General features: G+C 62.2%; 51 protein-coding genes (2 of these 51 running past the window's edge). 29 read left to right on the top strand and 22 right to left on the bottom strand.

Annotated elements, in window-relative coordinates; all coding sequences use genetic code 11:
• The 4 genes from AACH39_RS05155 to AACH39_RS05140 all read right to left on the bottom strand — a co-directional run.
• Positions 1-226, bottom strand: the start of a protein-coding gene (locus AACH39_RS05155) for an ABC transporter ATP-binding protein (protein WP_215782114.1). It extends 788 nt beyond the left edge of the window; the window shows 226 of its 1,014 coding nt (coding positions 1-226); its start codon is at positions 224-226; the stop codon falls past the left edge of the window.
• 56 nt (positions 227-282) lie between these two features.
• Positions 283-1,437: an ABC transporter substrate-binding protein gene (locus AACH39_RS05150; RefSeq protein ID WP_252346199.1), complete on the bottom strand. Its 1,155-nt coding sequence runs from the start codon at positions 1,435-1,437 to the stop codon at positions 283-285.
• Positions 1,438-1,739: 302 nt separating this feature from the next.
• Entirely contained in the window at positions 1,740-2,645 is a 906-nt protein-coding gene (locus tag AACH39_RS05145) for a LysR family transcriptional regulator (RefSeq protein WP_215782115.1), read from the bottom strand.
• Positions 2,646-2,726: 81 nt separating this feature from the next.
• Positions 2,727-4,640: a KUP/HAK/KT family potassium transporter gene (locus AACH39_RS05140; protein WP_338621043.1), complete on the bottom strand. Its 1,914-nt coding sequence runs from the start codon at positions 4,638-4,640 to the stop codon at positions 2,727-2,729.
• 289 nt (positions 4,641-4,929) lie between these two features.
• Between AACH39_RS05140 and flgB the strand changes: the two genes are divergently transcribed.
• From flgB to flgL, 11 genes are all read left to right on the top strand, one after another.
• Positions 4,930-5,340 (top strand): flagellar basal body rod protein FlgB, encoded by a 411-nt coding sequence (flgB, locus tag AACH39_RS05135; RefSeq protein WP_215782117.1) that lies wholly within the window; start codon positions 4,930-4,932, stop codon positions 5,338-5,340.
• 5 nt (positions 5,341-5,345) lie between these two features.
• The gene (gene flgC / locus AACH39_RS05130; RefSeq protein ID WP_215782118.1) at positions 5,346-5,756 is read left to right on the top strand and encodes a flagellar basal body rod protein FlgC; all 411 of its coding nucleotides are present in this window, start codon (positions 5,346-5,348) and stop codon (positions 5,754-5,756) included.
• 18 nt (positions 5,757-5,774) lie between these two features.
• A complete protein-coding gene (locus AACH39_RS05125) occupies positions 5,775-6,506 on the top strand; it encodes a flagellar hook capping FlgD N-terminal domain-containing protein (RefSeq protein WP_215782119.1) in 732 nt (243 codons plus the stop codon).
• Between the two features lie 32 nt (positions 6,507-6,538).
• Positions 6,539-7,798 carry a flagellar hook protein FlgE gene (gene flgE / locus AACH39_RS05120; RefSeq protein ID WP_338621042.1) on the top strand — a complete coding sequence of 420 codons (1,260 nt, stop codon included), beginning with the start codon at positions 6,539-6,541 and terminating at the stop codon, positions 7,796-7,798.
• A 25-nt stretch (positions 7,799-7,823) separates the two neighbouring features.
• Positions 7,824-8,564, top strand: a complete 741-nt coding sequence (locus tag AACH39_RS05115; protein ID WP_215782121.1) for a flagellar basal body rod protein FlgF — start codon at positions 7,824-7,826, stop codon at positions 8,562-8,564.
• Between the two features lie 30 nt (positions 8,565-8,594).
• Entirely contained in the window at positions 8,595-9,377 is a 783-nt protein-coding gene (gene flgG / locus AACH39_RS05110; RefSeq protein WP_215782122.1) for a flagellar basal-body rod protein FlgG, read from the top strand.
• A gap of 30 nt (positions 9,378-9,407) precedes the next feature.
• Positions 9,408-10,082, top strand: a complete 675-nt coding sequence (locus AACH39_RS05105; RefSeq protein WP_252346200.1) for a flagellar basal body L-ring protein FlgH — start codon at positions 9,408-9,410, stop codon at positions 10,080-10,082.
• Between the two features lie 13 nt (positions 10,083-10,095).
• Positions 10,096-11,190, top strand: coding sequence for a flagellar basal body P-ring protein FlgI (locus tag AACH39_RS05100; RefSeq protein ID WP_215782124.1), 1,095 nt, complete (start codon positions 10,096-10,098; stop codon positions 11,188-11,190).
• Positions 11,191-11,276: 86 nt separating this feature from the next.
• Positions 11,277-12,227: a flagellar assembly peptidoglycan hydrolase FlgJ gene (gene flgJ, locus AACH39_RS05095; protein WP_338621041.1), complete on the top strand. Its 951-nt coding sequence runs from the start codon at positions 11,277-11,279 to the stop codon at positions 12,225-12,227.
• A 53-nt stretch (positions 12,228-12,280) separates the two neighbouring features.
• The gene (gene flgK / locus AACH39_RS05090; protein WP_215782126.1) at positions 12,281-14,077 is read left to right on the top strand and encodes a flagellar hook-associated protein FlgK; all 1,797 of its coding nucleotides are present in this window, start codon (positions 12,281-12,283) and stop codon (positions 14,075-14,077) included.
• A gap of 20 nt (positions 14,078-14,097) precedes the next feature.
• The gene (gene flgL, locus AACH39_RS05085) at positions 14,098-15,009 is read left to right on the top strand and encodes a flagellar hook-associated protein FlgL (protein WP_215782127.1); all 912 of its coding nucleotides are present in this window, start codon (positions 14,098-14,100) and stop codon (positions 15,007-15,009) included.
• A gap of 74 nt (positions 15,010-15,083) precedes the next feature.
• On the opposite strand, the gene AACH39_RS05080 is transcribed toward flgL, so the two are convergent.
• Complete coding sequence (locus AACH39_RS05080; RefSeq protein ID WP_215782128.1) at positions 15,084-15,872, bottom strand: enoyl-CoA hydratase-related protein; 789 nt, start codon at positions 15,870-15,872, stop codon at positions 15,084-15,086.
• A gap of 32 nt (positions 15,873-15,904) precedes the next feature.
• The gene (locus AACH39_RS05075; RefSeq protein ID WP_215782129.1) at positions 15,905-16,693 is read right to left on the bottom strand and encodes an alpha/beta fold hydrolase; all 789 of its coding nucleotides are present in this window, start codon (positions 16,691-16,693) and stop codon (positions 15,905-15,907) included.
• 187 nt (positions 16,694-16,880) lie between these two features.
• Here AACH39_RS05075 and AACH39_RS05070 point away from each other — a divergent pair, with 187 nt between their 5' ends.
• On the top strand, positions 16,881-18,824 hold the full coding sequence (locus tag AACH39_RS05070) for a patatin-like phospholipase family protein (RefSeq protein ID WP_338621040.1): 1,944 nt from the start codon (positions 16,881-16,883) through the stop codon (positions 18,822-18,824).
• A gap of 52 nt (positions 18,825-18,876) precedes the next feature.
• The gene (locus AACH39_RS05065) at positions 18,877-20,712 is read left to right on the top strand and encodes a GGDEF domain-containing protein (RefSeq protein ID WP_252346201.1); all 1,836 of its coding nucleotides are present in this window, start codon (positions 18,877-18,879) and stop codon (positions 20,710-20,712) included.
• On the opposite strand, the gene AACH39_RS05060 is transcribed toward AACH39_RS05065, so the two are convergent.
• Positions 20,709-21,641 (bottom strand): hypothetical protein, encoded by a 933-nt coding sequence (locus AACH39_RS05060; protein ID WP_338621039.1) that lies wholly within the window; start codon positions 21,639-21,641, stop codon positions 20,709-20,711. The two genes, AACH39_RS05065 and AACH39_RS05060, sit on opposite strands and share 4 nt — an antisense overlap.
• A 190-nt stretch (positions 21,642-21,831) precedes the next feature.
• Positions 21,832-23,214, bottom strand: coding sequence for an MFS transporter (locus tag AACH39_RS05055; RefSeq protein ID WP_338621037.1), 1,383 nt, complete (start codon positions 23,212-23,214; stop codon positions 21,832-21,834).
• A 157-nt stretch (positions 23,215-23,371) separates the two neighbouring features.
• Between AACH39_RS05055 and AACH39_RS05050 the strand changes: the two genes are divergently transcribed.
• The 9 genes from AACH39_RS05050 to AACH39_RS05010 all read left to right on the top strand — a co-directional run bounded on the left by AACH39_RS05050 (position 23,372) and on the right by AACH39_RS05010 (position 31,761).
• Positions 23,372-24,661: an FAD-binding oxidoreductase gene (locus tag AACH39_RS05050; protein WP_215782133.1), complete on the top strand. Its 1,290-nt coding sequence runs from the start codon at positions 23,372-23,374 to the stop codon at positions 24,659-24,661.
• Positions 24,662-24,758: 97 nt separating this feature from the next.
• Positions 24,759-25,289 (top strand): FixH family protein, encoded by a 531-nt coding sequence (locus AACH39_RS05045; RefSeq protein ID WP_215782134.1) that lies wholly within the window; start codon positions 24,759-24,761, stop codon positions 25,287-25,289.
• Positions 25,290-25,326: 37 nt separating this feature from the next.
• Positions 25,327-25,968, top strand: a complete 642-nt coding sequence (locus AACH39_RS05040) for a paraquat-inducible protein A (protein ID WP_215782135.1) — start codon at positions 25,327-25,329, stop codon at positions 25,966-25,968.
• Positions 25,965-26,570: a paraquat-inducible protein A gene (locus tag AACH39_RS05035; protein WP_215782136.1), complete on the top strand. Its 606-nt coding sequence runs from the start codon at positions 25,965-25,967 to the stop codon at positions 26,568-26,570. Before AACH39_RS05040 ends, AACH39_RS05035 begins: the two co-directional genes overlap by 4 nt.
• Positions 26,563-28,182, top strand: a complete 1,620-nt coding sequence (locus AACH39_RS05030) for an MlaD family protein (protein ID WP_215782137.1) — start codon at positions 26,563-26,565, stop codon at positions 28,180-28,182. The genes AACH39_RS05035 and AACH39_RS05030 overlap by 8 nt, the downstream gene beginning before the upstream one ends.
• Positions 28,179-28,745, top strand: coding sequence for an ABC-type transport auxiliary lipoprotein family protein (locus AACH39_RS05025; RefSeq protein WP_215782138.1), 567 nt, complete (start codon positions 28,179-28,181; stop codon positions 28,743-28,745). The genes AACH39_RS05030 and AACH39_RS05025 overlap by 4 nt, the downstream gene beginning before the upstream one ends.
• A gap of 102 nt (positions 28,746-28,847) precedes the next feature.
• Positions 28,848-29,576 (top strand): pseudouridine synthase, encoded by a 729-nt coding sequence (locus tag AACH39_RS05020; RefSeq protein ID WP_215782139.1) that lies wholly within the window; start codon positions 28,848-28,850, stop codon positions 29,574-29,576.
• A gap of 49 nt (positions 29,577-29,625) precedes the next feature.
• Complete coding sequence (locus tag AACH39_RS05015) at positions 29,626-30,627, top strand: hypothetical protein (RefSeq protein WP_215782140.1); 1,002 nt, start codon at positions 29,626-29,628, stop codon at positions 30,625-30,627.
• Positions 30,628-30,744: 117 nt separating this feature from the next.
• Positions 30,745-31,761, top strand: a complete 1,017-nt coding sequence (locus AACH39_RS05010) for an aminotransferase class I/II-fold pyridoxal phosphate-dependent enzyme (RefSeq protein ID WP_338621036.1) — start codon at positions 30,745-30,747, stop codon at positions 31,759-31,761.
• Between the two features lie 57 nt (positions 31,762-31,818).
• On the opposite strand, the gene AACH39_RS05005 is transcribed toward AACH39_RS05010, so the two are convergent.
• From AACH39_RS05005 to gcvA, 4 genes are all read right to left on the bottom strand, one after another.
• A complete protein-coding gene (locus AACH39_RS05005) occupies positions 31,819-33,105 on the bottom strand; it encodes a DEAD/DEAH box helicase (RefSeq protein WP_215782142.1) in 1,287 nt (428 codons plus the stop codon).
• A gap of 366 nt (positions 33,106-33,471) precedes the next feature.
• Positions 33,472-34,272, bottom strand: coding sequence for a response regulator (locus tag AACH39_RS05000; protein WP_215782143.1), 801 nt, complete (start codon positions 34,270-34,272; stop codon positions 33,472-33,474).
• Between the two features lie 150 nt (positions 34,273-34,422).
• Entirely contained in the window at positions 34,423-35,424 is a 1,002-nt protein-coding gene (locus tag AACH39_RS04995) for a class 1 fructose-bisphosphatase (RefSeq protein ID WP_215782144.1), read from the bottom strand.
• Between the two features lie 76 nt (positions 35,425-35,500).
• Positions 35,501-36,379: a transcriptional regulator GcvA gene (gene gcvA / locus AACH39_RS04990; RefSeq protein ID WP_215782145.1), complete on the bottom strand. Its 879-nt coding sequence runs from the start codon at positions 36,377-36,379 to the stop codon at positions 35,501-35,503.
• A 186-nt stretch (positions 36,380-36,565) separates the two neighbouring features.
• On the opposite strand from gcvA, the gene acnB reads away from it, so the two are divergent.
• Positions 36,566-39,157: a bifunctional aconitate hydratase 2/2-methylisocitrate dehydratase gene (gene acnB, locus AACH39_RS04985; protein WP_338621035.1), complete on the top strand. Its 2,592-nt coding sequence runs from the start codon at positions 36,566-36,568 to the stop codon at positions 39,155-39,157.
• Between the two features lie 86 nt (positions 39,158-39,243).
• Here acnB and AACH39_RS04980 read toward each other — a convergent pair whose 3' ends face one another.
• The 4 genes from AACH39_RS04980 to AACH39_RS04965 all read right to left on the bottom strand — a co-directional run bounded on the left by AACH39_RS04980 (position 39,244) and on the right by AACH39_RS04965 (position 43,678).
• Positions 39,244-39,972 (bottom strand): calcium-binding protein, encoded by a 729-nt coding sequence (locus tag AACH39_RS04980; protein WP_338621034.1) that lies wholly within the window; start codon positions 39,970-39,972, stop codon positions 39,244-39,246.
• Between the two features lie 205 nt (positions 39,973-40,177).
• The gene (locus AACH39_RS04975) at positions 40,178-41,890 is read right to left on the bottom strand and encodes a calcium-binding protein (protein ID WP_338621033.1); all 1,713 of its coding nucleotides are present in this window, start codon (positions 41,888-41,890) and stop codon (positions 40,178-40,180) included.
• Positions 41,891-41,965: 75 nt separating this feature from the next.
• Positions 41,966-42,688: a calcium-binding protein gene (locus tag AACH39_RS04970; protein WP_215782149.1), complete on the bottom strand. Its 723-nt coding sequence runs from the start codon at positions 42,686-42,688 to the stop codon at positions 41,966-41,968.
• Positions 42,689-42,928: 240 nt separating this feature from the next.
• Positions 42,929-43,678: a calcium-binding protein gene (locus AACH39_RS04965; RefSeq protein ID WP_338621032.1), complete on the bottom strand. Its 750-nt coding sequence runs from the start codon at positions 43,676-43,678 to the stop codon at positions 42,929-42,931.
• 334 nt (positions 43,679-44,012) lie between these two features.
• On the opposite strand from AACH39_RS04965, the gene AACH39_RS04960 reads away from it, so the two are divergent.
• Both AACH39_RS04960 and AACH39_RS04955 read left to right on the top strand, forming a co-directional pair.
• Positions 44,013-46,796 (top strand): DNA translocase FtsK, encoded by a 2,784-nt coding sequence (locus AACH39_RS04960; protein WP_338621031.1) that lies wholly within the window; start codon positions 44,013-44,015, stop codon positions 46,794-46,796.
• A gap of 3 nt (positions 46,797-46,799) precedes the next feature.
• Complete coding sequence (locus AACH39_RS04955) at positions 46,800-47,120, top strand: tetratricopeptide repeat protein (protein ID WP_215782152.1); 321 nt, start codon at positions 46,800-46,802, stop codon at positions 47,118-47,120.
• 6 nt (positions 47,121-47,126) lie between these two features.
• Here the strand turns inward: AACH39_RS04955 and AACH39_RS04950 are convergent, their stop codons facing one another.
• From AACH39_RS04950 to prpB, 6 genes are all read right to left on the bottom strand, one after another.
• Positions 47,127-47,570 (bottom strand): GNAT family N-acetyltransferase, encoded by a 444-nt coding sequence (locus tag AACH39_RS04950; RefSeq protein WP_215782153.1) that lies wholly within the window; start codon positions 47,568-47,570, stop codon positions 47,127-47,129.
• Positions 47,571-47,607: 37 nt separating this feature from the next.
• On the bottom strand, positions 47,608-48,987 hold the full coding sequence (gene dbpA / locus AACH39_RS04945) for an ATP-dependent RNA helicase DbpA (RefSeq protein ID WP_215782154.1): 1,380 nt from the start codon (positions 48,985-48,987) through the stop codon (positions 47,608-47,610).
• A 74-nt stretch (positions 48,988-49,061) separates the two neighbouring features.
• Positions 49,062-50,444 carry a M12 family metallopeptidase gene (locus AACH39_RS04940; RefSeq protein WP_338621030.1) on the bottom strand — a complete coding sequence of 461 codons (1,383 nt, stop codon included), beginning with the start codon at positions 50,442-50,444 and terminating at the stop codon, positions 49,062-49,064.
• A gap of 147 nt (positions 50,445-50,591) precedes the next feature.
• The gene (locus tag AACH39_RS04935; RefSeq protein WP_215782156.1) at positions 50,592-52,043 is read right to left on the bottom strand and encodes a bifunctional 2-methylcitrate dehydratase/aconitate hydratase; all 1,452 of its coding nucleotides are present in this window, start codon (positions 52,041-52,043) and stop codon (positions 50,592-50,594) included.
• A 13-nt stretch (positions 52,044-52,056) separates the two neighbouring features.
• Positions 52,057-53,205 carry a 2-methylcitrate synthase gene (gene prpC / locus AACH39_RS04930; protein WP_338621029.1) on the bottom strand — a complete coding sequence of 383 codons (1,149 nt, stop codon included), beginning with the start codon at positions 53,203-53,205 and terminating at the stop codon, positions 52,057-52,059.
• 32 nt (positions 53,206-53,237) lie between these two features.
• Complete coding sequence (prpB, locus tag AACH39_RS04925) at positions 53,238-54,119, bottom strand: methylisocitrate lyase (RefSeq protein WP_215782158.1); 882 nt, start codon at positions 54,117-54,119, stop codon at positions 53,238-53,240.
• Positions 54,120-54,388: 269 nt separating this feature from the next.
• Between prpB and rpoE the strand changes: the two genes are divergently transcribed.
• The 4 genes from rpoE to AACH39_RS04905 form a co-directional block, all read left to right on the top strand.
• Positions 54,389-54,988, top strand: a complete 600-nt coding sequence (rpoE, locus tag AACH39_RS04920) for an RNA polymerase sigma factor RpoE (RefSeq protein ID WP_215782159.1) — start codon at positions 54,389-54,391, stop codon at positions 54,986-54,988.
• 2 nt (positions 54,989-54,990) lie between these two features.
• Complete coding sequence (locus AACH39_RS04915; RefSeq protein WP_215782160.1) at positions 54,991-55,470, top strand: sigma-E factor negative regulatory protein; 480 nt, start codon at positions 54,991-54,993, stop codon at positions 55,468-55,470.
• On the top strand, positions 55,470-56,447 hold the full coding sequence (locus tag AACH39_RS04910; protein WP_215782161.1) for a MucB/RseB C-terminal domain-containing protein: 978 nt from the start codon (positions 55,470-55,472) through the stop codon (positions 56,445-56,447). Before AACH39_RS04915 ends, AACH39_RS04910 begins: the two co-directional genes overlap by 1 nt.
• A gap of 77 nt (positions 56,448-56,524) precedes the next feature.
• Positions 56,525-57,131: the 5' portion of a DegQ family serine endoprotease gene (locus tag AACH39_RS04905; protein WP_215782162.1), read on the top strand. 806 nt of this gene lie beyond the right edge of the window; 607 of the gene's 1,413 nt are visible here — the first part of the coding sequence; the start codon lies at positions 56,525-56,527; its stop codon lies off the right edge, out of view.

The raw sequence follows: 57,131 nt of genomic DNA, 5'->3' as shown, positions 1-57,131 counted from the left end.
GGCGGTAGGGCGGCAGTCCGGCCGCTTCCTGACCGAAAATGCGCACCGAGCCGGCAGTCGGCTGTTCAAAGCCGGCAATCAGGCGCAGGCAGGTCGTCTTGCCGGAGCCCGACGGGCCGAGCATCGAGAAGAATTCGCCCTCTTCGATGCGCAGATCAACATTGTCCACGGCGCGCACTTTATCGAAGGTGCGGCTCAGATTCTGGAATTCGACAGCGTAGGTCACGATGGTCTCGCTTCTTGAGATGGCCGGTTCGCCCGCAGCGAACCGGCCGGTTGCGCTCAGCGTCCGCCCATGATGGCGATATAGTCAGCCGTCCAGCGGCTGTAGGGCACACATTGCCCCTGCTTGCAGCTGGCGGTCGGCGTTTTCCAGAAGTGGATCTGGGCAAATTTGTCGAAACCATTGCTCTTGCAGAAGGCCGTGCCGCCCGGTGCCTTGGTGTTGCAGGCTGCCGGCACCACCGGGTTGGATCCGAACCATTCTGCCAGGGCCGATTGCAGATTCTTGTTCAGCGACCACTCCATCCACTTGTAGCTGCAGACCGGATGCTTGGCCTCGCTGGCCAGCATGGTGGTATCGGCCCAGCCGGTGGCGCCTTCCTTGGGAATGGTTTCACCGATCGGGAATTTCTCCGCCGTCAGGCTATTGACGGTGTAGCCCCAGGCGCTGGTCGCCGCGATGCCCTCGTTCTTGAAGTCATTCATCTGTACGGTGACGTCATGCCAGTAGCGGTGGGTCAGCTGTTTTTGCTGGCGCAACAGCTTGAGCACCGCGGCATACTGGGTTTCGTTCAGTTCGTAGGGGTCCTTGATGCCCAGTGCCGGGTTCTTGGCCATCAGGTACATGGCGGCGTCGGCAATATAGATCGGACCGTCATAGGCTTGTACCCGGCCCTTGTTCGGCTTGCCGTCCGGCAGGGTCATCGGCTCGAAGACCACGTTCCAGCTGCTTGGTGCCGTCTTGAAAATCTTGCTGTTATAGGCCAGGAAGTTGGCCCCCCACTGATAGGGCGTACCGTAGTGCTGACCGTTGACGGTAAACCAGCTGCCGTTCTGCAGCCGGCTGTCCAGGGTCTTCCAGCTGGGAATCAGGGCGGTGTTGATCGCCTGCACCTTCTTGCCGTAGATCAGTCGCAGCGAGGCGTCACCCGAGGCGGTGACCAGATCGTAATTGCCCGATCCCATCAGCGACACCATCTCGTCGGAGGTGGCTGCGGTTTTGACATTGACCTGGCAGCCTGTCTGTTTTTCAAATGCCGTGACCCAGTCGTAGTTCTTGTCGTTGGCACCGCGTTCGATGTAGCCCGGCCAGGCAATGATGTTGAGCTGGCCCTCGCCGGCACCCAGATGGGTCAGCGGTGCGGCCTGGCTGGCCGGGAAGGTCAGGACGCCCAGCGTCAGCAGACCGGCTTTGATGTGCATCGTCTTGAACATGTTTCTCTCCTGTGTAGCGTTACGTAGCTAACTGACATGTAGAAGCGCGGCAGATCTGCGTCTGCCTATGCTCGTTGCATCATAAGAAAGCGTCTGATTTCGAGCTAATGCTCCAGACCTATAGAAACGTTCGGTTTTTCAGAATGCAGCCAGGCAAGGGAGGGAAGGCTGATGCCGACTAGCTGAATTGGGAGGGGGTGCAGCCGGTTGCTGGTGGGCCGGCGGTGCCGGAGGGGGGGAATTTGTTCTGAATTTCCGAACGGTGGTGGTGTGTATTCGGTAAATTAGATTGCTAAGTCGCCTCAGCCACGGCCCCGGCTATGTTCGCGGGCAATCAGCAAGAAATGGCGGGTGATGTCGGACAGGCGTGAGCCGCGACGCCAGGCAATGCCGAGCTGCAGCGAGGGCATGGTTTCCTGCAGGCTGCGCACCTCCAGCCGGTCACCATCCAGCGACCAGGGGCGGTAGAGCATGTCAGGCAGGATGGCCAGCCCCTCGCCACTGGCGACCAGACTGCGCGCCCCTTCGACCGACTCGGTGCGCAGCACGACGTTGGGGCGGTGGCCGGCCTGGCGCCAGGACGAGGTGATGCTGTCTTCCAGTTCATCCAGCCGCAGCATGACCAGTGGTTCACTGACCATTTCCGTGATCGAGATGGCGCCGAGTTCCAGCAGAGGATGGTTGGTCGGCAGCCACAGGCGGTAGGGCGACTCCATCAGGGTTTCTGCCTCGATGGCCTGGCGATTCTGGATGTTGGAGACGATCAGCACGGCAGCATCCAGTTCGCCGTTGACCAGCAGATGCTCGATGTAGTCGCGCTGGTCTTCGATGACCTTGACGTCGACCTTGGGAAAGGTGCGGCGATAGCGGCCCAGCAGATAGGGCAGGAAATAGCCGGTCACCAGGCTGGTGACCCCCAGGTTGAGTTGACCGGTCATGGTGTCCGGCCGGGCGGAGAGGGCTTGCTGCGCATTGCGCACACTGCCGAGGATCTGATGGGCATGGCTGAGGAACTGGTGTCCGGCATGGGTCAGTACCATGCCGCGGGCGTGACGCTGGAACAGGGTGGCCGCCAGGTCGGCCTCCAGTGCCTTGATGGCTTCGGTCAGCACGGATTGCGACACATTCAGTGCGTGGGCGGCCCCGGTGATCGACTCGGCTTCGGCCACTGCGATGAAGTAACGAATGTTTTTCAGTGATAGCGCCATGACTCCCCCTGGCTGGCAGTATACGGAGGCGCAAGGCGAATGCTCAATGCTTATGTCTTGGTGATGCGCGGCGAAAAGGGCTTAACGCAAGTGGACGGGCATGATTTCCGAGGACAGCTGCACGTACACCCCCATACCGTAGTAGTAATAAGTTGGCTGCGAGACGGTGCGCAGGAACTGGAACAGGCGGAAGCCCATGCGTTTTGTCCGCCCCAGGGTGCGGGACGGCAGCAGGTTCTCGACGGCGACGTGTACGATCCAGTGCCGCCGGTCGGTCGGCAGGGCGATTTCCTTCTGCTGTGCCATTTCCTCCAGCAGGTTTTCCACGTTGGGTTCTTCCATGAAGCCGAAGCTGACGTTGACGCTGAGGATGCTGCCACGGCCCGGTGTCTGCTCGAAGACCGTGATCTGATAGCGGTTGCCGTGTACGTAGGGCACCTTGGGGTGGTTGACGGTCACGAAGATGAGGTTGCGCGGCAGGATGCCATAACGGTCCCAGATGAGCTGCAGCAGGGCCGGGGTATGGTCATGCAGGCGGTGTGGTGCACGCGGGATCATCAGAATGGCGTTGCGCTCGACAAAATGCCGGCTCTGGCGGTGCAGTTCGATCAGCTCGGTCATGTTCATGGTGTGTTTGCGCGAGTAGGCCGCCGAAGTGGCCTGCCTGCCCCACTGCCAGGTGACCATGACGATGAATACCACCAACCCGATGCTGATTGGTACATAGCCGCCCTCAAGGAATTTCAGACTGCTGGCACCGAGAAAGGCGCCATTGACGGCGGTGATAGGGACCCAGACCAGCCTTGCGCGGGCGCGGGTCCATTGCCAGTGCTCCTGCGCGATGGGCAGCATGGCGCAGGAGGTGATCAGCATGACCCCGGCAACAGCCAGGCCATAGGCCGCCGCCAGGTTGTGGCTGGATCCGAAGACCACTACCAGGGTGATGCTGCCGAGGTACAGCGACCAGTTGACGAAGCTGATATAGATCTGGCCCGTGTGCTCGATATCGGTATGCACGATCCGCAGGCGCGGAAACAGGCCGAGACGAACCGCCTGCGACAGCAGGGAAAAGGTGCCGGTGATCAATGCCTGCGAGGCGATGATGGTGCTCAGGGTCGCCAGAATGATCATCGGGTAGAGCAGGGGCGGCGGCACCATGCTGAAAAACAGATTGGGCCAGTTCTGGCCCGGGTGAGCCAGAACGAAGGCGCCCTGGCCGAGATAGTTGAGCAGCAGGGCGGGGAAGACCACGCTGAACCAGCCCAGACGAATCGGGCGGGCGCCGAAATGCCCGAGATCGGCATACAGGGCTTCGCCACCGGTGACGCAGAGCATGACGGCCCCCAGGGTCATCAGCGAGGCGTGCCAGTGACGCTGCAGCAAAAACTGCAGGCCGTACCAGGGATTGAGTGCCTGCAGAATTTCCGGGGTGGTCATGATCTGCCGCAGTCCGAGCAGGGCGATGGACAGGAACCACAGGAGCAGCACCGGGCTGAAAATCTTGCTGATCTTGCCGCTGCCGACGGATTGCAGGGCAAAGAGCAGCGTCAGCAGTGCCAGGGTGATCGGCGTCACCAGCTCGCTCTGTCCGGGCAGTGCGATGTCCAGACCTTCGACGGCCGCCAGTACGCTGATGGCCGGAGAGATCATGCCGTCGCCGATCAGCAGGCCGGCACCGAGAATCAGGGCAATCAGGATCGGCCGGGTGCGCGATTGTCTGGCATTGCCGTACAGCAGGCTGTACAGCGCAAACAGACCACCCTCGCCATCATTGTCTGCCCGCAGAACCAGCAGGGCATATTTGAAGGCCACAATCAGGGTCAGTGCCCAGATCGCCAGTGAGGTGCCGCCGAGCACACTGTCTGGCGTCAGTGCCTGCAGTCCGGAGCCAAAGAAAATCTGGTGCAGCGCATAGAGCGGCGACGTGCCGATATTGCCGTAGACGATACCAATCGCCCCCAGGGTCGCAACGGCCAGTTTGCGATTCTCAGCCACGCCATGTCCCCATGTTCTCCCCGGCCGGGCCGGGTCTTTTAGGATTCTTAAGAGAATCATAGTCACACCAGACCCATTTTGAATATCTGTCGGCCCTGTCCGCCATGGTGTTTCTCTTTTGCCGGGTGGCTGCAAGGCCTTGCCTGTCGGCGGCAATTCTTGCCGCTGACGGTGGGTTTGGGGCGGGCGATGGGTTTTCTGTTAAATAAAAACAATAAAAATCAATCACTTAATTATTTTATATTTTCTGGCATGCTTCCTGCTTTATATGTCGCACCAGGAGGAAGACATGTTCGACAAAATCGCCAATGACTTTAAGTTCGATCAACGCGCACTGAATCTGCGCGCGTATCGCACTGAAGTGCTGGCCGGCAATATGGCCAACGCGGAAACGCCTTACTACAAGGCTGTCGACTTTGATTTTGCCGCCACCATGAAGGCTCAGATGGATGGTCATGGCAGTGGCAAGGATCTGGCGCTGATGGCCACCGATCCGCGTCATTTCAGTACTAATCCTGGTGATGGTGGCGCCTCGGTGCCGCTGCAATACCGCAATGCGGTGCAGCCCAGTGTCGACGGCAACACCGTGGATATGGATGTGGAGCGTGGTGCGTTCATGGATAACGCCTTGCAGTATCAAAGCACGCTGACCTTCCTCAATCATCGTATTTCGCAGCTGAATCTGGTTCTGAAGGGCTGATTGCCATGTCTCTGACCAATGTTTTTTCGATTGCCGGTTCGGCGCTGACAGCGCAGTCCATGCGACTGAGCGTGGTGGCCAGTAATATCGCCAACGCCGAAAGCGCGACCAGCTCGACCGGGCAACCCTACAAGGGTCGTCATGTGGTGTTTACCGCCATTCCGGTGACGGCCACCCAGCCGCTGGTGGCCGGGGTGCGGGTCACCTCGGTGGTGGAAGACAAGAGCCCGCCGATTCTGAAGTACGATCCGGCCAATCCGCTGGCAGATGCCCGCGGCTACGTCAATATGCCCAACGTCAATCCGGTAGAAGAGATGGCTGACATGATCTCGGCCTCGCGTTCGTATCAGACCAACGTTGAAGTGATGAATACCGCCAAAACCCTGATGCAGAAAACACTGCAGCTTGGCCAGTAATACTGAAAGGAATGCATCATGACCGTCTCGTCTACCAGTCAGTCCAATAGCAGCAACCCCTACGACATTCTGAACGGCAACAAGAGTTCGTCCAGCTCCACGTCCGGCAGCAGTACCGACCCGACCAGCGCTCAGGGGATTCAGGATCGCTTTCTGAAGCTGCTGACGACCCAGCTGCAGGCTCAGGATCCGATGAATCCGATGGAGAACAGTGAGATCACCAGTCAGATGGCGCAGATCAGCCAGGTGACCGGGATGCAGAACCTGAATACCACCATGCAGTCGCTGCTGCAGTCGCAAATGGCGTCGCAGTCGCTGATTGCCGCCACCACGGTCGGACATAGTGCCCTGGTTGCCGGCAATACCATGGGCTGGGACGGCAATACCAACGGCAACAAGACCATGGGGGCGGTTTCGCTGGCAGGTTCGGCTCAGCAACTGAATATTTCGGTGCAGGACGCCAACGGCAAGACGGTTTCCACTTTCAGTGTGCCGAGTCCGCAAAACGGCATGAATTCCTTCGCCTGGGATGGCAAGGACAGCAGCGGCAACGTCCTGCCGGCCGGCAACTATACCTTTACCGCCACGGCCTCCAATCAGGGGACCGACGGCTCGGCCGTGCAGGTCAAGGCCACGACCTACAACTACAAGACCATTGCCGCGGTGAGCTTTGCCGCCAACGGGGCGCCGCAGCTGGTGCTGAGTAACGGCAAGACCGTGGCCATGTCGGATGTGGCACAGATTTCCTGAGTGGAAAACGGAACAGAGATCGGAGCAAGAACATGGGTTTCCAACAAGGTCTGAGCGGTCTGAATGCCGCCTCCAAGCAGCTGGATGTGATCGGCAACAACATTGCCAACGCCAGCACGGTCGGCTTCAAGGGCTCGCGCGCCGAGTTCGGCGATATGTATGCCAACAGCTTTTATGGCGTGGCCTCGACCCAGGCCGGTATCGGGGTGCAGACGCTGGATGTGGCACAGCAGATGACCCAGGGCAATATCACCACCACCAACAATAATCTGGATATTGCCATCAACAATAACGGCTTCTTCATCGTGAAGACCGGCGCTTCGACCAGCGGGACCAGTACCGGCACGCTGGAGTACACGCGCAATGGTGAGTTCAAGGTCGATAATCAGGGCTATATCGTGAATGGTCCGGATCGCCTGCAGGGCTGGGTAGCCAGCAATGGCGTCGTGACCCAGGGGGCGACAGCCGACCTGCAGCTGCAGACTTCGCTGATTGCCCCGAGCACGACCTCCAAGGTCACCATGGGTGTCAACCTCGACTCCCGCTCCACGCCGCCGACGGTCGCCTTCAGTCCGACCACGCCGGCTTCCTATAACTGGTCCAACTCGACCTCGGTCTATGACTCGCTGGGTAATGCGCACAACATGACCCTGTATTATCGCAAGCAGACCCCGACGGCGACCGGTACCGACTGGAGCGTGTATGCCTATGTCGATGGCAATGCCGCGTCGATTGGCGGCGGTGCGGCTGGTGCGGCGACCACGATCAATTTCGGCTTGACCGGTTCGCTGACCACGGCCATGCCGCTGGCGGTGTCCTATACGCCCCCGGCCGCGTCGGGGACGACCACGCCGATTGCCTATACCCTGAGTTATACCGGTTCGACGCAGTATGGCCAGACCTCGGGTACCAACTCGCTGACCAACGATGGTTATGCGGCCGGTACCGTGTCGTCGATCAATGTCGATTCGACCGGCATCATCCAGGCGACCTATACCAATGGCCAGACCAAGACGATTGGTCAGATCGCACTGGCCAACTTCACCAACCAGCAGGGGCTGCAGCCGGTGGGTAACAATCGCTGGACCCAGACCTATTCCTCCGGTCCTGCCCAGGTGAATGCCCCGGGGTCCGGGACCGCCGGTACGCTGCGCGATTCGGCGCTGGAAGCGTCCAACGTTGACCTGACCACCGAGCTGGTGAACCTGATTACCGCTCAGCGCTATTACCAGGCCAACGCGCAGACCATCAAGGCACAAGACACGATCCAGCAGACGCTGGTGAACCTGTAAGCCTGACCTGAGGGACGTCTGAATCATGGATCGGATGCTGTTTCTGGCAATGAATGGTGCGAAGCACGTCGAATGGCAACAGGCGACGACTTCCAACAATCTGGCCAACGTCAACACCAATGGCTTCAAGGCCGAGCAAGTGTCGTTTCGTGCCTTGCCGGTCATTGGCGATGGTGCGCCGACGCGGACTTATGTGGTCGACAACACCATCGGCACCGATCTGTCGCAGGGCGCGCTGCAGCAAACCGGCAACCAGAACGACTTTGCCCTCGGGACCCCGGGCTTCTTTGCCGTGCAGGGGCCGGATGGCAAGGAGGCTTACAGCCGCGCCGGCGGATTTGTCGTGGACAGTGCCGGCACGCTGCGCACCCGCGGCGGTTTGCCGATCCTCGGGGATGGCGGTCCGATTGTTGCCCCGGCGGCCAGCAAGATTCAGCTGATGACCGACGGCACGGTGGTTGCCATTGCACTCGGGGTGTCCAACCCGACCCCGCAAACGCTGGGGCAGATCAAGATGGTCAACCCCGGCCCGAAGACGATGTACAAAGGGGAGGACGGGCTGTTTCGCATGAACGATGGCTCGACGCCGGCCGCAGACCAGAACGTCAAGCTGGTGGTCGGTGCCCTGGAGGCCAGTAATGTGAATGCGGTCGACAGCCTGGTGCAGATGATTTCCCACGGGCGCATGTTCGACATGAACGTCAAACTCATGACGACCGCGCAACAGAATGATCAGCAGGCGACCCAGTTGCTCGCCATGGGCTGAACCGGATAAGAACAAGAAGGAATCAACGTCATGATGCGTTCTCTGTATATCGCCAAGACCGGTATGGATGCCAGCCAGTTCAAGCTGGATGTGGTGTCGAACAACCTGGCCAACGTCAACACCGTCGGCTTCAAGCGCTCGGTCGCCGAGTTCGAGGATCTGTACTATCAGACGCTGCGTCAGCCCGGCGCCCAGCTGCCGAACGGCTCGAATACCCCGACCGGCCTGCTGGTCGGTACCGGTGCCGCCGCGGTGTCGACTTCGCGTGATCATACCCAGGGCACGCTGATCAGCTCGACCAACTCCTACAGTCTGGCGATTTCCGGTGACGGGTTTTTCAATATCACGCTGCCGGACGGTACCACGGCCTATACGCGCAACGGCGAGTTCCGTCGTGACAACAACGGCAATATGGTGACCCCGCAGGGTTATCAGCTCAATCCGAACATCAATATTCCGGCGACCGCGACCAATATGACGGTCTCTCTGGCCGGGGTGGTACAATATTACGTCAACGGCAGCACCACGCCGCAGACCGCCGGCCAGATTCAGACCAGTACCTTCATCAACCCGCAGGGTTTGCAGAGTCTGGGTGAAAACCTGTATGCGCAGACCGCCGCCTCCGGTGATCCGCAGACCGGCAATCCTGGTACGGATGACCGTGGCCAGATCAAGCAGGCGTTTCTGGAAAACTCCAACGTCAATGTGACGCAGGAGCTGGTTGACATGATTACCGCCCAGCGCGCGTTTGAAATGAACTCCAAGGCCATCACCACTGCGGATCAGATGCTGCAGAAGCTGACGCAGATGTGATGCCTGTCTGCTAACGGAATGATGATGAGCATGAATCGTTTACTGGCCTGCCTGCTGACCGCGCTGCTGGCTGGCTGCACCATGCAGGAACCGCCGCTGGTTCAGGGGCCGATGACGGCCCGGCCCCAGCCGCAGCCGCAACTGCAGGCCAATAACGGCTCCATCTTTCAGACCAGTACCTATCGCCCCCTGCTGGAGGACAGCCGTCCTAGCCTGGTAGGGGATACCCTGACGGTCAATATCCAGGAACAGACCTCGACCTCGGCCACCGAGCAGGTGACCGAGAGCCGCGCGTCCACCTTGAACGAGTCGGTGACCGGTGGTGTACAACTGCCGTTCCTCACGGGTCTGGGCGCCGGTCTGGCCGGTACCAATCTGAATACTGCCGGCGGGGCGACCCAGACCGGCAAGGGCAGCAATGCCCTGGCAACCACCTTTGTCAGCTCGATCTCGGTGACGGTGATCGAAGTGCTGGCCAACGGCAATCTGGTGATCAGCGGGGAAAAGCAGGTGCGCATCAATGGCGATATCGAGTCGATTCGCCTCTCCGGTGTGGTCAATCCGCGCGATATCGATGCCACCCGTTCGGTCTCGTCACTCAAGGTGGCCGATGCGCGCATCGAGCAGGAAACCAAGGGGACCAACCGGCTGTATAACGAACCGGGCTGGATGACCAAGATCTTCCTGTCCATCCTGCCTTTCTGACCGGGGGAGCCGCATGAAAAAACTGTTTTGTCTGTTGCTCGGCCTCGCTTTGTGCCTGCCGGTCTGGGCAGACCGCATCAAGGATATTGTCAATGTGGCCGGGGTGCGCCCCAACCAGCTGACTGGCTATGGTCTGGTGGTCGGTCTGGATGGCACCGGCGACAAGAATACCTCCTCGCCCTTCATGGGGCAGTCGCTGACCAATATGCTGACCCAGCTGGGGGTCAATGTGCCGGCCGGTACCAAGGTCGATCCGAAAAACGCGGCGGCGGTGATCGTGACCGCCACCTTGCCGCCGTTTGCCCGCTCCGGCCAGTTGCTGGATGTGACGGTTTCCTCCATCGGTGATTCGAAAAGCCTGCGCGGCGGAACCCTGATCATGGCGCCGCTCAAAGGGGCGGACGGTCAGATTTACGCCATGGCCCAGGGGAATGTAGTGATTGGTGGCGCCGGCGCATCTTCCGGCGGCAGCAGCGCGCAGATCAACCAGCTGAGCTCGGGCCGGATTCCGGATGGTGCCACGGTAGAACGCGAGTTGCCGATGTCGTTGGGCAGTGGCGATTTTGTGCGCCTTGAACTGATCAATGGCGATTTCACCACTGCCGAGCGTGTGGTGCAGGCCATCAATCGCAGCTTTGGTGCCGAGACGGCGCGGGCGCTGGATGGCCGGACGATCCAGGTGCGCGCCCCGTTTGATGCCAATGACCGGGTGCAGTTTCTGGCGCGCATGGAAAATCTTGCCGTCGACCCGGCAGAAGTTTCCCCGCTGGTGATCATCAATGCCCGCACCGGGTCGATTGTCATGAACAAGGGCGTGCGCCTTGAACCTTGTGCCGTGTCGCATGGCAACCTGTCTGTGACCGTCAGCAATACCCCGTCGGTGAGTCAGCCCAATCCGCTGTCCAATGGGCGTACTGCGGTAACCAATCAGGCCAATGTCAGCGTACAGGCCCAGAACGGCAAGGTGTTCAATGTGCCGAGCAGCGCCAATCTCAGTCAGGTGGTCAATGCCCTCAATACCCTGGGGGCCACGCCGCAGGATCTGATCAGCATCCTGCAGGCCATGAAAGCCGCGGGTTCGCTCAAGGCCGATCTGCAGATTATCTGAGCGGTCATTCTGCTTGCAGCAAACAGCCCGCAAGGGCTGTTTTTGTATCTGGCACGTAAATTGCTATAAATCGTGCAGGAGGATGCATGGGCATTTCGAAATACACCGACCCGATGATGGCTCAGACGCTGGCGGCAGATCCGCAGGCGATGGCCAATATTTCGGCCAAAATCGGCAGGGATCCGAAGGCGGCGGTGCATGAGGTTGCCCAGCAGTTTGAGGCCATGTTTCTCGATACCCTGCTCAAGGGGATGCGCGAAACGCATTTCAGTGACGACGACCAGAGCAACGAAATGCAGACCTACAAAGGTCTGCTCGACCAGCAGATGGTTCAGTCGATGACCGCCGGCAAGGGTCTGGGGCTGACGCGCATGCTGGAGCAGCAGATCGGCCGGCTGGCGCATCTGGATGACAGCGCCCAGGACACGCCGCCCGGCTCGCAGGTCTTTGGTAGCCTGCCGCTGCCGGCACGCGCGATGCAGGCTTATCGCGCAGCCCAGGCGCAGGCGCAGGCGCAGGCGGCACAAAATGCCGCACCGCAGGCCAGTGCCGATTCCATCTCGGCAGCCGGAGCCAGCGGCTTCGCCCGAGCGCTGTTGCCACAGGCATCGCAGGCCGCCTCGCAACTGGGGGTGGCACCGGAATTGCTGGTGGCACATGCCGCGCTGGAAAGCGGCTGGGGCAAGCGCAGCATCCGTAATGCAGATGGCAGCGACAGTCACAATCTGTTCGGCATCAAGGCGGGCAGTGACTGGCGCGGTGCCACGACCAATATCGTCACCACCGAATATGTCAACGGTGTGGCACAGAAGAAGGTCGATACCTTCCGCTCCTATGGTTCGTATCAGGAGGCCTTTGCGGATTACGCCAATGTGCTCGGCTCGTCGCCGCGTTACCGCAATGTCCTCAATCAGGGGCGCAATATTCAGGGTTATGCCCAGGGCTTGCAGAGCGGGGGATACGCCACCGATCCGCGCTATGCCCGCAAGCTGGTGGACGTGATGTCATCGCTGGCGCAGTACATGGCGCAGGCCTGACGGACGGCTCAAGACCGGACGATTCAGGTCGATAAGATTCTTGGAGGGTTATCATGCCGGACATTTTCAATATTGGTGTAAGCGGGCTGAATGCCGCCAACGTGGCACTGGCCACGGTGAGCCATAACATCTCGAACGCCAACACTACCGGCTACACGCGTCAGACCGTGCAGCAATCCGCTCTGGTGCCGCAGGATCTCGGCTCGAATTTTATCGGCATGGGGGTGTCGGTCGACTCCGTGACCCGCCAGTACAACAAGTATCTGAACGACCAGACGCTCAGCGCCCAGTCCACCAGCAGCTACTATTCGGCTCAGCTGACTCAGCTCAACCAGATCGACAACATCATGGCCAGCACCACCGCCGGCCTGAGTCCCAGCCTGCAGAACTACTTCACCAGTCTGCAGACCCTGTCGCAAAACCCGGCCTCGCTGCCGAGCCGGCAGAACGTGCTGGCCAGCGCCCAGGCGCTGGTGTCGCAGTTCCAGTCGATCGATAACCGTCTGAGCCAGATCCAGCAGGGGACCAATACCCAGATCGTATCGGCCGTGGCCTCGATCAATACGCTGGCCAATACCATCGCGAGTCTGAACAAGCAGATTACCGCGCTGGCACCCGGCGGCTCGGTCAATCAGCCGAACGACCTGCTCGATCAGCGCGATCAGGCAATGAGCGATCTGAACAAGCTGATCGGCGCGACCTATGTGCAGGAGTCCAACGGCAGCTACGACGTGTTCATTGGTAACGGCCAGACGCTGGTGCAGGGCTATACCACGCTGCCGCTTTCGACCCAGCAGAATGCCACCAACCCGGCCAACGTCGATATTACCCAGCCCAATCCGAACGGCTCGGTCACGGTGATGCCGGATTATCTGTTCTCCGGCGGCTCGCTCGGTGGCCTGCTCAACTTCCGCGACAATACCCTGCAGCAGACGCAGGTCACGCTGGGCAACATTGCCATCGACTTCACCACGTCGATGAACTATCAGTCGAAGCTGGGTCTGGATCTGAACGGCAATGCCGGTACCAATATGTTTACCGATCTGACCGGCTATGCCAGTCAGCCGCAGAATGCCATTGCCAACCTGCAGATGCTGATGGGCGATCCGCGCAATATCGCCGCCGCCTCGGACATGCAGGTCAGCAAAGCCAACCAGTCGGCATTGAATACCGCTGGTGTTTCGGTCAACAGCGTGGCGGCTACCTTGCCGGGTAACTACGGCTGGACCTCGGCGACGGCCGCCGGTGCGCCATCGGCAGCTTCGCATCTGTCGCTGACCATCGGCTCGACGGCAGCCACCGGCATGACGGTGACTGCCAGCGCGGCGGGGGTGATCACGGCAACCCTGGGGGCGACCACCTACAATGTGGTGGTGGACCCGACGCAGCAAAACGGTTACAAGGTGCAGACCGGGGCCGGGGTGGATGTCGGTATTGCCTTTACGCTGTCCGGCAAGATGCCCAACAGCACCAGCTTCACCATCACCCAGAACAATGCCGCCAGTTTCGGCTCCGGCGACAACAGCAACCTGCGCCAGATTCAGAATCTGCAGACCAAGGCCGTGGTCGACCCGTTGCGCAACGGGACCACCACCGGTCTGCAGTCGTTCCAGGATGCCTATGCATCCGCCGCCAGCATCGTGGGCAACAGCACCAATACCGCCAAGTCGGCCGGGGATGCTGCCAAAACCAATTTGCAGCAGACGACGCTGGCAAAATCCAATTTTTCCGGGGTCAACCTCGACCAGGAAGCAGCGGATCTGATCCGCTACCAGCAGGCATACCAGGCGTCCAGCAAGGTGATCAGTACAGCGCAGAAGCTGTTTGATCAGATCCTGTCGATGGGCTGATGTGAAAGAGGATTTGAATCATGCAGATCAGTAGCTACACCAAGTACTCGACCGGTACCTTCGATATCGACAACCTGCAGCAGGCGATCCAGTCGCTGCAGGAGCAACTCGATACCCAGCAGCGTGTCAACAAGCCTTCGGATGATCCGGTGGCGGCGACGCAAATTCTGCAGCTCAATCAGTCGAGCGGTCGCAATACCCAGTTCATCAGCAACAGCCAGAACGTCAAGTCGCAGCTGGGCATGGTGGATACCGCGCTGGGCAATACCGCCAATCTGCTCTCCAGCCTGAAATCGCTGGTGGTGCAGGCAGGCAATGGCTCGATCACCGCGCAGCAACTGCAGATGATGCAGCAGCAGGTCAATCAGAACCTCAACGAACTGGTCGGCTATGCCAATGCGACCGACGGACGTGGCGATTACCTGATGGGCGGCAACCAGATTTCCAGCCCGCCGTTTTCCTATAACGGTACCCAGTATGTCTACAACGGTGACTCCGGGCAGCGCCAGGTGCAGATCACCGATACCCGCTCCCTGCCGGTGACGCTCAACGGGGCGCAGGCTTATGGCAACAGTAGCGATCCGGCAGCGCTGCTCAATGCCATGCAGACCTTCAGCCAGTTGCTTGGCCAGACTACCAAGCCGGCCAACTATCAGACTCAGCTCGATGCCATCATGTCCAGCCTGGACAACGCCCAGCAGCAGATTCTGACCACCCAGGCCTCGGTGGGGGCGGCCGAGCAGGAAAACAACAGCACGCTGACTGCCAGCCAGGGCATGAGCGTGCAGTATCAGGAAGCCATCGGTAACCTGCAGAGCCTCGATCTGCCCAAGGCGATCAGCGATTTCACCATGGCACAGACGGCGTTGCAGTACAGCCAGCTCACCTATACCAAGGTCACCCAGCTGTCGCTGTTCAACTACATCTCGTAAATCTGGCGAGCCACGAGCCAGACGTGAAAACGGCAACCTGAACAGGTTGCCGTTTTTCATTGCTGCGCTTGCCGTCAGGACTGGACCCAGTCCGGAGCCCGATGCTCGATGAAGGCCAGAATACCTTCGCGGCCTTCCTGGCTGGTCCTGACCTGCAGCGAGCTCTCCAGCATCTTCGTCTTGACCGTATCGTCAATCGGATATTGATCCAGCTCGGTGATCAGTTGTTTGGTGATGGCCATGGCCTGCGGTCCGTTGAGCAGCAACTGACGTACCAGTTGCTCCACCGTGCTGTCGAGCAGGGCTGGTGTGACGTCCTGATGCAGCAGGCCGATGCGTTTGGCCTTGCCGGCGTTGAAGCGCTCGCTGCTGACCATGTAGCGGCGCGCCGCGCGGGCACCGATGGCGCGCACGATATAGGGCATGGCCACCCCGGTGGTCACCCCCTGGCGGACTTCGGAGAATCCGAACAGCGCATCGGTCACGCCGATGGCAAAGTCGCAGCAGGCAATCAGGCCGATGCCGAAGCCGAACGAGGAGCCCTGTACCCGGGCGATGGTCGGCTTGTTGAAGCGGTCCAGGGTGTCCAGTACCGTGGCGTATTCGCCGACGATGCCGCGCATGACGCTTTCGTCCGCCTCGGCCAGCAGGCGCATGGCATTGATGTCATGGCCGGCGGAGAAGCTGATGCCGCTGCCGGTGAGGATCACCGCACGGATGGCATCGTCTTCGGCCAGGGTCTGCAGATTGGCGTTGAGCAGGTTCACGCCGTCATGATCCAGCGCGTTATGACACTCAGGCCGGTTCAGGGTGAGGGTGGCGACGCCGCGCGCGTCTACATTCAGCAAAATGGATGAGCTCATGGTTTTCTTCTTGTCTCTCTGAGTTGGCAGTTTCAGGGCAGGCAAAAGCCGGTAATGGCCCGGCAAAATGCTTCCGGGGCCTCCAGATGCAGCACGTGGCCGGCACCCGGCAGCAGCGCCAGCGTCGAGCCGGCAATACGTTCGTTCAGCAGCTCCGCCTGATAGCGCGGCGTCAGGCGGTCTTCGGTACCGACAATGATATGCGTCGGTACCTGGATGCTGTCGAGCCAGGTGCGGGCATCGTGTTGCTTGATGCCCGCCAGCAGTCGCACCACCGAGGGCCAGTCCACCAGCGAGGCCAGGCGCTGCAACTCAGGCAGCATGGCGGCCTGCGAAGACAGGAAGCGACTGGAAAACAGCCAGGGGACGCTGATCTGGTAGCCCAGATCAAAGCCGCCGGCCTCATGGGCTTCGACCCAGCTGTCACACATGGCGGCATTGACTGCATCTGACCAGGCCAGTGTCGAGGCCAGCAGCAGTTTTTCGATGCGATCGGAATGATGGCGGGCAAAATGCTGCGCTACCATGCCGCCATATGACAAACCTACCAGGTAGCAAGTTTCAATGGCCAGCTCATCGAGCAGTGCCAGCGCCACTTCCGCCTGTTCCTCCAGCCGGTAATACGGCACGTCCGGCTTGTCACTTTGCCCCTGTCCCGGGAAGTCCAGCCGCAACAGCCGGTAATGCGCCTCCAGCACCGGCAGCAGGAACGTCCAGGCGACAGTCGACATGGTGATGCCATTGAACAGCACCAGCGTCTTCTGACCCTGTCCACTGAGCTCGTAATAAATCGACTGACCATCAAGCTGGATGTGCGGCATGGCAAACTCCCTGGCGGCTGTCTCAATTGTATGCCGTGAAAGCTCATTTTTGCCATAAATGGTGCAATTGTCATTTTTTCTTCATTCAGCCCGCCGCATCTGCCCGCAGACATGGTTGCTTTGTGCAAGCCCGCTTCTGTGATCGCTGCTGTAATGCCGCCTCTTTATCTGACTGGCAGGAGACATCATGACGCAAGGCTTGCACCCGCCGGTTCGCCATCCCGGGCGGACCGTGCTGATCGATCAACTCGGCACCGCACACCTGACATTGAGCCGATGCACTACCGGCTACGTCCTGTCAGCCGCGCTGCCGCCGATTCGCGGTCTGGTGTTGTCCGGTGGCGGAGTCAAGGGGCTGGCCTATGTCGGCGCCCTGGAGGCGCTGGCGCATGACGACGCCTTGTCGGCCATCCGGGAGATCCGTGGCGCTTCGGCGGGGGCGCTGGTGGGCGCCTTGCTGGCTTGCGGTATGTCCGCAGGCGAGCTGAAGGCGCTGACGGACCAACTGGCCTTGCCTGCACTGACCCGGCGGCGGGGAGATCCGTTGCAGGGACTCTCCCTCCCCAGGCGCTGGTGGCTGCGCTGGTTCAATACCGGCCAGCCTTTGCAGCAACTGGTGTCGCAATACGGCAGGGCGGCCCTGCTGGCGCGACTGGCGGAGTGGCTGGCCCGGCACGATCCGGCCAGTCGCGATTACCGGCAGGTGCAGCGCTGGCATGAGCAACTGGCAAATCAGACACGGCCGCTGACCTTTGCCCTGCTGGCGCAGATCAGTCGCCTGCTGCCGGCCGTCAAGCGTTTTGGCTGCGTGATTTCCTTTCAGCGGGCGCGTTTCGGTCTTGGCGGCCTGCGCCTGCTGGATGCCGACAGCACGCCCGGCCTGGAGATCGCCCGGGGCGTGCAGGCTTCCTGCGCATTGCCTCTGCTGTTCAACCGGGTCCGGCTGACTTTATCTCGCCCCGGCGTGCGTGAGCGCGGCTGGGGCTTTGATGGTGGTTGCAGTTTGAATACGCCGGCAAGCAGCCTGATTCTGCCTGCCGGTCTGGATGATGAATGGCCGGACGGCGATGAGTTGGTCTTGCGCTTTGAGGCCCCCGCTCGTGTGGGCTGGCGTCTGTGGCTGCGGCGGTGGTTTGACGCCCTGGCCGGCATGCACTCGGTGGCGTCCGATGCCTGGTTGCATGATCAGTGGGCGCACAGCGCAGCCGGGCGACAGGTGGTGACGATCCCGCTGCGCCAGTCGCAGACGGACCTCACCCATGCCACCTGGCGGCTGAATCTGAACCGGCAGCAACGCCAGCTTCTGCAGCACGCCGCCCGGCAGGCCGTCTCCGCGCATTTGCAGGCCCGACAACAGGCACGTCAGTCGCGAAGCTATGCGTCGCTGGCTCCAGCCTTGCTGGCATTGGATGACGCGCACTTTTCCCTGCTGTGCCGGCAGGGCTTGCCGGCACCCGAGGCGGCGGAACTGGCTCGCACGGCCGCGTTTCGCCAGGCGATTGACGATGTGCTGGCACGTCTGGCCGAGTTGTCGGAGGCGCTGCGTTGTCAGGCCATGAGTCAGCAGCAGGGCGAGTCCCTGATTCGGCAGGCGCTCTCTCGTGCCGGGGCCCTGTTGGCGACTGCGAGCTCGCCGCCCGGTCGCATCGACCCGCATCGCCTGGATTATCTGCTGCGTTGCCTGCGATCCCCTTGTTACCGGGCGGTGCGTCAGGTGCTGGACCAGGCCTGGCAGCGTCCCGCAGGCGCCCGAAGCGCATTGGAGTCGGCCTGGCTGGCGCATCAGGAAAAGAGGCTGGTACAGATTCTGGCGCTTGAGATCGAGCGCCAGGTGCTTTATCCGGCCAGACTGGCGCTGTGGCAATGCCGTGAAAATCAGGATCTGCTGATGCGTGTCCAGTCACGCCTGGGTGTCCCGCGCAGCCTGAGTGGCTTGCAGTCACTGCTGGAGCAGTGGCGGCATGCCTATCAAACGCGTTTGTTTGGCCTGTATTGCCCGGGACAGGTCGCCCGGCGCCTGAAAGACTGGCTCAGAGAGTTGCGCCTGCTGCGTCAGGGCCGGGGCAGGGTGTGGGGGGATGTGACGCTGTTTGCACAAAAGCGTCAGGGCGTCTACGACATGTCACCTTAATGTCATCTTGCAGGCATAAAGTCACTACCCTGTCTGATAGGGTCAGTCTTTGATGAATATGTCATTAAGCGGGGGCGAGGGCGGGTTGCTGGCGCTCGCCGCCAACTGCGATGAACTCGAGAGCATCATTCGCGAGCGTCGGCTGTTTCCGGTCTATCAACCCATCGTCGATCTGCAAAGCGGGATCACGCTCGGCCACGAAGGCTTGATCCGCGGGCCGGCAGACAGCCCCCTGCATCTGCCGCTGCATTTGTTTCAGCAGGCGGCGCAATGCGGCCGGGCCATCCAGCTGGACCAGTGTTGCCGCCGCGTCACCATGGAGCGCTTTGCCGAGCTGGGCTTGCCGGCGCGGCTGTTCCTCAATGTCAATCCGGAAACCTTGCTGTCACCGGATCATCGCCCGGGCAAAACCCTGGCCTATTTGAAGCAGATCGGTCTGGAGCCCGAGCGTATTGTCATCGAACTGACCGAGACCCTGCCGTTTGCCAGCTACCATGCCCTGCGCGAAGCCACCGAATATTACCGCCGCAACGGTTTTCACCTTGCCCTGGATGATCTGGGCGAGGGCTATTCCAACTTGCGGCTGTGGTCTGAGCTGCGGCCTGATTTCGTCAAGCTGGACAAGCACTTCGTGCAGAACATTCAGCGAGACCCTTTCAAGGAGCAGTTTGTCCGTTCCATGGTCGACATGGCGCGTCAGGCCGGCACCCTGCTGATTGCCGAGGGCATCGAGTCCGCTGCAGAATTGCGGCTGCTGCGCAATCTGGGCGTGAAATACGGCCAGGGGTATCTGATTGCCAGACCAGAGCGCGAGCCGGACAAACAGCTGCAGCACTCGATTGGCGGGATTGTCTGGAGCGGCGAACGTCAGCGCGGCAGTGCGCGCCAGATCGTGGCGCGTGACCTGCTGATCGAGGTGGATCCCCTGCAGGTCTCGGATACCAATGAACAAGCGTATCGCCTGTTCGCTGCCGATCAGGATTGTTTTGCCATCCCGGTGCTGGAGCAGGGGCGGCCGGTCGGCCTGCTGCGCCGCCATCATTTTCTGGAAAGCTTTGCCCGACCCTTCAATCGCGAGCTGTATGGCAAGAAAAGCTGCACGGTGATGATGGAAAAGCGCCCGCTGATCGTGGCGGACGATACCGATATCACCACCTTGTCTTCTCTGGTGCTGGCTGCCGGCAAAGACTATCTGGCAGATGGCTTCATTCTGACCGAAGACGGCAGTTATCTCGGCATGGGCACTTGCTATGACCTGATGCGCAAGATCACCGATCTGCAGATCAGTGCCGCGCGCTATGCCAACCCGCTGACCGGGCTGCCTGGCAATGTGCCGATCAACGAGGCGATCGACCGGTTGATCGAGAGCAGCCAGCACTTTGTTGTGGCCTATGCCGACCTCGACCATTTCAAGCCGTTCAACGATCTGTATGGTTACGCCGCCGGGGATGAGCTGATCGAGCTGGTGGCCAACATCCTGTCGGAAGAGGTGGATGAGTCGCTCGACTTTGTCGGGCATGTGGGCGGCGACGATTTCGTGGTGCTGATGCAGTGCGCCGACTGGGAGCACCGGCTGAGAAAGGTGCTGTCCGCCTTTGACCAGGCCGTACCGTATTACTTTTCGCCCGAGCATGTCAGTGAGCAGGGCTTTCACCTGGCAGACCGGCGTGGCGAGATGACGTTCTTCCCGCTCACCTCCTTGTCGCTCGGGGTGCTGAAGGTACTGCCCGGCCAGTATCGCAGTCATGTGGAAATTGGCGCTGCCGCGGCCGAGGCCAAAAAAATGGCCAAGAAGCAAAGTGGCAGCAGCCTGTTCATCGAGCGGCGCCGACCCGACGGCGAACCGGCATTGCCGGCGGGGCCGTGGGCCGGGCCTGTCTCAGGCTAGTGGTCGTCGTCGACCCCATAGAGCCAAAACTCACCCAGATCGGTCAGGATGGGGAGTGCCTTGCCTTCCTGGGTGCGCAGGGTCATGACCCGCATGCTGTTTTTGTTGTCATGGAAGGTGACCAGTAAGGCCGTGCCCTGTTCGATGGCACCGATTTGCCACTTGGGGGGCATGAATCCCCAGCTTCGACCTTCGCCCGGTGCCCGTTCCCGTGCCAGCACGTTGGTGGGCAGGGTGGTGAAAATGGTCGCCCGGGTCAGCCGGCCCCAGACGCTGCCCACGGCGGTGAGCGCCGGCCTGATGCTGTGAGTGAGCGTTGAGTCATCCAGCAAGGCCACGATCGGCTTGTCGCTGTTCACCGCACGCAGGCGATCCTCCCGCAGCCAGTCAATGTTGCGGCGCTGATCCACCCCGCCAATGCTTTTGAAACTCTGCAGCTGGACGAAATGCCTCCCCGCGAAGTCAAACGAAAAGACCTGGCCTGCCGGTGCCTGCTGGCCCCCCGTCTGGCTGATCTGCGTCTGCATCACGGCCTTGGCCGCGGGCAGGCGCATTTCGTTTTCCCCCAGACCGAACCAGTGTGGGAACGCCGAGTCAGGCGCATGGTCCTTCAGCCAGAAATTCTGCAGCCACTCCCACTGCTGCTGGCTGCCGCTGGCGGTCAGATTGCCGTTGATCCACATGCCCTTGAGATTCAGGTCAGGACGGGCATTGCGCAGCGCGGTGATCTGGCGCGCGAACAGCTTGTTTTGTTCTGCCTGCGAAAAGCAGTGCGAACCGGCGACATAGCTTGGTGCCGGGTCGCATGACAGTCGCGGCCCTCCGGTGAAGATCAGGCTGAATGAGGCCTGCGCCAGGGCGGGCAGGCAAAGTCCGATCAGCAGACCAAGTCCAGATCGATGAAGTCGGGAATTTGAATGGGTGCGCATAAGGCCCTCGTCTGGTGGGTGGCGTGGCTGGGGCCATCTGCCAGGCCGGCGCAGTCCCTGCCGGCTTTGCGGCAGGCCCCAGGCTCGTCATGCGAGCCCTGTCATGCTGGGCCGGACGCGGCACGAAGACCAGAGGGCCGGGGGGTAAGTCGTTGAAAACAGGAATGTCTGACAGAAGTATGGCGCAGACTCAGTCGGTGGCACTGGTCGCGCATGTCAGCGATCGCCCGGCCTGTGGTGACAGCTTGCGGGTGGGCAGGACCGACAGGCAGGAGAACAGACCGATCAGCAGAAAGGCTGGCCAGAAGTCGCTGCTCTGCAGAACGGCATGCCCGTGCCAGGCGCTGTTCCAGCTCAGAGCCAGTCCGGCCAGGGTCACGCCCAGCCCCAGTGACAACTGCTGCACGACACTGGCCAGACTGGTGGCCCGACTGATGTCCTTGTCGGTGATGTCGGCATAGACAATGGTGTTGAGGCAGGTGAATTGCAGCGAAGGAAACAAACCGCCAAACAGCACGAACAGCATCATCAGCCAGATCGGGGTATGGGGGGTGAACAGCCCGTAGCCTGCCATCACCAGACCGCAAAGCAGCGCATTGACCAGCATCACCGGCCGGTAACCGAAGCGCTGCAGCAGCGGGGCGGCCAGTGTTTTCATGGTAATGGCGCCCAGTGCCGAGGCGCAGGTTACCATGCCGGCGGCAAAGGCGCTGTGCCCCATGCCGATTTGCAGTGACAACGGCAGCAGAAAGGGGGTGGCGCCCAGGCCGAGGCGGAACAGCGAGCCGCCCAGTACACTGGCGCGCAGGGTTGGTATGCGCAGCAGGCTCAGGTCCAGCAAGGGTTGTGCCGTCTGTTGTGCATGCCGCCAGTAGAAAATCAGCAACAGGCTGCCCGCCAGACAAAGCGCCGCGATCCAGGCCACGGGGACCAGCCCGCTGCCGATCAGGGCCAGGCCGAGCATCAGCAGCGCACTGCCGGTGCCGGACAGCAGGAAGCCGGCGACATCCAGCGGCGGGCAGTCGGCCTCGCGCCAGGCGCGCAGATAACGGGCGGACAGGAACAGCCCCAGGACACTGATGGGCAGGTTGATGAGGAAGATCCAGCGCCAGTCGAAATAGGTCGTGATGAAACCGCCGACCGGCGGGCCGATGACCGGTCCGAGCAGGGCCGGAATCGTCAGGTAGCCGATGGCTCGAATCAGCTCGGCTTTCGGAATGGTGCGGAAAATCACGATGCGTCCGACCGGCACCATCATGGCGCCCCCGGTACCCTGCAGAAAGCGCGCCAGGACAAACGTCGTCAGATGGTGTGCCAGTGCGCAGCCGAGCGAGCCGAGCATGAATACCACGATGGCGGTGCTGAAAACCCGCCGGGCACCAAAACGATCCGCCATCCAGCCGCTGATGGGGATGAAGATGCCCAGGCCGACGACATAGGCGGTCAGCGCCAGTTTGAGGGTGACCGGGCTGTGGCCGAGTTCCAGGGCAATGGCTGGCAGAGAGGTGGTAATGACGGTGGCGTCCATGCTTTCCATCAGCATGGCGCAGGCAACAATCAATGGTACAAGCATGAGTCTGTGAGGGATCCCGACGGCAGCCGGTCAGTCTGATCCTGCTGGCCGCGTTTGGCAATCAGCCGCTAGTTGTTTTGCTGTTTTTAATGCTATTGTCAAAAATATTAAGCATGCGCTAATCTTTTTAGACACCCCGTGCCATTGAAAGGCTTTTATGCTGAATTATGCCCGCCAGCCCCATGCCCACTCCTACTATGCGGCCACTGCCACACCCTGGACCCTGCGTCCGGCGCTGGATGGCAACGCACAGTACGATGTGTGCGTGATCGGGGGCGGGCTGGCCGGTTTGTCGACGGCGCTGAATCTGGCCGAGCGCGGCTTCAGCGTCGGTTTGCTGGAAGGCTCGCAGATCGGTTTTGCCGCCTCGGGCCGCAATGGCGGTCAGGTGATCAGCGGTTTTGCCTGTGATATGGATACCCTGCGCGCCCAGGCGGGAGAGGAGTACGCCAGATCGTTCTGGGACATGTCGGTCGAGGCGGTCGAGATCATCGATCAGCGGGTACGGCAGCATCAGATCGACTGTGACTGGACGCGCGGATATTGCACGGTGGCGGTAAAGCCCCGTCAACTGCGCGATCTGGCTGCCTGGCAGCAGGAAGCCGCCGGGCGCTACGGTTATCAGCACTACCAATGGTGGGACTTGCCGCAGCTGCGCAGTCAGTTGGGCAGCGAGCGTTATGTCGGCGGCCTGTTTGATCCGCTGGCCGGCCATCTGCATCCCCTCAACTATACCCTCGGACTGGCGCGTGCCGCCGAAGCCGCCGGTGTCACCATTTACGAAAATACCCCGGTTCGTTCGCTGGTGCGCGAACCCTCACCCCAGGCCGTGACCGAGCGCGGCAGCGTCAGCTGCAAGATCCTGGTGCTGGCCTGCAATGTGTTTGGTGGCACCCTGGCCCCCGAGTTGTCGGCACGCATCATGCCGGTCGGTACCTATGTCATTGCCACCGAACCGTTGGGGGCCGAGCGTGCCCGTGGCCTGATTGCCAATAATATGGCGGTGTGCGACAGCAACTTCGTGCTCGACTACTACCGCCTGTCCGCCGATCACCGCATGTTGTTCGGCGGCAAGGTCAGCTACTCCGGTCGCGAACCGCGCGATCTGGCGCAGGCCATGCGCAGTGACATGTTGCGCGTGTTCCCGCAGCTGGCAGATGTGTCGATCGACTACGCCTGGGGCGGGTTCTGCGACATCACCATGAACCGGGCGCCTGATTTTGGCCGGCTGAGCCCTTCGATCTACTACCTGCAGGGTTTTTCCGGCCACGGGGTGAACATTACCGGGATTGCCGGCAAGATGCTGGCCGAGGCGATCGCGCATGAAAACACCCGTTTCGAGCTGTTCTCGCGCTTGCGCCACCGTCCTTTCCCGGGCGGCGCTCTGTTGCGCACACCGGCGCTGGTGCTGGGCATGCTGTATTACCGCCTGAAGGATTATTTGTAAGGCGATCGGCGAAGTACAATACTTGGGATCATGGTCTTTCATGCCGTAGTGATATGACGGATAATCGAGAGAAAAACATCTTGCAGGCGGAGAAACCATGACTATCCAATCCAATTCGAGTATGTCGGCACCCTGGTACAAGCATCGTTGGCCGTGGTTGCTGATTGCCATTCCGTTTTCCTCTGTCTGTGTCGGCAGCTATTTCATCTATATCGCCACCCACGGCACGGATCCGATGGTGCAGGAGCAGTATTACGCGGCTGGCCAGTCGATCAATTCATTGATCGAGGCCGGCAAAACGGCCGAGAAGATGGGTTTGCTTGGCCAGCTGACCTTTGCCGATAACAGCGTGACGCTGGTCCTGCAGCGCAAGGTGAACGAGCCCTTGCCGCCGGTGCTGACCCTGCAGTTGTCGCACCCGACCATCGCCAGCCTGGATCAGACCGTGAATCTGGTGGTCGGGCCCGATGGCCGTTACAGCGCGGCACTGCAGCCCAGTCAGGCTTCGCGCTGGGATCTGACGCTCAGTGCCCCGGACAAGCGCTGGAGTCTGTCCGGCAAGTGGAACAAAGAAGAAGGCAGCCAGGCGACATTGTCGCCAACGGATGTGCGCGAAGCCCAGAACTGAGGCGCGGCCGAGGTCTGGCGTTTCCGGCGGAGGGACAATGCAAGGGGGCGAGCCGAACCGGGATGGGCTGATTGTCTGTCATGACTGTGACCTGCTGCAGCGTCTGACGCCGCTGAGCGCCGGCGAGCGGGCGCAATGCCCGCGTTGCGGGGCCGTGCTGCTGCGTGGCCCCGGTATCGGCTTGCAGGCACGTTGTGCCCTGGTGCTGACGGGGCTGCTGGTGTTGTTGCTGGCCAATGTCTTCCCGATTGTGTCGATGAGCGCCCAGGGGGCACGCACCGCCACGACCTTGCTGGGGACTGCCTGGGCACTCTGGCAGCAAGGTATGTGGCCGGTGGCGCTGCTGGTGGCAGCCACCGCCATGCTGGTGCCGCTGCTGGAGTTGCTGGTGCTGGGCTATCTGATGTTTCCCCTGTTGCTCCGGCGCGTCCCCCCCGGCTTTGACCGAATTCTGCGTATTCTGCATGTCTTGCATCCCTGGGGGATGGCCGAGGTGTTCCTGATGGGCGTGCTGGTGGCGCTGGTCAAGCTGTCGCATCTGGCGGATATCGCGCCTGGTGTTGGCTTATGGGCATTTTTCGCCCTGATTCTGCTGCTGGCGCTCAATGCCAGTCAGTTCGATTCGCGTGGTCTGTGGGCCAGTTATCGTCGCCTGCAACAGGCACAGGGAGCCGGATGATGGCGTTGTCGACCTGCCTGGTGTGCGGGACCACCTGCCGGCTGGCAGGCGATGGCGAGTCGGTTTGCCCTGTGTGTGGCAGCCGGCTGGCGCGTCGCAAGCCGGATAGCCTGAGTCGCTGTACGGCCTGGTTGCTGGCGGCGTTTCTCTGCTATCTGCCGGCCAATGTGCTGCCGATCATGACGACCCGTACCTTGTTCGGCCGCCAGGACGACACGATTTTGAGCGGGGTGGTGTATCTGTGGCTGGCCGGTTCCTGGCCGCTGGCGCTGGTGGTGTTTGTGGCCAGCATCCTGGTGCCCTTGCTGAAAATGCTCAGCCTGAGCTTTTTGCTGCTGTCGATTCGCTGGCGCTGGCGCTGGGCGCCCGAGCAGCGTACTCGCCTGTACCGGCTGCTGGAGGCCATCGGGCCATGGTCGATGCTGGATATTTATGTGGTTGGCCTGCTGGTGGCGCTGGTGCAACTGCGCGGGCTGGCCAGCATTCAGGCCGGCCCCGGGGCGCTGGCCTTTGCCGCGGTGGTGGTGCTGACCATGCTGGCCGCCAATGCGTTTGATCCGCGGCTGATCTGGGATAACAACAAGGAAACCTTGCATGACTGAGCCCGACCCGTCTTCCTTCTTGCCGGAAGCCAGGGTGCTGCCACGGCGCCGGATTAATCCCTCCCTGGTCTGGCTGGTGCCGCTGCTGGCTGCACTGATCGGGGCCTGGCTGGTGGTGAACACCATCCTGTCGCGCGGTCCGACCATCACCATTCTGTTTACCTCCGGCCAGGGGCTGGAGGCGGGCAAGACGCGCATCAAGTACCGTGATGTGGACATCGGTGAGGTGACGGCGGTGACACTGAGTCCGGACCGGCATCATATTCAGGTCAAGGCACGCCTGGTGCGCGAGGCTTCGCCCTATTTGCTGGCGGACAGTCGTTTCTGGGTGGTGCGTCCGCGGATCAGCGGCGGCACGGTGTCCGGTCTGGACACGTTGTTGTCCGGCTCGTATATCGCCATGGACGTCGGTCATGCCAGCCAGACCAGTGATCATTTTACCGGGCTGGACGAGGCGCCGATTGTCAGCAGTGACCGTCCGGGGCGACAGTTTACCCTGCAGGCTGAGGATCTCGGTTCGCTGGAGGTTGGCTCGCCGGTCTTGTATCGCCGGGTTCCGGTCGGTCAGGTGGTGGGCTACCACCTGGCGCCCGATGGCCAGAGTGTGGCGGTGGCCGTCTTCGTCAATCAGCCGTATGACCAGTATGTCCGCAACAACAGCCGCTTTTGGCACGCCAGCGGGATTGACGTCAGCATGGACGCCAACGGACTGAAGCTGGCGACCCAGTCACTGATGTCGGTGGCGCTCGGCGGCGTGGCCTTTGAGACGCCGGATGAAGGCCGGGGCAGCGAGGCATCGAGCAACCATGTGTTCCTGCTGGCTCGCAACCATGATCAGGCGTTGCGCCAGGTCGAAACCACGGTGCTGCGCTATCAGGTGCGGTTTGCCGATTCGGTGCGCGGGCTGACAATCGGTGCCCCGGTGGATTTCCGTGGTATTGCGATTGGCGAAGTTGCCGGCCTGGCGCTGGATCCGGCCTCGCCGCCGGGGGCGCCCAAGATGCTGGTCAGCCTGCGCATCTATCCGGATCGTCTGACGGCGGTGGCCGGGGGCAAGCCACAGCGCGCAGAGCTGGAGGAGGCAAAGCTGGCGTCTGCGGTGGCGCATGGCTTGCGAGCCCAGTTGCGCACGGCCAGCCTGCTGACCGGTCAGTTGTATGTCGCCATCGATTACTTTGCCGATGCGCCGCGTGCGCGCCTGGGGCATCTGAATGGTCAGCTGTTGTTGCCCAGCATGCCGGGCGACATCGGCGAGCTGCAGCATAGTCTGACACGGATTGCCCGCAGTATTGACCGCATGCAGCTGGATGTTCTGTCGGCGGATCTGCGCCGCTCGCTGCATACGCTCAATGGGACGCTGCAGCAGACCGATCGCCTGATGAATGGCATGAGTCAGCAAGGTCTGCCGCAATTGCTCAGCACCCTGCAGTCCCTGCAGCAGACACTGGACAGTGCGCGTCAGACGCTGCGGCCGGATGCCCCGCTGCAGCAGGATCTGCGCGATGCCGCCCATGAAGTGACGGCGGCGGCGCAGAGTGTGAAAACGCTGACCGACACCTTGCAGCGCCATCCCGAGGCGCTGATTCGCGGTAAAGCAGGAGAGGCACCATGAACCGTATCCTTGCCTTGTGGTTGTGCCTGTTGTTGTTCGGTTGCGCCTCGGCACCGGTGCATTACTATCGACTGCCCGAGCAGGGCGGCACCGAGCCGCCGAGCCGGTCGGACGGTCCCACTTTGCAGATCGGGCCGGTTTCCTTGCCCGGCTGGCTCAACCGCCCGCAGTTGCAGCAAACCGGCGCGGATGGTCAGGTGCATTTTCTGCCGCAGGCCGAATGGGCGGCGCCGTTGGCCAATCTGCTGGCACTGGACCTGGCCAGGCAGCTCGGCCGGTCCCTGGTCACGGCTCAGGTGCGCGCCTGGCCGTCTGCTTCGCCACTGGCAGCCGACTGGCAGGTTGCGCTGGATGTTCTGGCACTGGATGCCGGTCGCGAGAGGCTGCAGCTGGATGCCCGCTGGCAGATCCTGCATGCCGGTCAGCCCGTCGGGCAGGGGCGTCTGACGCGTTCGTTCGCGCTGAGTGGTCAGGATGCGACGGCCCTGGTGCTTGCCCATGAACAGGCCAGTGCGGCACTGGCCGCTGCCATTGCCGAGAGTTTGCGCCCGTTTGTACATTGAAGCGGTTTTGTTCCCGGCGCCAATCTCTTACAATACGGCTTGTTTAATTGAGAAGGCGATCCCGTCGCAATCGGAGATCGCCTTTATTGCTTGGGAGTTCTGATGGAACCGGTACGTCTTTCCAAACGCCTGGCCGAATTGGGCATCTGCTCTCGCCGTGAGGCCGACAGCTATATTGAGCAGGGATGGGTCAAGGTCGATGGGGAAGTGGCGATACTTGGTCTGAAGGTGTTGCCGCACCAGACCATCGAGGTCGATGCCCGTGCCCGTGCCGCTCAGTCGGCACGCGTGACGATTCTGCTCAACAAACCGGTTGGCTATGTCTCCGGACAGGCAGAGAAGGGTTATCCGCCGGCCGTGACGCTGGTGACCGGCAGTAGTCGCTGGGTGGGCGATACGGCACGACAGCGCTTCACGCCGGGCCATCTCAAGGGGCTGGCGCCGGCCGGGCGGCTGGATATTGATTCGGTCGGTCTGCTGGTGCTGACCCAGGATGGTCGCATTGCCAAGCAGCTGATCGGGGAGAATTCCCAGGTCGAAAAAGAGTATCTGGTTCGGGTAACCGGGCAGATGATTCCGCAGGGGCTCACGCTGCTCAATCACGGTCTGGAACTGGATGGCGAAGCCCTGCTGCCGGCCCAGGTCAGCTGGCAGAACGAGGACCAGTTGCGCTTTGTCCTGCGCCAGGGCAAGAAGCGCCAGATCCGCCGCATGTGCGAACTGGTCGGCTTGCGTGTGACCGGCCTGAAACGGGTGCGCATCGGCAAGATCATGCTGGGCAATCTGCCGCCGGGGCAATGGCGCTATCTGCGCGAAGACGAATCGTTCTGAGGCGCGCACGGCGTTCCGGGCCTTTTCAATTTTCCGTGATGGGTGACCGATGTTCGGCAACCTGATACGCAGGGTTTTCGGTAGTTCTGCCTCGGCCAGTGCCGAGGAACTGGCCACCATCGAGCGGATGGTGGCGGCGACCGATGCGCGCCTGGCCTTGCTGCCGGGTTATCGCAAGGCCCTGCTGCCCGGGGTGCGGGTCTGCCGCGACTATGCCGCCGAGCTGGTGCGCGATCTGCCCGATCCGCTGGAGCTTTCCCTGCTGTCTTTTACCCTGGACCGTCGTCTGGGGCTGTTTTTCTCTTCGCCGGCCAGTCTGCTCGGCATGCTGATGCGTAGTGATGCGCTGCAGGCCTTCTTTGCGTCCCCCTCGCAGGGCGATCAGGCGCTGGCACTGCTGCTGATGCAGCGGCGTGACAGTCAGCGCTATGGGATGGCCACACTCAACGGTGAGGTACGCAGTGATGTCGCCCAGACGGTCGTCAGCTTTGATCACCATCGCATGGTGCTGCCTTGCCCGTCTGTCGAGGTCTTGCGGGCGAGTACCGCGGAGCGGGCGTTGGAGGTGATTGCCGGCCTGGTGGCGCAGCGGCTGGCGCTGCTGGCCAAGGAGCGCAGTGATCTGGAAAGTGAACTGACCCGCATCCGCTTGCGCCTGACGGCGCTGAGCCACCCCGAGTCTCTGCTGATTGATGCCCTGCCGGATGACGACCCCCTGCCGCGCGATCGCGCCGGTTTGCTGCAGCGGCAGGAGGCCGCGCAGTGCCGCCTGAATGAAGTGCGCAGTGTGACGACCCTGAACGGCCTGCTGGAACTGGTGGCGCATATGCTGAGCCATCCGCAGGACTACTTCCGTCTGCAGCAGGCGTCGCTGACACTCGACCGTATGGGCGTGGTGCGCTCGGCCGATGAGATCGAGGAGGGGACCCGGGTGTGCATGGAAGAACTTCTGCTCTCGCCGGAAGAGCCGGTGCGGCGAGTGATTGTCCCGGTAAGCGTGAGCCGGACGGCCATGCAGGAGCTGGCGCGCAGCTTGCAGGCCGATGCCTGAACGTCAGCAGGAATGTGCCTAAAAGCGCGTCAGTGAATGGTGGTTCGCCTGCTGGCTGCTTTGCGCTGAGGTCGGTTCTCGCCATCATGAACCCCTGTCATTTGGATCGGGGGTATCGTGCTCAATCTGCATCGGAACGAATGTCGTCATGGCTTGTCGCCAGCGGTTCGCCGCCTGTTGTCTTCGGCAGGTCCGCTGGCCTGGCAATACCCTGCGCGGGAGGCGGCGCGTCTGGTGCAACGCCTGGCGATTTATCATCGTCGTCGTCCCGAGGAGTTCGTCCTCGGGGCCGGCGCCACGGCCATCCTGCAGACCGTGCTGGCTCATTTTGCTCGCCGGCCGGATGCCCGTCTGTTCTATAGTGCCCCGGTTTTTCCCCTTTTGCCGGCGATGGCCGGTGCCTTGCCAAGCGAATTCTGTCGCTGGCTTCCGGATGGCAGCATCGATTTGCCAGGCTTGCGCCAGCGCGTCGAGCAACACCGGGGGGCCGCCCTGGTCTATCTGAGCAACCCGGATTGCCATGGCGGACAAATGCTGGATCAGACGCTGCTGGATGCCTGGATGTGCGAGGCATCGCCACGGGTGCGTTTCATCATCGACGAAGCCTATATGGAGTTTCTGCCCGAGCCCGAGGCGCATTCGCTGCTGTCCCGGCTGGATGCCTTGCCGTCCTCGCTGCTGGTCTTGCGCACCTTTTCCAAAGCCTATGGGCTGGCTGGTTTACGCGTCGGCTTTGCGGCTGGGCGTGATGCCGGCTGGCTGGCCGGTCTGCAGGCGGCGCTGGCTCCGGCACTGAATCTGCCCGGTCTGCTGGCCGCGGCCGAGGCTTTGCAAAATCCGGCCTGGCTGGAGCATGCTCGCTGGCTGCTGGCGACGGCGCGGGCGGCATTGTGCGAAGGGCTGGAGGCCCTGCAGTTGTCACCGCGTTGTTCAGTGCTGAATTTTGTGCTGCATCGCCTGCCGGGAGAGGCGGCGTTCTGGCTGGCTGGCCTGGCCGCTGCCGACGTGAGTGTCTGCTATCCGATCAACACCTTGCCCGGCTGGTGTCGGGTCAGTGTCGACAGTTTTGATGGGGTGCAGCGTTATCTGCAGGTCCTGCGGGATTTGCTGCAGCGCCGGGTGAGGGAGGGCTGAAATGAAGCAAGCCGCATCCGGGGATGCGGCTTGTTGCCTGATGGCTCGGGCTGAGGATCAGCCGGCAGTCTGCTGACGCGGGGCGCGCTTGGCGTAGCCGCTGCCCGGCTTGCGCTGGGCGCCATAGCCGCCGCCGCTGCCATGACGGCGCTGACCGCCGTTGCCATTGCCGCCGCGACGCTGGCCATTGCCACCCTTCGGCGGACGACGGGTCGGTTCCAGACCTTCGATGACACCCTCGGTGATCTGACGCTTCAGGTATTGCTCGATGCGACGGACGCGATGGAATTCCTTGGTCTCCGACATGGTGATGGCCGTGCCGTTACGGCCGGCACGACCGGTACGGCCGATGCGGTGCACGTAGTCTTCGGCCTGCTTCGGCAGGTCGTAGTTGACCACCAGGTCAATGGTCGGCACGTCGATGCCGCGCGCGGCCACGTCGGTGGCCACCAGTACCTTGATGCGGCCGCGACGCAGGTCGTTCAGGGTACGGTTACGCCAGTTCTGCGGCATGTCGCCATGCAGGCAGGCGGCGGAGAAACCCTGGTCGGCCAGCTTGTCGGCCAGCTCTTCGGAACCGATCTTGGTGGCAGTGAAAATCACGGCCTGATCGAAACCGGCTTCGCGCAGGATATGGTCCAGCAGACGATCCTTGTGCGCCTGGTTGTCGGCGTACAGCAGGTGTTCTTCGATGTTGCCGCCGCTTTCCTTGCGCTCGATTTCGACGCGCTTGGCATCCTTGGTCAGCTTCTGTGCCAGCTTGCCGACCACGCCGTCGAGCGTGGCGGAGAACAGCACAGTCTGACGGGCAGCCGGGGTGGCCTGCACGATGGTTTCGATGTCTTCGATGAAGCCCATGTCCAGCATGCGGTCCGCTTCGTCCAGGACCAGCATTTCCAGGCGGGAGAAGTCGATGCGGCCCTGGCGCATGTGATCCATCAGGCGGCCCGGGGTGGCGACCATGATGTCGATCGGGCGCGACATGGCGCGGACCTGATAACCGAAGGAGGCGCCGCCGACCAGGCAGACAGTGCGCAGCCAGCGCAGGTGGGTGCCGTATTCGGTGGCGTTCTTTTCAACTTGTTGCGCCAGTTCGCGCGTCGGGGTCAGGACCAGAACACGCGGGCCCTTGCCGGAGCCGGTCGAGCGTTCGGTCAGCTTGACCAGTGCAGGCAGCAGGAAGGCGGCGGTCTTGCCGCTGCCGGTTTGTGCCGAGACCAGCAGGTCTTCGCCCGCCAGCGCCGCGGGGATGGCTTCGGCCTGAACCGGGGTCGGTTCGCTGTAGCCGGCATCTTCGAGGGCGCGCAGAATCAGGGGCGAAATGCCCAGGTCGGAAAACGTCATGATGTCCTTTCGATCCGGAGGTGTCCGGGAGTCACTTGGCCTGAAAAGGCTGGTTGTGTGGCTTCATTTGGAATTGAAATAGCCACATGGCTCATCGGCACCAACCTGGCAAGCGGCGAACAACAACGGTCCGTACGAAGGGACATCTCGTGGACGAAGCCTGGAAAACGGTCAGGGACGATGAATACAGCAGGGTCCGCCGGGCAGAAGTTGCGGGAGTGAGCGCACGGCGAAATGCAAGAGGAGGGAATATACGCTAAATCAATTGCCTTGGCAATAGGAAAAATTAAAATCGTGCCATAAGTGCATGATTTTTTGTGGGGAGTTGGTGCGGAAAAGGGCGGCGTGTCAGCCGCCCCCATGCGATCAGTCGCGATCCATCAGCAACTGGCCGACCAGCTTGCGTACCACTTCAGCGCCGAATGGCTTGTCGCAGATGGCGGAGACGCCGGCAGCCTCGACCGCGGCCAGCCGCCCTTCGTTGTCTTCGCTCGATACCATCAGGATCGGCACCGAGCTCTGCATGCTTTCCTTGCGGATGTACTCGACCAGGGCGCGACCATCCATCTGCGGCATGTTGTAATCGGTGAAGACCAGATCAAACAGCTGCGAGTTGAGCAGGGGAATGGCCTCCAGGCCATTGTTGGCCTCGTAGATCTTCTCGAAGCCCAGCTTTTCCAGAATGAAGCGCACATGACGCCGCGCCGTGCTGCTGTCATCGACCAGCAGGACATTCAGGTCGGCAAAGTCGTCTTCCAGCGGAATGTCCAGTTGCTCGGCATTGAGGAAGTCCAGCGTGTTCTCCAGGGCCATGGTCAGCTGATTCTGCGAGAACGGCTTGGGCAGGATGGCCATGGTGCCCGCCTGGCGTACCGGGTCCAGGTAGTAGGGGTTGGTTTCGCTCGAGATCAGGATGAACGGCAAATCGGCCCAGGCCGGGGTGTCGCGCAGGGTATAGACCAGATCCGTGCCGGTCATGTCCGGCAGATAAAGCGCACTGAAGACCAGGTCGGGCAATTTGGAAGCCAGTGCTTCAAGCAGGTCGGAGCCCGACTCGTAGACCGTGACCTGGTCGATCCCCCGTTCCTGCAGCGCCGCCTTGATGATCTGCGCCTGAACGTTCGATGGTTCGACCAGTGCCACAATCAGGTTTTCTACTTCCAGCATGACCGCCCCCAAAATCGTGTGCTTTAAAATGAATGTAGACCAGCATAACTGAGCCGCCAACCACAATACTGATTTAGATCATGAAAGCGAAATGAGCCGCAATCCCAATGTCATCAAGGATTTGCGGCTCATTGGCTGTCGGTGGCCGGTTTAGCCCTGATGGTAACCGGTCACCATTTTGACTTCTTCACGCGAGCCGAGGAAGACCGCCACCCGTTCATGCAGCGATGTCGGCTGGATGTCCATGATGCGCTGATGGCCATTGGTGGCCAGCCCGCCGGCCTGCTCGATGATGAAGGCCATCGGGTTGCCTTCATACATCAGCCGCAGTTTGCCGGGTTTTTCCGGCTCGCGGGCGTCGCGCGGATACATGAAGATGCCGCCGCGGGTCAGGATGCGATGCACCTCGGCCACCATCGAGGCCACCCAGCGCATGTTGAAGTCACGTCCACGCGGGCCGGTTTTGCCGGCCAGCAGTTCGTCGACATAGCGCTTGACCGGGGCTTCCCAGTGGCGCTGGTTCGACATGTTGATGGCGAACTCACTGGTGCGCTCGGGAACGCGCATGTCCGGATGGGTCAGCACGAAGCTGCCTTGTTCACGGTCCAGGGTAAAACCATGTACGCCGCTGCCGAAGGTCAGCACCAGCATGGTTTGCGGACCGTAGATGGTATAGCCGGCGGCGACCTGGGCGCCGCCCTTTTGCAGGAAGTGGCTTTCGCTCGGGGTCAGGTTGCCGTTCGGGTTGTGCAGGATGGAGAAAATGGTGCCGACGGTAATGTTGACGTCGATGTTGGACGAGCCATCCAGCGGATCGAACAGCAGCAGGTAGTCACCCTTGGGGTATTCGCCCGGGATGTGGTAGGGCAGTTCCATTTCTTCCGAGGCCATTGCCGCCAGATTGCCTCCCCACTCGTTGGCATCCAGCAGGTAGTCGTTGGCAATCACGTCCATCTTCTTTTGGGCTTCGCCCTGGATGTTGCCGGTGCCGGCTTCGCCCAGCACCCCGGCCAGCGCCCCCTTGTTGACGGAGAAACTGATGGCCTTGCAGGCGCGCGCAATGGTTTCAATCAGCAGGCGCAGATCCGGCGGCAGCGTGCCGGCCTTGCGTTGCTGTTCGATCAGAAAGCGGGAAAGAGTAATGCGGCTCATGGCATTCCTTGCGGTTAGGGCGCGGTCAAACCGGATGCCGCGCGTCCATGATTATATCGTATGCCAGCGTCCCCGGTCATGCGGCGGTTTCTTCCAGCCAGCGACAGAAGGCGGTGACCGTCGGGTCGTCGCTGCCGGCGCGAGGGACAATCCAGCAGAAATCCCGCACCGGTACGACCGGGCTCTGCAGCGGGGCGCGCAGCAGTCCCTGATCGATGAGCTGCTGGGCCATCGGCAATGGGCCCAGCACGACCCCCAGGCCGTCACAAGCCGCCTGCAGGGCCAGTGAGAAGCGGTCGAAATGCATCTCCGCCGCCGGTTTCAGCTCGGCCACGCCGGCCAGCGTCAGCCAGCGTGGCCAGGCGGTTGGTCGCGCGTCGGCATGCAGCAGGGTGTGGGCAATCAGGTCGCCCGGCTGGCTGATCGGCTGCCGGTCCAGCAAGGCCGGACTGGCCAGCGGCAATTCCCACTCCTTGAGGAAAGGGCGCGCAATGTGGCCGGGCCAGTCGCCCGGCCCGCGGCGGATGGCGATGTCAAACGGGGCATCCAGCCGGCTGATGTCACGGTCAGAGGTGGCGAGGTGCAGCACCAGATCCGGATACTGCTCACGAAAGCTGGCCAGGCGCGGCAGCAGCCAGTAGCTGGCAAAGGTCGGGGTGGCATTGACGGCCAGACGCCGCTGCCGGTCAGGCTGTTGCAGTTGCGCCGTGGCATTGGCGATCAGGTCGAGGCCATCCTGCACCTGCACCAGGTAGCGCCAGCCGGCATCGGTCAGGCGTACCCGGCCACCCCGCCGTTCGAAGAGGGCCATGCCCAGCCAGTCTTCCAGCTGCTTAATCTGTTTGCTCACAGCGCCATGCGTGACGAACAATTCGCTGGCGGCGGCGGAAAAGCTTTCCAGCCTAGCGGCAGCCTCGAAAACCCGGAGTGAGTTGAGGGGAGGGAAATGGTTCATGCTGTGATTTTAGCTCACAGTGCTTGTGGCGAATACTCGTTTGAATGCTGGCCCTGAAAGGCGTAATCTTCAGCTCACTACAAAGGCATAAACAAAGAGGCGAATTCAGCCCGGTTTATGTAAGCCATTGCCCACCCGCCGGAACGCGAGCGCGGCCGGCCAACCACAGCAAAGAAGGTCCATGTCATGTTAGAAGCCTATCGTCAGCATGTCGCCGAGCGCGCAGCGCTGGGCATTCCGCCCCTGCCGCTGTCGGCGAAGCAGGTTGAAGAACTGGTCGAGCTGCTGAAAAACCCGCCCAAGGGCGAGGAAGACACGCTGGTTGACCTGATTACCTATCGCGTCCCGCCGGGCGTGGATGATGCCGCCAAGGTCAAGGCCTCTTTCCTGGCCGCCGTGGCCGAAGGCACGGTCAAGAGTCCGCTGCTGACCCGCGTGCGCGCCACCGAACTGCTGGGCACCATGCTGGGCGGCTACAACATCAAGCCGCTGATCGACCTGCTGGACGACGCCGAAGTGGCCGCCGTGGCCGGTGAGGCGCTGAAGAAGACCCTGCTGATGTTTGACGCCTTCCACGACGTCAAGGAAAAGATGGACAAGGGCAATGCCGTGGCCCGCGCGGTGATGCAGTCCTGGGCCGATGCCGAGTGGTTCACCTCGCGTCCGGAAGTGGCGCAAAAGATCACCGTCACCGTGTTCAAGGTGCCGGGCGAAACCAATACCGACGACCTGTCGCCGGCGCCGGACGCCTGGAGCCGTCCGGACATCCCGCTGCACTACCTGGCCATGCTGAAGAATACCCGTCCGGGTGCGGCTTTTGTGCCGGAGGAAGACGGCAAGCGTGGTCCGATCCAGTTCATCGACGACCTGAAGAAAAAGGGGCACCTGGTGGCCTACGTCGGTGACGTGGTCGGTACCGGTTCCTCGCGCAAGTCCGCCACCAACTCGGTGGTGTGGGCGACCGGCCAGGACATCCCGTTTGTCCCGAACAAGCGCTTTGGCGGTGTGACGCTGGGTGGCAAGATTGCGCCGATTTTCTTCAACACCCAGGAAGATTCCGGCTCGCTGCCGATCGAAGTCGATGTGTCGCAGCTGGAAATGGGCGATGTAATCGACATCTACCCCTACGCCGGCAAGATCGAGAAGAACGGCGGCGTGGTGGCCGAGTTCAAGCTCAAGAGCGAAGTGATCCTGGACGAAGTGCGTGCCGGTGGCCGCATCAACCTGATCATCGGTCGTGGTCTGACCAGCAAGGCACGCGAAGCGCTCGGTCTGGCGGCCTCGACCGTATTCCGCCTGCCCAAGTCGCCGGTAGATAGCGGCAAGGGTTTCACCCTGGCGCAAAAAATGGTGGGTCGCGCCTGTGGTCTGGCCGAGGGCCAGGGCGTTCGTCCGGGTACCTACTGTGAACCGAAGATGACCACAGTCGGCTCGCAGGACACCACCGGCCCGATGACCCGTGACGAGCTGAAGGACCTGGCCTGCCTGGGCTTCTCGGCCGATCTGGTCATGCAGTCCTTCTGTCATACCGCTGCCTATCCGAAGCCGGTTGACGTCAAGATGCACAAGGAACTGCCGACCTTCATCTCCAGCCGTGGCGGCGTATCGCTGCGTCCGGGCGATGGCGTGATCCACAGCTGGCTCAACCGCCTGCTGCTGCCGGATACCGTCGGTACCGGCGGTGACTCGCACACCCGCTTCCCGATCGGGATTTCCTTCCCGGCCGGTTCCGGTCTGGTGGCCTTTGCCGCCGCCACCGGCGTGATGCCGCTGGACATGCCGGAATCGGTACTGGTGCGCTTCAAGGGCAAGCTGCAGCCGGGCGTGACCCTGCGTGACCTGGTCAACGCCATTCCGCTGTACGCCATCAAGCAAGGGCTGCTGACGGTGGCCAAGGCCGGCAAGAAGAACATTTTCTCCGGTCGCATCCTGGAAATCGAAGGTTTGCCGGATCTGAAGGTCGAGCAAGCCTTCGAACTGACCGATGCCTCGGCCGAACGCTCGGCCGCCGGTTGTACCGTGCATCTGGACAAGGCGCCGATCGTCGAATACATGCGCTCCAACATCACGCTGATGAAGTCGATGATCGCCAATGGCTACGAAGATGCCCGTACCCTGGCCCGTCGCATCCGTTCGATGGAAGACTGGATCGCCAACGGCAAGCTGCTGCAGGCCGATAAGGATGCCGAGTACGCCGCCGTGATCGAGATTGATCTGGCCGATATCAAGGAACCGATCGTGGCCTGCCCGAACGATCCGGATGACGTGAAGTTCATGAGCGAAGTGGCCGGCACCAAGATCGACGAAGTCTTCATCGGTTCCTGCATGACCAATATCGGGCACTTCCGCGCCGCCGGCCAGTTGCTGGATGGCAAGAGCGATATTCCGGTCAAGCTGTGGGTGGCGCCGCCGACCAAGATGGATGCCAAGCAACTGACCGAAGAAGGTTACTACGGCATTCTGGGTCGTGCCGGTGCCCGCATGGAAATGCCGGGTTGCTCGCTGTGCATGGGTAACCAGGCACAGGTGCGCGAAGGCGCGACGGTGATGTCCACGTCGACGCGTAACTTCCCTAACCGTCTGGGCAAGAACACCAATGTGTTCCTCGGCTCGGCCGAACTGGCCGCCATCTGCTCCAAGCTGGGCAAGATTCCGACGGTAGAGGAGTATCAGGCCAATATCGGCATCATCAATCAGAAGTCGGCGGAAGTGTACAAGTACATGAACTTCGACCAGATTGCCGATTACGCGGAAGAAGCCGGCTCGGTCAAGGTCTGAACGGATTGAAGCCGAAAAAAGCCCGGGGTGCTGCGCGCCCCGGGCTTTTTTTTATGACCAGACGTCTGTCAGGCTGATTCGTCCGATCAGAACGCCTGCGGGCCTTCCATCAGCAGACGGCTCAGTGCCTGTTGTTCGGAGAGACTGCCGCCATCGCTCAAGTCGACATCCGCAAAGCGGATGTTGATCTGGCAGTGGCGTTCGTTATTCTGGATGCGCAGGACAGATTGATCCTCACGACTTTCCAGCTTTACCTGCGCATACTGCGCTTCCCCGGGCTGGAAGGGCAGGGGCAGCCAGATCTGGTCCTCCCCGGGTTCGAAGCCGGAGATCTGGTCATCGCCACACATATCCTGCGCATGCCAGAGCAGAATGTCGCGGCCGCCGCCGCCGGCCAGATGATCATCGCCCGGGCCGCCACGCAGCAGATCTTCCCCCGGGCCGCCATCCAGCACGTCGTCACCCGCGCCCCCGTCGAGCACATCATTGCCCTGATGCCCGAACAGCAGATCATCCCCCGAGCCGCCTTCCTGACGGTCGTGGCCGGCATCACCATGCAGAATGTCGTCGCCTTCGCCGCCCAACTGGGTGTCGTTACCACCCAGTCCCTGCAGGAAATCATCGCCCCGTCCGCCCAGTTGCAGATCATCGTGCGGGCTGCCGCGCAGCAAGTCATCGCCATCCAGTCCTTGCATGTTGACGGCCTGCCTGCCGGCCGTCAGGACGTCATCATCGTCGGTACCGATCAGGGTGATGTCCGGTGAGCCGGGCCGTGACTTGGCGGGCTGGTGGTCATGAGGATTGTTCAAATGCATGAGGTTCTCCTTGCTACGTTGATCAAAGTGGCCGACGAATCGATCGGCGCGGCAGGGAGACTAATCGGCGGCGGGTGGTCCGGCCAGAGGGGCAAAGACGGTTACGCCCTTTTTACCCCCATGTGCAGTTTTATCTGCCGCACAGCGGGAAAAAGGGCGTGAGACACTGTCAGTCGGCTTGCGCCGTGCTGGCAGTGCCTGGGCGTCAGGGCAGCAGGGGCAGAGGGGGTTCTTCACCCAGCATGCGCTGCAGAATCTCGCTAGGGCTCATGCTGCCATCCTGGAAGAAGTCGCGATGGGTGAAGCGGATCTGGTGCACGATCTGATCCTGCTCGTCGCGTACGTCGAGAATGGCCAGGCCGTTTTGCTCGACCTGCAATGCCAGGTGCAGGGCGCGCTCGCCATTGGCGCCGCCGAGTCCGACGAACTGCAGACGGTCTTCGCCGAGGTCGAAGTCTCCGACCTCATCCATACCATCCAGATCTTCTCTCTGCCAGACAAAAGTGTCCCCCCCGGCCTCACCCAGCAGGAGGTCGCGACCGCTGCCGCCGCGCAGCATGTCATCGCCATTGCCGCCGGACAGGGTATCCCTGTCGGCGCCCCCTTCGAGCCAGTCATCCCCGCCGGCGCCCTCCAGCCAGTCATTGCCCGCGTCGCCGAACAAGGTGCTGCCCAGCGGATGGGCGACCAGTTTGTCGTCGCCTTCCAGGCCATACACCGGCAAATCGAGTTCACGGGCATACAGTCGGTCGTCCTGGTCACTGCCGATCACTTGCGAGGCACTGATGCTGGCGCGCGCCGAGTCGGTCAGCACGCGGTCCAGAATCTGCTCGGTGCTGAGACGGCCCCCCTCGGACAGGTCGACGCCCTTGAAGACGATCGTTTGCAGGGTGTCGCCATCGCTGTTGAGGATCTGCAGCCGAGAGCCTTGTGCCTGGTGCTCGAACTGCAGCGAGTGATGCGGATGATCGCCGCGCAGCAGGATGTCGGTCAGATCCAGCTGGTCTTCCCCAGGGGTGAAGTCACGAATGATATCGGTCCCCCCCAGATCGCTGCGTTGCCAGACAAAGGCATCCGCCCCTTCACCACCGGTCAGGGCGTCGTTGCCGCTGCCGCCGCTCAGTACATCGCGACCCTCTCCGCCCTTGAGAATGTCGTCCCCCTCTTCGCCGGAGAGACGATCATTGCCCGTGCTGCCATTGAGACGGTCGTTGCCGTTGCCACCAAACAGCCGGTCATCGCCACTATCACCCGACAACAGGTCGTTGCCACTGCCGCCGTACAAATTGTCATGGCCCTCCTGACCGCGCAGCACATCATTGCCGCTGCCGCCATACAGCGTGTCGTGTCCCAGCCCGCCGCTGAGGGTGTCCTGACCCTGATTGCCATGCAGCTCGTCGTTGCCTTCTCCGCCGGCCAGCTGGTCATTGCCACTGCCGCCATACAGGGTGTCGTGATCGTCCCCGCCCTTGAGGACATCGCGCCCGGCCCCGCCGTAGAGCGTATCCCTGCCACTGCCGCCGTCGAGCTCGTCATCCCCCTGGCCCCCGAGCAAGGTGTCGTCACCGGCCATGCCGAGAAGCCTGTCGCGGCCATCACCGCCCATCAGCTGATCATCCTCGGTGTGGCCGAGCAGGGTGTCGTCTCCGCTTTCGCCATAAAGCAGGTTCACGCCCTCGACCGCGATGATGGTGTCGGCGCCTTCCTTGCCATGGACTTCGTTCATCTGGGCATTCGACGCCACGATCAGATCGTCGCTGCTGCTGCCATGGGTGATGAGCAGGTCGCCATCCTGCACGCCGCTGAGGTGGCTGTCCTGTCCCACGATCACGATGCCTTCATGGCGCCGGCCGTGCAGTTTTTCATAAAGCGCCTTGGCGCGGGCTTGCTGGTCTTGCTGGCTGATGAAAAGGTTCATGTTTGTCCTCATTCTTTCCGTTTCTGATGCGGGGTTTGGCTGGGGCTGCCTGTGCGGCAGCCGCTGTGTCATGGGTCAGAACTGACCCTGATAGAGCAACTGCTGCAGGATCTCGCCATCGCTGCGGGTGCCGCCGGCCGAGAGGTCCACACCATCAAACAGGATGGTTTGCATCACCGTGCCCTGGCTGTCGGTGACCAGCAGCTGGCTTTGTCGGGTATCGTGTTGCAGCAGCAAATGACTTTCCGGTGCGTCCTCTGCCGCATCCTGCAGACGAAAGCCGAACAGCAGCTTGTCCTGCTGCAGCTGGAAACCGGCCAGGGTGTCCGTGCCCCCCAGGTCCTTCCAGTCCCAGTAAAAAAGGTCATTGCCCTCGCCGCCGGTGAGGCGGTCATGACCCCGACCGCCAACCATCAGATCGCTGCCTGTGCCGCCGAACAGCTGGTCCGCACCGTCTCCGCCGTAGAGCATGTCCTGATCCTCGCCGCCGTAGAGCCGGTCATCGCCTTCGCCGCCAGACAGCGTGTCGCCTCCCTTGCCGCCGCGAAGTACATCACAGCCCTGCTCGCCATACAGCAGGTCATCGCCGCTGCTGCCGAACAGCTGGTCATCACCGTCACCGCCCCAGAGGCTGTCGTTGCCTTCTCCGGCCTGCAGGATGTCGTGCCCGCCGCGCCCCTGTAGCCAGTCATCGCCGCGCCCGCCCTGAAGGATGTTGTCGCTGTCGTCACCGATCAGCGTGTCGTCGCCTTTGCTGCCCGAGAGGAGATTGCGCTCAGGCTCTTTGCTTGTTGTCATGGTGTTGCTCCTGTTGATGAATAAGCCCGCCTGGCCGGAAGCGCCCGTCGGCGCAGAGAACATTCCGGCTGGTCCGGTTTTGTGTAATCGATTACAAGAGCGCCAATATAGTGTTTAAAATTGGCTTGTAAATTGGCTTTGCCGGGTTTCGGAACAGGCTGATCGTCTGGCGGGAGTTTGTCTGTCAGCTGGCGTGCAGCCAGGGCGCCAGCCATGCGGTGGCGCCGGGGAGGAGGGGGGTCAGGCGTAGGGAGGGAGATCTTCCTGCTCGAGGAGGTGCGCCAGGATGACCTGATCGCTCAGGTTGCCGGCCTGACTCAGATCGAGGTGGTCGAAGACGATCGTCTGCAAACGCTCACCTTGCAGGTTGAGCAGTTGCAGCTGACTGCCTTCGCTGTCGTGCTGCAGCACAAGGCGCAATGGCGTGCCTTCCGGATCCGGATCAATGCCCAGGCAGTCTTCGCCGGGGGTAAAGTCGCGGAGATGATCGATGCCGCCCAATTCATCCCATTGCCAGCGGAAGGTGTCGCGTCCCTCTCCGCCGCTGAGCAGGTCATTGCCGCGGCCGCCATCGAGAATGTCATGACCCGCGCCGCCCAGCAGAACATCGTCGCCATCGCCGCCGGAGAGGTAGTCGAAGCCCTGCTCTCCCTCAAGGACATCGTTACCCGGCCCGCCATAGAGCAGGTCCCGCCCAGCGCCGCCCCTTAGCCGGTCATCGCCCGGGCCGCCCCTGAGTTGGTCATTGCCAGCCGCGCCACACAGCTGGTCGTCACCGTCCGCACCATCAAGCCGGTCTGCCCCGGGGCCGCCGCAGAGATGATCGTCTGCCGGACTGCCTTCCATATCTTGGCTCGCGGCAGATGGCGGAATGGCGGATGCTGTTTGCTGCGCATCGGGTTCTGGTGTGGGGGTTTCGCTATTGAGTTGGTTGTAAATGCGTAATGCGTGCTCGACCGCCGGGGTGTCATGAAATGCGTTGTCGGACATGGTGTTCTCCTGATCAGAGGGTTGTGCGGTGCCGGTTGGCAAGGTGAAGCGACTATAAGGGCAGGGCGGCCTGTCTGCAGTCGGCCAAACCGCGTTACCGAATGATCTGGCGCACATCCGCTGCGTTTCCTCGTATCGACGTTCGCCTGTCTGACAGCCCGGCATCAGCGGGAGAGGGGCTGTGAAACCGATTTCAAAGCGTGACTGTCTGCGTACGGGGCAAGAAGGGATGCGCCGGGCGCCGGTAAAACGCGTTACAATTTGCCCCCGGCCTGGAGAGGCCGTTTTGCGTGTTCATTGCTTGGTGGGTATCTGCGTGTCCTGGTTTTTCATCTTGCTGATCTTGGGTGTCTTGTTGTGGGCGGCGTTGACCGGTCGCCTGCTGTCGTCCCTGCGCCGCCTGTCTTCCTGGTGGCTGGACCCCGAACCGGCGCTGAACCACAGGCGGCCCGATACCGCGTCGCCGGCGTTCTTCGAGGCGGATCCCCTGTTGGGCGAGCCCGAGATCGGCATGCCCGCCGCCCCGGTTCAGGCTCAAGCCGATCCGGCACCGCCAACGCCGTTCGCCTCCGCGATGCCGGCCGAGTCACCCGGCACGGCACCAGAAGCCATGCCGGTCATCGATCGCAGCGTGTTGCGCCGGCAGGCGGCGGCACGGCTGTCGCGTGATCTGCCCGAACCCGTGGCCGAGGCGCCATTGCCGCTGCTGGACCCGCAGACGATCCGCCAGAATGTGCTGGGCCGCTTCCGTGCCCTGCCGGAAGAAGCCAGAAACGATTCCCCCTTGCCGGTGATCGGTGCCCAGGAAGTAGAGCAAAATCTGCAGTCGCTGGGCGGGCGTCAGCGTCGTCGTACCGAATCCCCGTCCGCGCCTGAAGACTTGCCGCTGATCGATGCGGATGAAGTGCGAGCCAGCCTGCGACAGATCCATGGCGAGCGTCTGCGGGCACGACAGCCGGCGCCCGCCCCGATGGCGCCGTCGCAGGCGGGGCGGCGTGCGGCGCCCCCGGCTTCCGATACCGCGCCCGTCCCGGCGGCCGAACCCGCCTCGCCGCTGCTGCGCCAGACACAGCCTGGCCAGAGCCCGGCACGCTTCGTGCCGGCCCCCCCCTCCAGGCCGCAGCCGACTCCCGACATCATCGATCCGGTCGTGTCGGCGTCTCCGCCGCCTGCCCCGCTGGAGGTGCGTCCGACCTTGCTGGCCGGTGAGCCCGCCGTACCGAGAATGCCCCCTGCCGCCGCTCGTCCGGTCTTGCCGCAAGTGCAGCCACAGCCCCTGTCGGCATCGCGTCCGGTCGTCGTGCCAACGCCGCAAGCCGTCGTCCCGCCGGCGCCCGCCGAGTTGCCGCCAGCGCCGCCTGCCGTGGCCGAAGATCGGGTTGCTCCGCCGTCCGCGGCTGCGCCAACCGTGTCTCCGGCGCCGCAGCCGGCTGCCGCACCGGCGCAGACCACCTCATCCGGCCTGGTCTGGACCTGGATTGAAGATCAGCCGGTACCCGAGCGCGAAGCGCCTGTCGCGCCGGCTCCCTGGCCGCAAGACGAGCCGGCCGTGATGACCGCACCGGTGTCGGTGCCAGTGTCGCGCAGTGCCGACGTGGTCAGTCAGTTGCCGCAGCGTGACTGGAGTGCCGAATGCCTGCCGGGGCTGGATCTGCTCAAGCCGGCCGAAACCAATCCGGCTGCGGTGCAGGATCAGGACGTATTGATCGAGCGGGGCATTGTCATTGAAGAAAAACTGGCCGAGTTCAAGGTCAAGGTCAGCGTGGTGGATGCCTATGCCGGCCCGGTGATTACCCGCTTTGAGGTGGAACCGGCGGTCGGCGTGCGCGGCAGCCAGGTGGTCAATCTGGTCAAGGATCTGGCGCGGGCACTGGGGCTGGCCTCGATTCGCGTCGTGGAAACCATCCCGGGCAAGACCTGCATGGGGCTGGAGCTGCCCAATCCGGTGCGCCAGATGATCCGCCTGTCCGAAATCCTGGCTTCCGAGGCGTTCAGCGACAGCTCGACCCGTCTGACGCTGGCCCTGGGCAAGGACATTACCGGCGAGCCGGTGGTGATGGATCTGGCCAAGGCGCCCCATTTGCTGGTTGCCGGCACCACCGGCTCGGGCAAGTCGGTCGGGGTCAATGCCATGATTCTGTCCCTGCTCTACAAATTCACGCCGCAAGACGTACGTTTCATCATGATCGACCCGAAGATGCTCGAGTTGTCGGTGTATAACGACATTCCGCATCTGCTGGCGCCGGTGGTCACCGACATGAAGCTGGCCGCCAATGCCCTCAACTGGTGTGTCGGCGAGATGGAAAAGCGCTATCGCCTGATGAGTGCCCTCGGTGTGCGCAATCTGGCGGGTTACAACGACAAGGTGCAGGCGGCCCGAGCGGCCGGCGAGACGCTGAAGAATCCGTTCTCGCTGACCCCGGAGACACCGGAGCCGCTGGAAACCCTGCCCTGCATCGTGGTGGTGGTGGATGAGTTTGCTGACCTGATGATGGTGGCCGGCAAGAAAATCGAGGAACTGATCGCGCGTCTGGCGCAGAAGGCGCGCGCGGCCGGCATTCACCTGATTCTGGCCACCCAGCGGCCTTCGGTGGATGTGATTACCGGTCTGATTAAAGCCAACATTCCGACACGGATTGCCTTTCAGGTCTCCAGCAAGGTCGACAGTCGTACCATCCTGGACCAGATGGGCGCCGAGGCGCTGCTGGGACAGGGCGACATGCTGTTCCTGCCGCCGGGCAGTGGCTATCCGCAGCGTATCCACGGTGCCTTTGTCACCGATGATGAAGTGCATGCGGTGGTGGAAACGCTCAAGTCATTCGGCGAGCCGGATTATGTCGAGGGTTTGCTGACCGGCGAGGCAGAGCTGGAAGAGAGCAATGCCGCCGGCGGCGACCGCCAGGCCGCGGCCGAGAGCGATCCGCTTTATGACGAGGCGGTGGAGATCGTGCTGCGTACCCGCAAGGCTTCGATTTCCTCGGTGCAGCGACACCTGCGTATCGGCTACAACCGGGCGGCCAGACTGATTGAAGAAATGGAAGCGGCGGGGCTGGTGAGCGCCATGGAGAGCAATGGCAACCGCACGGTGCTGGTGCCCGATCGGTCAAATGGAGGTTGAAACATGCCGCAACTGGACGCACTGCTGAAAATGGTCGATGGCCCGCGAGACAACGCACTGCTGCGTTTTGCCATCGGAGGGGAGTGTCTGAAGCTCGGCCAGCTGGGCGAAGCCGAAACCCATTTGCGTCAGGCGCTGGTCTGGCAGCCGGATTACACCGCCGCCTGGAAGCTGTTGGGCAAGGTGCTGGTTGCCGCCGGTCAGCCTGCTGCTGCGGTCGATGCTTATCAGCAGGGTATTGCGGTGGCCGTTGCGCATGGGGATGTGCAGGCGCAGAAAGAAATGACCGTCTTTCTGCGCCGCTTGCAGCGCGAGGCCAGCTAGACGGACTTAACCCGCGGAGCCGGCCAGTCGCTGATAGACCTGCTGATCCAGCCGTTCCATCAGGCGTTCCGGTTTGGACAGCGGGGTAAAGCCGAAGCCGGCATACAGTCCGTGTGCGTCGGCCGTGGCCAGCATGAAGCGGCGCAGATTCTGCAGCTCGGGGTGCGCCAGAATGAACTGCATCAGCGCCTTGCTGATGCCCTGGCCGCGCCGTGCTTCGATCACAAAGACGTCCGACAGGTAGCCGAAGGTGGCGTAGTCAGTGATGACGCGGGCAAAAGCGACTTGTTCGCCCTGTTCGTCATAGCCGCCGATACACAGCGAGCCCTGCAGCGACCGTTCGAAGACGGCGCGCGGCAAGCCACGTGCCCAGTAGGATTGCTGGCTGAGATAAGCAAAGACCCGCTCGCGATCGAGACGGGTCGGATCAGTATCGAAAGTCACGGACATGATGAGCCTCCACTCGGTAGCTCATCAGCATAACGCATTACAGCAGGCGCATCTTGCTGGTTTTGCCCTTGATCTTGCACTGGCTGAGGCGGTTGAAGTGTTTTTCCGCCACGTCACGTCGCAGGGCGACAAAGCTGGCGAATTCGCCGATCTGGATTTTGCCGATGTCGGCGCCGTCCAGTCCGCCATCTCCGGTCAGCGCACCGAGAATGTCGCCCGGCCGAATCTTTTCTTTCTTGCCCGCCGCAATGCAGACCGTCACCATCGGCGCCACCAGCCGGCCGGCACCCTGCGTGACCAGTTCGGCACAGTCGTGCCAGCTGATCGGCGCCTGCTGATAGCGGGCGATTTCTTCCACCCAGCGTTGATCGGCCGGTGCCGCCAGCGACAGCGCCATGCCTTTCTCGTCTCCGCGACCGGTGCGGCCGATGCGGTGGATGTGCACTTCGGCGTCCCGGGCCACGTCGACATTGATGACCATGTCCAGCGAGGGAATGTCCAGACCGCGTGCCGCCACGTCGGTGGCGACCAGTACCGAAGCGCTGCGGTTGACGAAGCGCAGCAGGATTTCATCGCGTTCGCGCTGTTCCAGCTCACCGTACAGTGCCAGTGCCGAGAAACCCTTGGCGCTCAGTTGGTCGGCCAGCTCGCGGCAATGAATCTTGGTGTTGCAGAAAGCCAGGGTCGAGGTCGGGCGGAAGTGCAGCAGCGCCTGCGCCACCATGTCGTTGCGGTTTTCCGCCGTCACTTTGTAGAAGCGCTGCTCAATTTTGTCGGTCTGGTGCAGGGATTCGACCTTGACCTCCAGCGGCATGCGCAGGAAGGGGGCCGACAGCTTGCGGATATTGTCCGGGTAGGTGGCGGAGAACAGCAGGGTCTGACGCTTTTTCGGGCAGGCACTGATGATGCCGGCGATATCGTCGAAGAAGCCCATGTCGACCATGCGGTCGGCCTCGTCCAGCACCAGGGTGTGTACGGTGGACAGGTCGATGGTGCCGCGGCCCAGGTGGTCACGCAGACGCCCCGGCGTGCCGACGATGATGTGCGCGCCATGCTCGAGCGAGCCGATCTGTGGCCCCATCGGGCTGCCGCCGCACAGGGTCAGCACCTTGATGTTGTCGATGTGGCGGGCCAGACGTCGCAGCTCCTTGGCCACCTGCTCGGCCAGTTCGCGGGTCGGACACAGCACCAGCCCCTGAATGGCAAACCAGCGTGGATTGAGTTTTTCCATCAGCGGAATGCCGAATGCGGCCGTCTTGCCGCTGCCGGTCTTGGCCTGGGCGATCAGGTCGCGGTTATCCAGCGTCCCGGGCAGGCTTTCGGCCTGGATCGGGGTCATGGTCTGGTAGCCGAGGCTGGCCAGATTGTCGAGCATGGCCGCGGAAAGGGGGAGGGAGGAAAAAGCTGTTTTATTCACAATGGTTTAGCCGGTATTTCACTGGGCGCACAGTGTAGCACGAAGCCGGCCCGGCCGTGCGCCCGAATCCTGCGCTAACGCCAGTCCCAGTGCTGGCTGATGCCCTCATCCATTCGGGGCGGGTAGAGTTGCAGCGTGCCGCCGGCCTCGGCCGTCAGGCGATCGTCAGGGGCGGCCTGGCTGCTCAGCACGGCGTCCTGCCAATACCAGCGGTGTCTTGGGTTGGTGGCCTGGCAGTGGCGCAGCAGCAGCATGCCGCCGCTGGCTGCCGGCGTGCCGACCAGGCAGTGCTGGTGCCGGGCGGCATTTTCCAGCCGGCCATCCTGATGCAGCACCCAGCGCTGATTCGGCGCATCACCTTCACAACGTGTCAGCGCCAGCGGGCGCCGGCTTGTCTGCGCCGTCAGGCACAGGTTATGGCTGTGGCGCAGCACCAGTTGACGGCCCGGGCCGGGGTCGTGTGCCGGGGACATGGCCTCGGCCCGGTGCAGGCCGGGCGGCTGCGCCGGTTGAACCTGCAGCGTCATCTGCACCTGTTGAGTCAGGCCTTCTGCACTTTGCACCCAGAGCGTCAGTATTGCCTTGCCATGAAAATCCTGCGGCAGGATGGTGAAGTCGTGACGATGACCGGACGGCTGCTGCAAGGTCTTGAGTGTCAATGCCCGGCCGCTGGCGTCCTGCCATTGCCAGCGCAGCAGCCGGGCCCCCGGACGCAGATAGCCGCGTACATGACCCACGCCATGCTGATCGATGGTGAGATGCAGGGCGCTCAGCCGCAGGATCGGATCGGCCTGGGCGCTCAGGTTGACCGGCGGGTAGAGATGGTTGATCTGCAGGATGTCGCGCTCACTCAGGGCCGGGGCGTCGCGAATCTGGCGATCTTCGAAGCCCAGCGCATGCTGCAGCTCGTGCGAGGCCGTGGTGGTGGTTTCGCAGCGATCAGCGATCTGCAGGCGCTGGGCACCACCGATGCGTCCGAGGTAGGAGGTGCCGCAGATCCTGCCGTTGTAGGGGACGCTGACGATCTGCACATAGTCACGCTCGCTCTGGCGTTCGCGGAAGCGGACATGGGTTTTGCGCTCGATGTCCTGCATCGCCGCCAGCATGGCGCGTCGGGCTCCTGGCGTGACCTGGCCGAACTGATAGACCACCACATTGAGCGGCCAGGTGGTGCTGCCCGGCCCCAGGGGGATCTGGCGTCTGGGGCGCGCGCGCTGCTGAGTCTCCTGGTGCTGCTGCCAGGGGCTGACTTGCAGGGTAGGGATGCCCTGTTGCCGGATGTGATCGGCAGGGCCCAGCACCAGATCGCCGTAAAGGGCCAGCCCGCCGTCCACGCAATAGCGCAGTCGTGCGCCGCGATCGTGCACGATGGTCTCGGCCGGTTGCGGGCAGGGGGCCGGGGGGAGAGCAGCCGCCGGTAAAGAAACAGACAACAGCAAGGGCAGGGAACGAAGCATGGGCACTCCTGACATGATGCGGTGGAAAGGAGCGCGTCTTTTAACTGATATTTCCCAGGCTGAACCGGGGGCAGAGCGAAGACTGACCGTGATATGGGACAAGGCTGAAAGAAAAACGGCGGGCCAGCCGGCCCGCCGCACGGAGGGTCAGATCACCCAGAGATCGCTGAAACGATTGACCGGCGTGGCCAGCAGACGCGCCTGGTCGTTGCACAACTCGAAGATGGCCTTCTGCTGCTTCTCGGGGAAGCGGCGAGCCAGGTTGGTGCGGAACTTGGCTTCCAGCAGCGGGATGCCATCCTGGCGGCGACGCTGGTGGCCGATCGGATATTCGCAAACCACCTCGGGCAGGACGGTGCCGTCATTGAGCTCTACGGTCAGCGCGTTGGCGATGCTGCGCTTGTCCGGGTCATGGTAGTCACGGGTGAACTGGGCATCTTCCACGCAGACGATCTTGGCGCGCAGCGCATCGATGCGCGCATCGCCGGCCACGCTGTCTTCATAATCGGCGGCGGTCAGGCGGCCAAACAGCAGGGGCACGGCCACCATGTACTGGATGCAGTGATCACGGTCGGCCGGGTTGGCCAGCGGGCCCTGCTTGTCGATGATGCGGATGCAGGCTTCATGGGTGCGGATGGTGATCTTGCGGATGTCTTCGGCCTGCTTGCCCATCTCCTGTAACTGCCTGTGCAGGGTCATGGCGCACTCGACGGCGGTCTGGCTGTGGAACTCGGCCGGGAAGGAAATCTTGAACAGCACCTTTTCCATCACGTAGCTGCCATAGGGGCGCTGGAAGGCGAAGGGCTTGCCCTTGAACAGGACGTCGTAGAAGCCCCAGGTCGGTGCGCTCAGCACGCCCGGGATGCCCATTTCGCCCTTGAGGGTGAACAGCGCCAGACGCACGGCGCGGCTGGTGGCGTCGCCGGCGGCCCAGGATTTGCGCGAACCGGTATTCGGCGCGTGGCGATAGGTGCGCAGGCTTTGGCCGTCGACGAAGGCCTGCGAGACGGCATCGGCGATTTCGTTCTCCGTGGCGCCCATCAGTTTGGCGCAGACAGCGGCCGATGCCACTTTGACCAGCACCACGTGATCCAGTCCGACCTTGTTGAATGAGTTCTCCAGCGCCAGGCAACCCTGGATTTCGTGTGCCTTGATCATGGCTTCGAGCACATCGCGCATGGTCAGCGGGGTATCACCGCGTGCTACGCGTTCACGGCTGATCCAGTCGGCCGTGGCCAGAATGCCGCCCAGGTTGTCGGAAGGGTGGCCCCATTCGGCCGCCAGCCAGGTGTCGTTGAAATCCAGCCAGCGGATCATGGCGCCGATATTGAAGGCGGCCTGTACCGGGTCGAGCTGGAAAGAGGTGCCGGGAACGCGGGCACCGTTCGGGACCACGGTGCCGGGGACGATCGGCCCCATCAGCTTGGTGCAGGCCGGGTAGGACAATGCCTCCAGGCCGCAGCCGAGGGTGTCCATCAGGCACAGGCGCGCGGTGTTCCAGGCTTCTGCCGAATCGATGTGGCCATGGGCCACGTAGCGGGCGATGTCTTTGAGCACCGTATCGTGTTCGGGGCGGATGTTCGAAATATGTGCGGACATGAGGTTTCCTCGGTTAACGATCCTTGAGCGGAATGAAGGTCTGTTCTTCCGGCCCGGTGTAGTTGGCGGACGGGCGGATGATCTTGCCGTCCTGGCGCTGTTCGATGACGTGGGCACTCCAGCCGCTGGTGCGCGAGATGACAAACAGCGGCGTGAACATGGCGGTCGGCACGCCCATCTGGTGGTAGCTGACGGCGGAGAACCAGTCGAGATTGGGGAACATGTGCTTGGCATCCCACATGACTTGCTCGATGCGGGCGGCAATGTCGAACAGCAGGTGGTTGCCGCTTTGTTGCGACAGATCCTGCGCCACGCGCTTGATCACCTGGTTGCGCGGATCCGATTCGGTGTAGACCGGATGACCGAAACCGATGATGACTTCCTTGTTGGCGATGCGGCGCAGGATGTCGGCCTCGGCCTCGTCGGCGCTGGCGTAGCGGCTCTGGATCTCGTAGGCCACCTCGTTGGCCCCGCCGTGCTTCGGGCCGCGCAGCGCACCGATGGCGCCGGTGATGGCCGAATACATGTCCGAGCCGGTGCCGGCAATCACGCGGGCGGTGAAGGTCGAGGCGTTGAACTCATGCTCGGCATACAGATTGAGCGAGGTGTGCATGGCGCGGACATGCTCGGCGCTCGGCGTCTTGCCATGCAGCAGATGCAGGAAGTGCCCGCCGATACTGTCATCGTCGGTTTCCGTCTCGATGCGGCGACCGTTGTGGCTGAAGTGATACCAGTAGAGCAGGATCGACCCCAGGCTGGCCATCAGGCGGTCGGCGATCTCACGGGCGCCGGCGGTGTTGTGGTCGTCCTTTTCCGGCAGCAGGCAGCCCAGTGCCGAGACCCCGGTGCGCATCACGTCCATCGGATGGGTGGCCGCCGGCAGCAGCTCCAGTACGCTGCGTACATTGGCCGGCAGACCGCGCAGTCCCTTGAGCCGGTTCTTGTAGGCGCTCAGGGCGGTGCGGGTCGGCAGGCTGCCATGCACCAGCAGATAGGCCACCTCTTCAAACTCGCACTGGCCTGCCAGGTCGAGAATGTCGTAACCGCGGTAATGCAGATCATTGCCGCTGCGACCGACCGTGCACAGCGCGGTATTGCCGGCGGCGACGCCGGAGAGCGCGACAGATTTCTTCGGCTTTCCTGTCAGAACGGTTTCTTGCATCAGTTTCTCCTTGGTGTGTGCGGGCAGCGCGCTTATTTGTTCTGGTTTTGCGCAAACAGTGCATCCAGTTTTTGTTCGTATTCGTGATAGCCCAGGTGCTGGTACAACTCGCTGCGGGTCTGCATCTTGTCGATGACCTGGCGCTGGCTGCCGTCGCGGCGGATCGTCTGGTAGACCTCGAGCGCGGCCTGGCTCATGGCCCGGAAGGCCGACAAGGGGTAGAGCACCAGACCGACGCCGGCATCACGCAGCTGGGTGGTGTCGTAGAGCTCGGTGGCACCGAATTCGGTGATGTTGGCCAGGATCGGCACACGGCAGGCCTCGGCAAAGCGGCGGTACATCGACAGATCGGTCATGGCTTCGGGGAAGATCATGTCGGCCCCGGCAGCCACGCAGGCCTGGGCGCGTGCCAGCGCGGCATCCAGCCCCTCGACCGCCAAGGCGTCGGTGCGGGCCATGATGACGAAGCTGTCGTCCTGCCGCGCATCCACGGCCGCCTTGATGCGGTCGACCATCTCTTCCTGGCTGACGATGGCCTTGTTGGGACGATGGCCACAGCGCTTCTGCTGCACCTGGTCTTCGATGTGCACGGCGGCGGCACCGGCCTTCTCCAGGCTGCGGATCGCCCGGGCAATATTGAAGGCGCCACCCCAGCCGGTATCGATGTCCACCAGCAGGGGCAGGCTGCTGGCATCGGTGATGCGCCGTACGTCGATCAGGACATCCTCCAGTGTGGTGATGCCGAGGTCGGGGATGCCGCACGAGCAGGCGGCCACGCCGCCGCCGGACAGATAGAGCGCCTTGAAGCCGCTGTGCTCGGCCAGGCGGGCCGCGTAGGCATTGACGGCGCCGACCACCTGCAGGGGGTGTTCTTGCTCGACCGCCTGACGAAAGCGTTGACCGGGTGTGTTCATGAAGGCTCCCTGGCTGAGTGAATGGAGGTTGCTGATGCGGATCGTCGGTTTGTCCGACAGCTGGTTAGCTAAATGTCATTCTAGCAAGTGCTTGGTATAATTGGAAGCCGACCATGGCCCATTCACCTTTATGGGCAGCTCTGCTAAGGTTCGCTTTTTCCGATTTCGAATTTCGGGAACTCCCTTCGCGTGTAGTGGTCTAGTTACAAGCCCGCTACGCAAATTCAGAAATATAATTGGTTGGGCTATTCAGGGAGCATTAAAAACGAATGAGTGATCGTGATATCGATCAACAGCTGGTAGCGCGTGCTCAAAAAGGGGAGAAGAGAGCCTTTGATCTGCTGGTTGCGAAATATCAACGGCGCCTGGCGCGTCTTTTGTCACGATTTCTGCGCGACAGCGCGGATATCGAAGATGTGACCCAGGAGGCCTTTGTCAAGGCGTATCGTTCTCTGTCTGCCTTTCGCGGCGAGAGCGCGTTCTACACCTGGCTGTATCGCATCGGCATCAATACGGCGAAGAATTTTCTCAGCGCCAGCTCTCGGCGCCCGGTTGTGCACGCCGACTTCGAAGATGAAGACGGTGAAAGCTTTGATCTGGCCTCGCAACTGCCGGATCTGAACACGCCCGAATCGGCGTTGATGAACAAGCAGATCCTCACCACCGTCAATGAGGCGGTAGAGCGTCTGCCGGAAGAGTTGCGCACCGCCATTTCGCTGCGCGAAATGGACGGCTTGTCGTACGAAGAAATTGCCAAGGTGATGGACTGTCCGATCGGGACCGTGCGTTCGCGGATTTTCCGTGCGCGCGAGGCGATTGCGACCGAGTTGCGGCCCCTCCTGGACACGGCCAAAAACAAAAGGTGGTAGAAATGAAACAGAGAGTTTCCGAACTGATGGATAGCGAGCTGGACGACAGTAGCGCCGCTCATGTGATGACCGCCATCGAGGCTGATGCCTCCCTGAAGCAGGCCTGGAATGACTATCACCTGATCGGCGATGCCATGCGTGCCAATGCACAGGTTGCCTTTGACGTGCGAGATGCCGTCAGCGAGCGCCTGAAGGCCGAGCCGACCGTGCTGGCCCCGCGTCGCTGGTACCGGCCGACGCGCACGCGCATGGCCGGGGCGGCTGCACTGGCCGCCAGTGTCAGCTTCGCCGCGGTGGTGGGCTGGCAGCAGCTTTCCTCGTCCCAGCATGCGGCCGTGATGGTCAGCAGCCAGGTGCAGAAACCCCTGGCCCTGCAGCCGGTGGCCGGCAGCAATGCCGATGCCTACTTCCTGGCCCATCAGGAACTGACCGCGGATCAGGGGCTGGTGCGTGTGTCTTACAGTCAGGGGGCAGCGCACTGATGAGGAAGATCGCGCTGGGGATGTGCCTGCTGGCCTTGCCGATGCTCGCGCTGGCGGAAGATGACTGGCAACTGTTCCAGAAAGTGACCGAAGCCGGACGTCAGCAGTCGATGAGTGGCACCTATCTGCACCAAATGAAAGATACGCTGGAAACTTTCCGCATCGTGCGCCTCGGCGCTGCTTCATCCGTCCAGGAGCGCCGTGTGGCGCTGGATGGACCGCCGCGCGAGATCGTGCGCAATGGCGAGCAGCTCACCTGCTATGCCCCGGACAAGAAGTCGCTGCTGGCCGCCAAGGTCAGTGCCATGCGGCTCTTTCCGGCGCTGATGTCCGACGACGTCGCTGACATCTCCCAGTCCTACACCTTACGCAAGCTGGGTCCCGACCGCGTGGCGCAGCGCGACTGCAACTGGCTGGAGGTGCGGGCACGCGACCAGCAGCGTTATACCGAGCGCATTTGTGTCGATCAGACCACCGCCCTGCCGCTCAAGATGATGACCCTGACCCCGCGCAGCAACGAGGTGGTCGAGCAATACACCTTTACCGCCATTGATCTTACGCCTCAGCGCGACAAGAGCCAGCTCAAGCCGCAATACAAGCTGAGCAACCAGCTGCGCGGCCCGGTGCAGTCGCAGTCTGCCGCTGACGGCAACGCCGGCCGATCAGAAATCAGCGGGTTGCCATCAGGATTCAAGCTGGTTCGTTCTGTACAAAGAACCATGCCGGGAGGCAGCAATGCCCAGCCGGTTCATCACATGGTTTATTCTGACGGCCTGGTGATGCTGTCGTTGTTTGTCGAGCCGATGCCCTCAGACATTCCGGCCTCAATGCGCAAGGTGCAGAGCATGAACCTGCACGGCGCCATCAACATGGCCACCAATAGTCAGGGCGAACAAATGCTGACCCTGGTGGGGGACATGCCCGAGTCCACGCTGGCGAATCTGGCCCGCGGCGTACGCATCGTTTCCCGTCCCTGAATGGATTGGCGGCAGGGCCTGCCCTCGGCGGGTCCTGCCGCCTGTTTGACGTAACTGTTCGATTCCGAGGTGAATACATGACACTCAGAAGCTTGATGGCCATTGTGGCACTGGCAACCTCGATGCTGGGCGTGCCCGCCTGGGCTGCCGATGCGGCCAGCCTGCCGGACTTTACCCAGATCGTGACGGCTGAAGGGCCGGCGGTGGTCAATATCAGTACCAGCCGCATTGAACGCCAGGCCTCCAATGCGCTGCCCGATGCCCTGGCCAACGATCCCTTCTTCGAATTCTTCCGCCGCTTTGCGCCGCCCCAGATGCGTGAGCGCGAGGTCGGCTCGCTCGGTTCCGGCTTCATCATTTCCGCCGACGGCTATGTGCTGACCAATGCCCACGTCGTGTCGAAGGCCGAAAAAATCACCGTGACCCTGACCGACAAGCGCGAGTTCAAGGCAAAGCTGATCGGTGCCGACAGCCGTACCGATGTGGCCTTGCTGAAAATCGACGGTAGCAAGCTGCCCGTGGTCAAGCTGGGCAAGGCTTCCAGCCTGCAGGTCGGTCAGTGGGTGCTGGCCATCGGCTCGCCCTTCGGTCTCGACAACAGCGTGACATCCGGCATTGTCTCGGCGCTGGGCCGCCAGCTGCCCGATGACAACTACGTTCCCTTCATCCAGACCGATGCCGCGG

The sequence above is a fragment of the Paludibacterium flexuosum genome (assembly GCF_037076605.1).
Lineage (GTDB): Bacteria > Pseudomonadota > Gammaproteobacteria > Burkholderiales > Chromobacteriaceae > Paludibacterium.
The sequence above is the reverse complement of the archived record's forward strand: the minus strand, read 5'-3'. Positions and strand labels throughout refer to the sequence as shown.

What these genes read in the sequence shown, in the direction of transcription:
- prpC (WP_338621029.1), bottom strand. Translation starts at nt 53,205, where the DNA reads ATGCAAGAAACCGTTCTGACAGGAAAGCCGAAGAAATCTGTCGCGCTC.
- AACH39_RS04980 (WP_338621034.1), bottom strand. Translation starts at nt 39,972, where the DNA reads ATGCATTTGAACAATCCTCATGACCACCAGCCCGCCAAGTCACGGCCC.
- AACH39_RS04965 (WP_338621032.1), bottom strand. Translation starts at nt 43,678, where the DNA reads ATGTCCGACAACGCATTTCATGACACCCCGGCGGTCGAGCACGCATTA.
- AACH39_RS05080 (WP_215782128.1), bottom strand. Translation starts at nt 15,872, where the DNA reads ATGAGCTCATCCATTTTGCTGAATGTAGACGCGCGCGGCGTCGCCACC.
- AACH39_RS05070 (WP_338621040.1), top strand. Translation starts at nt 16,881, where the DNA reads ATGACGCAAGGCTTGCACCCGCCGGTTCGCCATCCCGGGCGGACCGTG.
- AACH39_RS05035 (WP_215782136.1), top strand. Translation starts at nt 25,965, where the DNA reads ATGATGGCGTTGTCGACCTGCCTGGTGTGCGGGACCACCTGCCGGCTG.
- AACH39_RS05025 (WP_215782138.1), top strand. Translation starts at nt 28,179, where the DNA reads ATGAACCGTATCCTTGCCTTGTGGTTGTGCCTGTTGTTGTTCGGTTGC.
- flgL (WP_215782127.1), top strand. Translation starts at nt 14,098, where the DNA reads ATGCAGATCAGTAGCTACACCAAGTACTCGACCGGTACCTTCGATATC.
- flgC (WP_215782118.1), top strand. Translation starts at nt 5,346, where the DNA reads ATGTCTCTGACCAATGTTTTTTCGATTGCCGGTTCGGCGCTGACAGCG.
- flgK (WP_215782126.1), top strand. Translation starts at nt 12,281, where the DNA reads ATGCCGGACATTTTCAATATTGGTGTAAGCGGGCTGAATGCCGCCAAC.
- AACH39_RS05105 (WP_252346200.1), top strand. Translation starts at nt 9,408, where the DNA reads ATGAATCGTTTACTGGCCTGCCTGCTGACCGCGCTGCTGGCTGGCTGC.
- AACH39_RS05020 (WP_215782139.1), top strand. Translation starts at nt 28,848, where the DNA reads ATGGAACCGGTACGTCTTTCCAAACGCCTGGCCGAATTGGGCATCTGC.
- AACH39_RS05065 (WP_252346201.1), top strand. Translation starts at nt 18,877, where the DNA reads ATGAATATGTCATTAAGCGGGGGCGAGGGCGGGTTGCTGGCGCTCGCC.
- flgB (WP_215782117.1), top strand. Translation starts at nt 4,930, where the DNA reads ATGTTCGACAAAATCGCCAATGACTTTAAGTTCGATCAACGCGCACTG.
- AACH39_RS04970 (WP_215782149.1), bottom strand. Translation starts at nt 42,688, where the DNA reads ATGACAACAAGCAAAGAGCCTGAGCGCAATCTCCTCTCGGGCAGCAAA.
- AACH39_RS05040 (WP_215782135.1), top strand. Translation starts at nt 25,327, where the DNA reads ATGCAAGGGGGCGAGCCGAACCGGGATGGGCTGATTGTCTGTCATGAC.
- AACH39_RS05015 (WP_215782140.1), top strand. Translation starts at nt 29,626, where the DNA reads ATGTTCGGCAACCTGATACGCAGGGTTTTCGGTAGTTCTGCCTCGGCC.
- AACH39_RS05050 (WP_215782133.1), top strand. Translation starts at nt 23,372, where the DNA reads ATGCTGAATTATGCCCGCCAGCCCCATGCCCACTCCTACTATGCGGCC.
- AACH39_RS05045 (WP_215782134.1), top strand. Translation starts at nt 24,759, where the DNA reads ATGACTATCCAATCCAATTCGAGTATGTCGGCACCCTGGTACAAGCAT.
- AACH39_RS04910 (WP_215782161.1), top strand. Translation starts at nt 55,470, where the DNA reads ATGAGGAAGATCGCGCTGGGGATGTGCCTGCTGGCCTTGCCGATGCTC.
- AACH39_RS05115 (WP_215782121.1), top strand. Translation starts at nt 7,824, where the DNA reads ATGGATCGGATGCTGTTTCTGGCAATGAATGGTGCGAAGCACGTCGAA.
- flgJ (WP_338621041.1), top strand. Translation starts at nt 11,277, where the DNA reads ATGGGCATTTCGAAATACACCGACCCGATGATGGCTCAGACGCTGGCG.
- gcvA (WP_215782145.1), bottom strand. Translation starts at nt 36,379, where the DNA reads ATGAACCATTTCCCTCCCCTCAACTCACTCCGGGTTTTCGAGGCTGCC.
- acnB (WP_338621035.1), top strand. Translation starts at nt 36,566, where the DNA reads ATGTTAGAAGCCTATCGTCAGCATGTCGCCGAGCGCGCAGCGCTGGGC.
- AACH39_RS05030 (WP_215782137.1), top strand. Translation starts at nt 26,563, where the DNA reads ATGACTGAGCCCGACCCGTCTTCCTTCTTGCCGGAAGCCAGGGTGCTG.
- AACH39_RS04995 (WP_215782144.1), bottom strand. Translation starts at nt 35,424, where the DNA reads ATGAGCCGCATTACTCTTTCCCGCTTTCTGATCGAACAGCAACGCAAG.
- rpoE (WP_215782159.1), top strand. Translation starts at nt 54,389, where the DNA reads ATGAGTGATCGTGATATCGATCAACAGCTGGTAGCGCGTGCTCAAAAA.
- AACH39_RS04940 (WP_338621030.1), bottom strand. Translation starts at nt 50,444, where the DNA reads ATGCTTCGTTCCCTGCCCTTGCTGTTGTCTGTTTCTTTACCGGCGGCT.
- flgG (WP_215782122.1), top strand. Translation starts at nt 8,595, where the DNA reads ATGATGCGTTCTCTGTATATCGCCAAGACCGGTATGGATGCCAGCCAG.
- AACH39_RS05150 (WP_252346199.1), bottom strand. Translation starts at nt 1,437, where the DNA reads ATGTTCAAGACGATGCACATCAAAGCCGGTCTGCTGACGCTGGGCGTC.
- AACH39_RS05145 (WP_215782115.1), bottom strand. Translation starts at nt 2,645, where the DNA reads ATGGCGCTATCACTGAAAAACATTCGTTACTTCATCGCAGTGGCCGAA.
- AACH39_RS05075 (WP_215782129.1), bottom strand. Translation starts at nt 16,693, where the DNA reads ATGCCGCACATCCAGCTTGATGGTCAGTCGATTTATTACGAGCTCAGT.
- AACH39_RS04950 (WP_215782153.1), bottom strand. Translation starts at nt 47,570, where the DNA reads ATGTCCGTGACTTTCGATACTGATCCGACCCGTCTCGATCGCGAGCGG.
- AACH39_RS05000 (WP_215782143.1), bottom strand. Translation starts at nt 34,272, where the DNA reads ATGCTGGAAGTAGAAAACCTGATTGTGGCACTGGTCGAACCATCGAAC.
- AACH39_RS05005 (WP_215782142.1), bottom strand. Translation starts at nt 33,105, where the DNA reads ATGACGTTTTCCGACCTGGGCATTTCGCCCCTGATTCTGCGCGCCCTC.
- AACH39_RS05125 (WP_215782119.1), top strand. Translation starts at nt 5,775, where the DNA reads ATGACCGTCTCGTCTACCAGTCAGTCCAATAGCAGCAACCCCTACGAC.
- flgE (WP_338621042.1), top strand. Translation starts at nt 6,539, where the DNA reads ATGGGTTTCCAACAAGGTCTGAGCGGTCTGAATGCCGCCTCCAAGCAG.
- prpB (WP_215782158.1), bottom strand. Translation starts at nt 54,119, where the DNA reads ATGAACACACCCGGTCAACGCTTTCGTCAGGCGGTCGAGCAAGAACAC.
- AACH39_RS04915 (WP_215782160.1), top strand. Translation starts at nt 54,991, where the DNA reads ATGAAACAGAGAGTTTCCGAACTGATGGATAGCGAGCTGGACGACAGT.
- AACH39_RS04975 (WP_338621033.1), bottom strand. Translation starts at nt 41,890, where the DNA reads ATGAACCTTTTCATCAGCCAGCAAGACCAGCAAGCCCGCGCCAAGGCG.
- AACH39_RS05060 (WP_338621039.1), bottom strand. Translation starts at nt 21,641, where the DNA reads ATGCGCACCCATTCAAATTCCCGACTTCATCGATCTGGACTTGGTCTG.
- AACH39_RS04935 (WP_215782156.1), bottom strand. Translation starts at nt 52,043, where the DNA reads ATGTCCGCACATATTTCGAACATCCGCCCCGAACACGATACGGTGCTC.
- AACH39_RS05055 (WP_338621037.1), bottom strand. Translation starts at nt 23,214, where the DNA reads ATGCTTGTACCATTGATTGTTGCCTGCGCCATGCTGATGGAAAGCATG.
- AACH39_RS05100 (WP_215782124.1), top strand. Translation starts at nt 10,096, where the DNA reads ATGAAAAAACTGTTTTGTCTGTTGCTCGGCCTCGCTTTGTGCCTGCCG.
- AACH39_RS04955 (WP_215782152.1), top strand. Translation starts at nt 46,800, where the DNA reads ATGCCGCAACTGGACGCACTGCTGAAAATGGTCGATGGCCCGCGAGAC.